57 protein-coding genes and 1 tRNA gene (1 of these 58 running past the window's edge) are annotated in these 56342 nt (G+C 70.7%); 21 read left to right on the plus strand and 37 right to left on the minus strand.

All coding sequences use genetic code 11. The annotated features are described in order from the left end of the window. The 7 genes from AC1DU4_RS00005 to AC1DU4_RS00035 form a co-directional block, all read right to left on the minus strand. A partial coding sequence (locus AC1DU4_RS00005; protein ID WP_477836876.1) for an Ig-like domain-containing protein occupies window positions 1-1588 on the minus strand: 1588 nt, incomplete at its 3' end. Window positions 1589-1896: 308 nt separating this feature from the next. Next, window positions 1897-1972 (minus strand) — tRNA-Ala (locus AC1DU4_RS00010). A 68-nt stretch (window positions 1973-2040) separates the two neighbouring features. Next, a complete protein-coding gene (locus AC1DU4_RS00015; RefSeq protein WP_477836877.1) occupies window positions 2041-2769 on the minus strand; it encodes a phosphoglycerate mutase family protein in 729 nt (242 codons plus the stop codon). A 3-nt stretch (window positions 2770-2772) separates the two neighbouring features. Further along, a complete protein-coding gene (gene sepX, locus AC1DU4_RS00020) occupies window positions 2773-3552 on the minus strand; it encodes a divisome protein SepX/GlpR (RefSeq protein WP_477836878.1) in 780 nt (259 codons plus the stop codon). Between the two features lie 236 nt (window positions 3553-3788). Beyond that, the gene (locus AC1DU4_RS00025) at window positions 3789-4400 is read right to left on the minus strand and encodes a GNAT family N-acetyltransferase (RefSeq protein ID WP_477837420.1); all 612 of its coding nucleotides are present in this window, start codon (window positions 4398-4400) and stop codon (window positions 3789-3791) included. Between the two features lie 50 nt (window positions 4401-4450). Continuing rightward, window positions 4451-5710 (minus strand): molybdotransferase-like divisome protein Glp, encoded by a 1260-nt coding sequence (gene glp, locus AC1DU4_RS00030; protein WP_072847443.1) that lies wholly within the window; start codon window positions 5708-5710, stop codon window positions 4451-4453. A 23-nt stretch (window positions 5711-5733) separates the two neighbouring features. Continuing rightward, window positions 5734-6654 (minus strand): UTP--glucose-1-phosphate uridylyltransferase, encoded by a 921-nt coding sequence (locus AC1DU4_RS00035; RefSeq protein ID WP_072847439.1) that lies wholly within the window; start codon window positions 6652-6654, stop codon window positions 5734-5736. A gap of 101 nt (window positions 6655-6755) precedes the next feature. Here AC1DU4_RS00035 and AC1DU4_RS00040 point away from each other — a divergent pair, with 101 nt between their 5' ends. The 4 genes from AC1DU4_RS00040 to mscL all read left to right on the plus strand — a co-directional run bounded on the left by AC1DU4_RS00040 (window position 6756) and on the right by mscL (window position 8993). Beyond that, the gene (locus AC1DU4_RS00040) at window positions 6756-7343 is read left to right on the plus strand and encodes a 5-formyltetrahydrofolate cyclo-ligase (RefSeq protein ID WP_477836880.1); all 588 of its coding nucleotides are present in this window, start codon (window positions 6756-6758) and stop codon (window positions 7341-7343) included. 97 nt (window positions 7344-7440) lie between these two features. Further along, window positions 7441-7743, plus strand: coding sequence for an FmdB family zinc ribbon protein (locus tag AC1DU4_RS00045; protein ID WP_477836882.1), 303 nt, complete (start codon window positions 7441-7443; stop codon window positions 7741-7743). Window positions 7744-7830: 87 nt separating this feature from the next. Then, window positions 7831-8502, plus strand: coding sequence for an SAF domain-containing protein (locus AC1DU4_RS00050; RefSeq protein WP_477836884.1), 672 nt, complete (start codon window positions 7831-7833; stop codon window positions 8500-8502). 95 nt (window positions 8503-8597) lie between these two features. After that, window positions 8598-8993: a large conductance mechanosensitive channel protein MscL gene (mscL, locus tag AC1DU4_RS00055; RefSeq protein ID WP_477836886.1), complete on the plus strand. Its 396-nt coding sequence runs from the start codon at window positions 8598-8600 to the stop codon at window positions 8991-8993. A gap of 99 nt (window positions 8994-9092) precedes the next feature. Here mscL and AC1DU4_RS00060 read toward each other — a convergent pair whose 3' ends face one another. The 14 genes from AC1DU4_RS00060 to mrf all read right to left on the minus strand — a co-directional run bounded on the left by AC1DU4_RS00060 (window position 9093) and on the right by mrf (window position 22839). Continuing rightward, a complete protein-coding gene (locus AC1DU4_RS00060) occupies window positions 9093-9770 on the minus strand; it encodes an MspA family porin (protein ID WP_477836888.1) in 678 nt (225 codons plus the stop codon). A gap of 77 nt (window positions 9771-9847) precedes the next feature. Then, window positions 9848-10513, minus strand: coding sequence for an MspA family porin (locus tag AC1DU4_RS00065; protein WP_477836890.1), 666 nt, complete (start codon window positions 10511-10513; stop codon window positions 9848-9850). A 263-nt stretch (window positions 10514-10776) separates the two neighbouring features. Then, window positions 10777-11442: an MspA family porin gene (locus AC1DU4_RS00070; RefSeq protein ID WP_072847433.1), complete on the minus strand. Its 666-nt coding sequence runs from the start codon at window positions 11440-11442 to the stop codon at window positions 10777-10779. 77 nt (window positions 11443-11519) lie between these two features. Beyond that, the gene (locus AC1DU4_RS00075) at window positions 11520-12197 is read right to left on the minus strand and encodes an MspA family porin (RefSeq protein ID WP_477836891.1); all 678 of its coding nucleotides are present in this window, start codon (window positions 12195-12197) and stop codon (window positions 11520-11522) included. A gap of 469 nt (window positions 12198-12666) precedes the next feature. Next, window positions 12667-12849, minus strand: coding sequence for a hypothetical protein (locus tag AC1DU4_RS00080; protein WP_477837421.1), 183 nt, complete (start codon window positions 12847-12849; stop codon window positions 12667-12669). A 3-nt stretch (window positions 12850-12852) separates the two neighbouring features. Further along, window positions 12853-13350 carry a MogA/MoaB family molybdenum cofactor biosynthesis protein gene (locus AC1DU4_RS00085; RefSeq protein ID WP_174556753.1) on the minus strand — a complete coding sequence of 166 codons (498 nt, stop codon included), beginning with the start codon at window positions 13348-13350 and terminating at the stop codon, window positions 12853-12855. Between the two features lie 53 nt (window positions 13351-13403). Beyond that, complete coding sequence (locus AC1DU4_RS00090) at window positions 13404-14840, minus strand: S1C family serine protease (protein ID WP_477836893.1); 1437 nt, start codon at window positions 14838-14840, stop codon at window positions 13404-13406. A 120-nt stretch (window positions 14841-14960) separates the two neighbouring features. Continuing rightward, window positions 14961-16361: a HAMP domain-containing sensor histidine kinase gene (locus AC1DU4_RS00095; RefSeq protein ID WP_477837422.1), complete on the minus strand. Its 1401-nt coding sequence runs from the start codon at window positions 16359-16361 to the stop codon at window positions 14961-14963. Window positions 16362-16417: 56 nt separating this feature from the next. Continuing rightward, a complete protein-coding gene (locus AC1DU4_RS00100; protein ID WP_477836895.1) occupies window positions 16418-17110 on the minus strand; it encodes a response regulator transcription factor in 693 nt (230 codons plus the stop codon). A gap of 52 nt (window positions 17111-17162) precedes the next feature. After that, window positions 17163-17774, minus strand: coding sequence for a trimeric intracellular cation channel family protein (locus tag AC1DU4_RS00105; protein ID WP_477836897.1), 612 nt, complete (start codon window positions 17772-17774; stop codon window positions 17163-17165). 74 nt (window positions 17775-17848) lie between these two features. Then, window positions 17849-20986, minus strand: coding sequence for a protein kinase domain-containing protein (locus AC1DU4_RS00110; protein ID WP_477836899.1), 3138 nt, complete (start codon window positions 20984-20986; stop codon window positions 17849-17851). A gap of 114 nt (window positions 20987-21100) precedes the next feature. Beyond that, a complete protein-coding gene (rpmF, locus tag AC1DU4_RS00115) occupies window positions 21101-21274 on the minus strand; it encodes a 50S ribosomal protein L32 (protein ID WP_072842863.1) in 174 nt (57 codons plus the stop codon). 42 nt (window positions 21275-21316) lie between these two features. Further along, complete coding sequence (locus AC1DU4_RS00120) at window positions 21317-21568, minus strand: type B 50S ribosomal protein L31 (protein WP_072842864.1); 252 nt, start codon at window positions 21566-21568, stop codon at window positions 21317-21319. Further along, on the minus strand, window positions 21565-22839 hold the full coding sequence (gene mrf / locus AC1DU4_RS00125) for a ribosome hibernation factor-recruiting GTPase MRF (protein WP_477836902.1): 1275 nt from the start codon (window positions 22837-22839) through the stop codon (window positions 21565-21567). The genes AC1DU4_RS00120 and mrf overlap by 4 nt, the downstream gene beginning before the upstream one ends. A gap of 113 nt (window positions 22840-22952) precedes the next feature. On the opposite strand from mrf, the gene rpmB reads away from it, so the two are divergent. The 6 genes from rpmB to AC1DU4_RS00155 all read left to right on the plus strand — a co-directional run bounded on the left by rpmB (window position 22953) and on the right by AC1DU4_RS00155 (window position 25821). Continuing rightward, entirely contained in the window at window positions 22953-23189 is a 237-nt protein-coding gene (gene rpmB / locus AC1DU4_RS00130; protein ID WP_477837423.1) for a 50S ribosomal protein L28, read from the plus strand. After that, window positions 23189-23353 carry a 50S ribosomal protein L33 gene (gene rpmG / locus AC1DU4_RS00135; protein WP_072842866.1) on the plus strand — a complete coding sequence of 55 codons (165 nt, stop codon included), beginning with the start codon at window positions 23189-23191 and terminating at the stop codon, window positions 23351-23353. The genes rpmB and rpmG overlap by 1 nt, the downstream gene beginning before the upstream one ends. Further along, on the plus strand, window positions 23353-23658 hold the full coding sequence (rpsN, locus tag AC1DU4_RS00140; RefSeq protein WP_072842867.1) for a 30S ribosomal protein S14: 306 nt from the start codon (window positions 23353-23355) through the stop codon (window positions 23656-23658). The genes rpmG and rpsN overlap by 1 nt, the downstream gene beginning before the upstream one ends. A 22-nt stretch (window positions 23659-23680) precedes the next feature. Beyond that, window positions 23681-23938: a 30S ribosomal protein S18 gene (rpsR, locus tag AC1DU4_RS00145; protein WP_072842868.1), complete on the plus strand. Its 258-nt coding sequence runs from the start codon at window positions 23681-23683 to the stop codon at window positions 23936-23938. Window positions 23939-24069: 131 nt separating this feature from the next. Beyond that, window positions 24070-24996, plus strand: coding sequence for an AEC family transporter (locus AC1DU4_RS00150; protein WP_072842869.1), 927 nt, complete (start codon window positions 24070-24072; stop codon window positions 24994-24996). Between the two features lie 87 nt (window positions 24997-25083). Continuing rightward, window positions 25084-25821, plus strand: a complete 738-nt coding sequence (locus AC1DU4_RS00155; protein WP_477836904.1) for a lysophospholipid acyltransferase family protein — start codon at window positions 25084-25086, stop codon at window positions 25819-25821. Window positions 25822-25826: 5 nt separating this feature from the next. Here AC1DU4_RS00155 and AC1DU4_RS00160 read toward each other — a convergent pair whose 3' ends face one another. The 3 genes from AC1DU4_RS00160 to AC1DU4_RS00170 form a co-directional block, all read right to left on the minus strand. Then, window positions 25827-27773, minus strand: coding sequence for a hypothetical protein (locus AC1DU4_RS00160; protein ID WP_477836906.1), 1947 nt, complete (start codon window positions 27771-27773; stop codon window positions 25827-25829). Further along, window positions 27773-29128, minus strand: a complete 1356-nt coding sequence (locus tag AC1DU4_RS00165; RefSeq protein WP_072843210.1) for an ATP-binding protein — start codon at window positions 29126-29128, stop codon at window positions 27773-27775. Before AC1DU4_RS00165 ends, AC1DU4_RS00160 begins: the two co-directional genes overlap by 1 nt. A gap of 255 nt (window positions 29129-29383) precedes the next feature. Then, entirely contained in the window at window positions 29384-29947 is a 564-nt protein-coding gene (locus tag AC1DU4_RS00170) for a maleylpyruvate isomerase N-terminal domain-containing protein (RefSeq protein ID WP_477836907.1), read from the minus strand. Window positions 29948-30069: 122 nt separating this feature from the next. On the opposite strand from AC1DU4_RS00170, the gene AC1DU4_RS00175 reads away from it, so the two are divergent. Genes AC1DU4_RS00175 through AC1DU4_RS00185 form a run of 3 tightly spaced genes read left to right on the plus strand, consistent with a single transcriptional unit; the run spans window position 30070 to window position 32628 of the window. Then, window positions 30070-30348 (plus strand): DUF3311 domain-containing protein, encoded by a 279-nt coding sequence (locus AC1DU4_RS00175; RefSeq protein ID WP_477836909.1) that lies wholly within the window; start codon window positions 30070-30072, stop codon window positions 30346-30348. Then, window positions 30345-32024, plus strand: a complete 1680-nt coding sequence (gene mctP, locus AC1DU4_RS00180; protein ID WP_477836911.1) for a monocarboxylate uptake permease MctP — start codon at window positions 30345-30347, stop codon at window positions 32022-32024. Before AC1DU4_RS00175 ends, mctP begins: the two co-directional genes overlap by 4 nt. Before the next feature lie 31 nt (window positions 32025-32055). Then, window positions 32056-32628, plus strand: coding sequence for a DUF4126 domain-containing protein (locus AC1DU4_RS00185; RefSeq protein WP_477836912.1), 573 nt, complete (start codon window positions 32056-32058; stop codon window positions 32626-32628). Window positions 32629-32655: 27 nt separating this feature from the next. Here the strand turns inward: AC1DU4_RS00185 and AC1DU4_RS00190 are convergent, their stop codons facing one another. Then, window positions 32656-33525 carry an alpha/beta hydrolase family protein gene (locus tag AC1DU4_RS00190; protein WP_477836914.1) on the minus strand — a complete coding sequence of 290 codons (870 nt, stop codon included), beginning with the start codon at window positions 33523-33525 and terminating at the stop codon, window positions 32656-32658. A gap of 219 nt (window positions 33526-33744) precedes the next feature. After that, window positions 33745-34941 (minus strand): PucR family transcriptional regulator, encoded by a 1197-nt coding sequence (locus AC1DU4_RS00195; protein ID WP_477836916.1) that lies wholly within the window; start codon window positions 34939-34941, stop codon window positions 33745-33747. A 121-nt stretch (window positions 34942-35062) separates the two neighbouring features. Here AC1DU4_RS00195 and AC1DU4_RS00200 point away from each other — a divergent pair, with 121 nt between their 5' ends. From AC1DU4_RS00200 to AC1DU4_RS00210, 3 genes are all read left to right on the plus strand, one after another. Continuing rightward, the gene (locus AC1DU4_RS00200; protein WP_477836918.1) at window positions 35063-36028 is read left to right on the plus strand and encodes an alpha/beta hydrolase family protein; all 966 of its coding nucleotides are present in this window, start codon (window positions 35063-35065) and stop codon (window positions 36026-36028) included. A gap of 212 nt (window positions 36029-36240) precedes the next feature. Further along, window positions 36241-36447: a hypothetical protein gene (locus AC1DU4_RS00205; protein ID WP_477836920.1), complete on the plus strand. Its 207-nt coding sequence runs from the start codon at window positions 36241-36243 to the stop codon at window positions 36445-36447. A 400-nt stretch (window positions 36448-36847) separates the two neighbouring features. After that, window positions 36848-37039, plus strand: coding sequence for a hypothetical protein (locus AC1DU4_RS00210; RefSeq protein WP_072842875.1), 192 nt, complete (start codon window positions 36848-36850; stop codon window positions 37037-37039). Window positions 37040-37158: 119 nt separating this feature from the next. Here AC1DU4_RS00210 and purH read toward each other — a convergent pair whose 3' ends face one another. The 7 genes from purH to AC1DU4_RS00245 all read right to left on the minus strand — a co-directional run bounded on the left by purH (window position 37159) and on the right by AC1DU4_RS00245 (window position 46159). Further along, on the minus strand, window positions 37159-38718 hold the full coding sequence (gene purH, locus AC1DU4_RS00215; protein WP_477836922.1) for a bifunctional phosphoribosylaminoimidazolecarboxamide formyltransferase/IMP cyclohydrolase: 1560 nt from the start codon (window positions 38716-38718) through the stop codon (window positions 37159-37161). Beyond that, a complete protein-coding gene (gene purN, locus AC1DU4_RS00220; RefSeq protein ID WP_477837424.1) occupies window positions 38715-39356 on the minus strand; it encodes a phosphoribosylglycinamide formyltransferase in 642 nt (213 codons plus the stop codon). The genes purH and purN overlap by 4 nt, the downstream gene beginning before the upstream one ends. Window positions 39357-39410: 54 nt before the next feature. Further along, entirely contained in the window at window positions 39411-40901 is a 1491-nt protein-coding gene (locus tag AC1DU4_RS00225) for a cell division protein PerM (RefSeq protein WP_477836924.1), read from the minus strand. Between the two features lie 111 nt (window positions 40902-41012). Beyond that, window positions 41013-41936 carry a DUF5336 domain-containing protein gene (locus tag AC1DU4_RS00230; protein ID WP_477836926.1) on the minus strand — a complete coding sequence of 308 codons (924 nt, stop codon included), beginning with the start codon at window positions 41934-41936 and terminating at the stop codon, window positions 41013-41015. A gap of 175 nt (window positions 41937-42111) precedes the next feature. After that, on the minus strand, window positions 42112-43020 hold the full coding sequence (gene sucD / locus AC1DU4_RS00235; protein WP_072842880.1) for a succinate--CoA ligase subunit alpha: 909 nt from the start codon (window positions 43018-43020) through the stop codon (window positions 42112-42114). Window positions 43021-43035: 15 nt separating this feature from the next. Then, window positions 43036-44205 carry an ADP-forming succinate--CoA ligase subunit beta gene (sucC, locus tag AC1DU4_RS00240; protein WP_477836928.1) on the minus strand — a complete coding sequence of 390 codons (1170 nt, stop codon included), beginning with the start codon at window positions 44203-44205 and terminating at the stop codon, window positions 43036-43038. Window positions 44206-44350: 145 nt separating this feature from the next. Continuing rightward, the gene (locus AC1DU4_RS00245; RefSeq protein WP_477836930.1) at window positions 44351-46159 is read right to left on the minus strand and encodes a hypothetical protein; all 1809 of its coding nucleotides are present in this window, start codon (window positions 46157-46159) and stop codon (window positions 44351-44353) included. A gap of 304 nt (window positions 46160-46463) precedes the next feature. Here AC1DU4_RS00245 and AC1DU4_RS00250 point away from each other — a divergent pair, with 304 nt between their 5' ends. Further along, the gene (locus AC1DU4_RS00250) at window positions 46464-47312 is read left to right on the plus strand and encodes a M23 family metallopeptidase (protein ID WP_477837425.1); all 849 of its coding nucleotides are present in this window, start codon (window positions 46464-46466) and stop codon (window positions 47310-47312) included. A 111-nt stretch (window positions 47313-47423) separates the two neighbouring features. Here AC1DU4_RS00250 and AC1DU4_RS00255 read toward each other — a convergent pair whose 3' ends face one another. Continuing rightward, window positions 47424-49904 carry a UvrD-helicase domain-containing protein gene (locus AC1DU4_RS00255; protein ID WP_477836931.1) on the minus strand — a complete coding sequence of 827 codons (2481 nt, stop codon included), beginning with the start codon at window positions 49902-49904 and terminating at the stop codon, window positions 47424-47426. 112 nt (window positions 49905-50016) lie between these two features. Between AC1DU4_RS00255 and AC1DU4_RS00260 the strand changes: the two genes are divergently transcribed. Beyond that, window positions 50017-50310, plus strand: a complete 294-nt coding sequence (locus AC1DU4_RS00260) for a chorismate mutase (protein WP_072842886.1) — start codon at window positions 50017-50019, stop codon at window positions 50308-50310. A gap of 38 nt (window positions 50311-50348) precedes the next feature. Here the strand turns inward: AC1DU4_RS00260 and AC1DU4_RS00265 are convergent, their stop codons facing one another. Next, on the minus strand, window positions 50349-51800 hold the full coding sequence (locus tag AC1DU4_RS00265) for an NAD-dependent succinate-semialdehyde dehydrogenase (protein WP_477836932.1): 1452 nt from the start codon (window positions 51798-51800) through the stop codon (window positions 50349-50351). Between the two features lie 205 nt (window positions 51801-52005). Here AC1DU4_RS00265 and pgi point away from each other — a divergent pair, with 205 nt between their 5' ends. After that, window positions 52006-53655 carry a glucose-6-phosphate isomerase gene (gene pgi / locus AC1DU4_RS00270; RefSeq protein ID WP_477836934.1) on the plus strand — a complete coding sequence of 550 codons (1650 nt, stop codon included), beginning with the start codon at window positions 52006-52008 and terminating at the stop codon, window positions 53653-53655. A 10-nt stretch (window positions 53656-53665) separates the two neighbouring features. Here the strand turns inward: pgi and AC1DU4_RS00275 are convergent, their stop codons facing one another. After that, entirely contained in the window at window positions 53666-54505 is an 840-nt protein-coding gene (locus tag AC1DU4_RS00275) for an FAD:protein FMN transferase (RefSeq protein ID WP_477836935.1), read from the minus strand. 119 nt (window positions 54506-54624) lie between these two features. Here AC1DU4_RS00275 and AC1DU4_RS00280 point away from each other — a divergent pair, with 119 nt between their 5' ends. Then, a complete protein-coding gene (locus AC1DU4_RS00280; RefSeq protein ID WP_477836937.1) occupies window positions 54625-55407 on the plus strand; it encodes a crotonase/enoyl-CoA hydratase family protein in 783 nt (260 codons plus the stop codon). A 12-nt stretch (window positions 55408-55419) separates the two neighbouring features. Here the strand turns inward: AC1DU4_RS00280 and AC1DU4_RS00285 are convergent, their stop codons facing one another. Beyond that, window positions 55420-56184, minus strand: coding sequence for an SDR family oxidoreductase (locus AC1DU4_RS00285; protein WP_477836938.1), 765 nt, complete (start codon window positions 56182-56184; stop codon window positions 55420-55422). Between the two features lie 31 nt (window positions 56185-56215). Between AC1DU4_RS00285 and AC1DU4_RS00290 the strand changes: the two genes are divergently transcribed. Beyond that, window positions 56216-56342, plus strand: the 5' portion of a protein-coding gene (locus AC1DU4_RS00290; RefSeq protein WP_477836939.1) for a dihydrolipoyl dehydrogenase family protein. The gene runs 1337 nt beyond the window's last position; only the first 127 of its 1464 coding nucleotides appear in the window; it begins with the start codon at window positions 56216-56218; its stop codon lies beyond the right edge, outside the window.

The following is a 56342-nucleotide window of genomic DNA, read 5'->3' on the forward strand; positions in this document are numbered from 1 at the left end:
CCGAGTAGACGGCCGTGATCTGGTGATCGCCCTTGGCCAGGGCCTGCGTGATGCTGCCCTTGCCCTCGTTGTCGAGAGYGACCGGGCCRCCCAGGTTCTCAGTGCCGTCCTTGAACTGCACCGTGCCACCAGCCGGRGCCGGCGAAACCTGCACGTTCAGAACCACATCCGCACCCGCAACAGCAGARGCCGGACCCGWCACRACCGTCGTGGTCGCGACATCAGCCGGCGACACCGCAACCGCATGCGCCGCCGACGTCGAGGTCAGGAACTCACCCGCACCCGAGTAGACGGCCGTGATCTGGTGATCGCCCTTGGCCAGGGCCTGCGTGATGCTGCCCTTGCCCTCGTTGTCGAGAGTGACCGGGCCACCCAGRTTCTCGGCGCCATTCTTGAACTGCACCGTGCCACCCGCCGGAACCGGCGAAACCTGCACCGCAAACGTGGCATCCGTGCCGGCAACCGCGGTCGCCGGACCCGTCACAACCGTGGTGGTCACGACATCAGCCGGCGACACCGCGACAGTGTGCGCTGCCGACGTCGAGGTCAGGAACTCACCCGCACCCGAGTACACCGCGGTGATGCTGCGTGCACCCGTGCCGAACTTCTGCGTGATCGACCCCTTGCCGTCCGCACCGAGCGTGACCGGACCACCGATGTTGGTGGCGCCATCCTTGAACTGCACCGTGCCACCGTTGGGGGCCGGCGAAACCTGCACGTTCAGGACCACGTCCGCACCGGCAACCGCGGTGGCCGGACCGGACACCGCAGTCGTCGTGACGACGTCCACCGGGGAGACCGGCACGTTCTGCGCCGCCGAGACCGACTCGTTGGCCTTCGCCGTACCCAGGAACTTCGCCGTCAGACTGTGACCACCGGCGGCGGCAGGCGTCCACGCGAACGTCGCCTTGCCGGCCGCGAGCGGACCCTGACCAAGCTTGGTGGTCCCGTCGTAGAACTCSACGACGTTGCCGTCGACACCACCGGTGACCGTCGCGCTCAACGGAACCGACTGACCCACCTTCACACCCGCAGGCACCGCRGCCAACGCCGTSGTSGWGACGTTCTTGCGCACCGAAATCGTCGGACCCTGGGTGGAGTAGCCACCGCTACCCAGCGAGCCGCTGTAGTCCATACCCGTGTTCAGTGCGACATCGCGGTCGCAGTTCGCGCCGACCTTGTACGAGAACTCGAAGGTTCTCGGAGTCCCGCCTATCAGCGCGCCGACCGGCCAGCTGCCCGTCACCCTCGTGTAGTCCGCCGCCTGGCTCTCGAGGCCGATGACCGAGCCGTTCATCTTCGCCGAGCCGTCCACGTAGGTCATGCACGACGGGCGGAAGACCTTGACGGCCTGGACGTACTCTCCGACGCCTCCAGTCCGCTCGAACTTCGTCGACGACGTGATGATGTCGCCTTCGCCCGGCGTGACGTCGCTGATCGTGCGGGTGAACTTGCTGTTGCCGTCGGTCCAGGTGATCGAGCCCGGCGCCGCACCTGCCACGCCGACGCCGGCGGTGACGGCGAACCCCGCTGCCACGGCGAATGCGCTCACACCACCGATCACCCGGCGGGTGTTTCCTACAGACATAGATTCCTCTCCACAACGAAGCGGGGCAGCTGACCGCCGCCCCGCTCCCCTTCGGTTCTCTCCGACACACACGCAGCTACACCGAGACGGTGCCCACATGTGCCGAGTCGATCTGGAGTAGAGCACATCGTTTGAATCTTCAATGGCGCTTTCGCGGACTAGCTGGGCGAATGTTCGGCAAATCACCGGCGATTTCCGACACCGCCGCACAAATCGCCCGGACCCGTGCGTCTGCGAAGCTTCGCGCCGGTGCGGGAACAAAAAAGACGCCACCCGCAGCGCGGATGGCGTCGTAGATCAGATGAACTTGGTGGAGCTGAGGGGAATCGAACCCCTGACCTCTTCGATGCGAACGAAGCGCGCTACCAACTGCGCCACAGCCCCTAACCACGCTCCCGGAAGAGCGCTCGGCAACTGTAGCAGGAGCTCACCTCGAGAATAAAATCGGCCGGTCAGGCGGGGTTTGCGAAGCCAGGCTGGGCCGACCCGGAGGCCGCGGTTGCGTGCAGGACCGTGTGCCCCTCAGCCGTACTCCGCCATTGCCCGAACGGGTGCTCGAGCGAGAACCGGCCATCCGGTTCGCGGACCAACGACCGAGTCTCGGCGTTACCCGGGTTCTCCAAGGACTCGAAGTACTCGACCGACCAGTGGAACCACCGCATGCAGAACAGGCGCATGGTGAGGCCGTGGGTCACCACCAGGGTGTTCGGCGGATACCCGGGCTTGGCGAAGTGCCGGTACAGCGTCTCCAGGAACGTGCTCACCCGGTCGAACACGTCCGCGCCGGACTCGCCCTCGGCGAACCGGTAGAAGAAGTGACCGTAGGTGTTCCGCAACTCGGTCTGCCGAGCGATCGCCCGAGGGTCCTGGTAGTTGGCCCAGTCCTGTTCACGTAGCCGCGGTTCCTCGATCTGACGATCGATCAGGTCGTCGATGCCGAGCGCCTCGAGGGTCTGGTGGGCTCGCAGGTACGGCGAGACGTACACGCAGACTTTCCGGCCGCGGAACTGCTCGCGGAGCCGCTCGCCTGCCTCACGCGCCTGGGCGACACCGCGCGCGGTCAGCGGGATCCGGTAGTCCGGGACCCGCTCGTAGATCGACGGGTCGACGTTCGCCTCCGACTCGCCGTGGCGAAGCAACACGATCCGCTCGGGCGCGGCATCCGACTCCGCGGCCGACACGGGCTACTGCCCGACAACTCGGCGCATCTCCTGCCGCGCGCCGTCCTCGAGAATGTCGACGTCGTAGTAGTCGAGGTGGTCGAAGGCCGGGTCCCCGTCGTCGACCTCGAGCACCACCGCACCGGGCCGACGCAGCCGCGCCGGGATGAGGCGCAACTCCTCGTCCTCGCGGGACTCGACGCCGAGCCGGGAGCGACCGAGCCGGGCCGTACGCCGGCGACGGATCTCCTGCTCGATCTGCACCTGCCGGCGCAGGTACGCCAGGTATCCGCCGATCCCTGCGACCGCGGCAGCACAGGCCCACCACAGGGTCGCGGAGATGACGATTCCCAGGGCCGCCGACATGATCGCGGTGAGCACCAGGAGCAGCAGGGCACGCTGGCGGAACGCGTACCGGGCCGCACGGGCGATGGCGTCGGCCTCGGGGTCGAAACCACCGCGACCGCGGCGCATCGGCACGAACTCGCGGGCGTCTCCGGGTTCGTCGTACTCCGACTCCGAGCGGTACCGCTCGTCGAGAGTCGCGTCGGTTTGTGCGTGGGCGTCCATCCAGTCCTCCGCATGCATGGGGCGGTTGGGGTCGCTGACCCAGTTCGGGTCGCTCCGATGTCCGGCCGCGGGGCCACGCTTGTTCTGGCGGGCGAGTTGGTCGCGGTCGAGCACTCGCGTCGCGAGTGCCGCGTCTGTGGTCTGCCGGATCCGGGGCCGACGCTTGACCTGCATGGGAAGCAGCACGAACAGCCACATCACGACCAGCGCGATCCACACAAACGAGCTCGGCATACCGGCGACCTCCCTCCAAGTCATCTACCAGCACATTTGACCCAGTTGGTCTTGTCAGGCTAGTTGTCCCGACGCAAAGTTGCCCGTAGACGCGCCGACTCACCTTTCCCTCTTGTCACATTAGTCACTACTGCCGCAGTCCCGCACACCGGGTAGCGAGAAAGTAGCCAGGGGGGTGAACGGGCAGGTCGGCACGGGGACCACGGCCGGCGAAATTGGTGACTCGGAGCGAGGGCTCAGCCCCAGGCCGCCTTGCCCGCGTGAACCAGCCGGTCGGCGACCGTGCCCTCGACCTCTTCGATCGTCATCGCGACCAGCAGGTGGTCCCGCCACTCGTGGTCCACGTCGAGGTATCGCCGCAGCAGGCCCTCTTCGCGGAAACCGACGTTGCGGAGCACGGCCTGACTGGCATGGTTCTCGGGGCGAACCGTGGCCTCGACCCGGTGCAGGCCCACCGGGCCGAACGCGTGGTCCAGGCCCAGCGCCAGCGCCGCCGTCGCGACGCCCTGACCCCCCACCTCCCGGGTCACCCAGTAGCCGATCCACGCCGAGCGCAGGGCGCCACGCATGACGTTGCCGATCGTGATCTGCCCGCAGAACTTGCCGTCGAGCTCGATCACCATCGGCAGCATCCGGCCCTTGCGTGCCTCGGAGCGCAACGACGAGCACAGGCCGGGCCAGTTGGCGATGTGGTGCCGCGCGTCCCACGGCCCCTCGCCGGTCGGTTCCCACGGCTCGAGGTGGCCCTGGTCGCGGGTCCGGATCCGGCTCCAGGCCGAGGCATCGCGCAGACGGATCGGCCGCAGCGTGACCCGACCGGCGGGCACGACGAGCGGTCCGAGCGCCATCGGCCAGCCGGGATGGACGGAGTACCGTCGCAGCGAGTTCGTCACGTGCCTCAGCCCCGTTGAGCGAGGAAAGCCACGTCGACCTCGTCCCCGGTCCTGACCTCCGTGGTGTCCGGGTCGATCAGGACGAGGCAGTTCGCCTCGGCGAGAGTGGCCAGCAGGTGTGAGGACGCGCCCGGCGCGCCGCCGAGCGCCTGCACCAGGTACTCGCCGGTCGACTCGTCGCGCATCAACTGCCCGCGCAGGAAGCCCTTGCGGTTCTTGATCGAGGTGATCGGCGAGACGGTCCGCGCGGTGACGACTCGGCGCATCGGCTGCCGACGGCCCAGCGCGATCCGGATCAGCGGCCGCACCATCACCTCGAACACCACGAGCGCACTGACCGGGTTCGACGGCAGCAGGAAGGTCGGCACCGCGTCACGGCCGAGCTGGCCGAAGCCCTGCACCGACCCCGGATGCATGGCCACCCGCTCGACCTCGAGGTCGCCCAGTTCGCTCAGCGCCTCACGAACCTGGTCGGACGCCCCGCCGCCGACCGCGCCGGCGATGACGACGATCTCCGAGCGGATCAGCTGCCCCTCGACCACCTCACGGAGCCGTCCCGGGTCGGATCCGGAGATCCCGACGCGGTTCACGTCGGCGCCCGCATCCCGCGCGGCCGCGGCCAACGCGTAGGAGTTCACGTCGTACACCTGGCCCGGCCCGGGGGTGCGGTCGACGTCCACCAGCTCGCCGCCGACCGAGATCACCGACAGCCGCGGGCGGGGGTGCACCAACACCTTGTCGCGGCCGACCGCGGCAAGCAGCCCCACCTGGGCCGCGCCGATGATGGTGCCGGCCCGGACCGCGACGTCGCCGGGCTGGACGTCGTCGCCGATCCTGCGGACGTAGTCGCCGGACCGCACCGGCGCCAGCACCTTGACGCGGTGGAGGCCGCCGTCCGTGCGGTCCAGGGGCAGCACCGCGTCCGCGAGGGTGGGCATCGGCGCGCCGGTGTCGACCCGCACGGCCTGCCTGGGCTGCAGGCGCGTCGGCTGACGGGATCCGGCGGACACCTCGCCGACCACCGGCAGTGTCAGGTCGGCCGGCTCGCCGTCCTCGCTGCGCAGATCGGTGCCTGCGGTCGCGACGTCGACGCCCCGCACCGCGTAGCCGTCGATGGCCGCCTGGTCGAATCCGGGAAGGGGCCGCTCGGTGACCACTTCCTCCGCGCAGAGCAAGCCCTGCGCCTCGGAGATCGCGACACGCACCGGCCGGGGCGCAACCGCGGCGGCGGTCACCCTGGTCTGCTGCTCCTCAACCGAGCGCATGTAGTCACTGCCTCCCGACCCCACTACTGTCCCGTCTGCTGCAATCTCTGGGTGAGCCATTCACGCAGCGACGGTCCGTATTCTTCACTGTCGAGCGCAAAGTCAACCGCAGCGCGCAGGTAGCCTCCGGGATTTCCGAGGTCGTGTCTCGAACCGCGGTGCACCACCACGTGCACGGGATGGCCCTCGGAGATCAGCAACGCGATCGCGTCGGTCAGCTGCAGCTCGCCTCCCTGCCCCGGGGTGATCCGGCGCAACGCGTCGAAGATCGCCCGGTCCAGCAGGTAGCGTCCGGCCGCCGCGAAGGTGGACGGCGCGTCCTCGACCTTCGGCTTCTCGACCATCCCGGTCACCTTGAGCACATCCGGGTTGACGGCATCCGGGAGGTCCTCGACCTCGAAGACGCCGTAGGCACTCACCTGGTCCTTGGGCACGTCGATCGCGCACAGGACGCTGCCGCCCCGCTTGGCGCGCACCCGGGCCATGGTGTCGAGCACACCGCGAGGCATCACCAGGTCGTCCGGGAGCAGCACCGCAATGGCGTCCTCGTCGTCGTCGAGCACCGACTCGACACAGGAGACCGCGTGCCCGAGGCCGAGCGGCTCGTCCTGGACGACGGATTCCACCTCGATCAGGCCCTGCGCCTTGCGCACCTTCTCGAGCAGGTGCGACTTGCCGCTGGCCATCAGCTTGCTCTCGAGCACCAGGTCCTCGACGAAGTGCGCGACGACGCCGTCCTTGCCCTCCGAGGTGACGATGACCAGGCGCGATGCGCCGGAATCGGCGGCCTCACCCGCGACCAGCTCGATGCCCGGAGTGTCCACGACCGGGAGCAACTCCTTGGGTACCGTCTTGGTTGCAGGAAGGAACCTGGTCCCCAAGCCTGCCGCGGGCACCACCGCCGTGCGGAAGTGCCGTGTCTCGTTGGTCCCGCCCTGTGTCATGCGCACACCCTATCTACCTCGTCCGTGCGCACGAGATTCTAGGGTTGCCAGAGCGGTGTCCACCGCCTCGGGCACCGTAGGTGCACTCGGAGACAGGAACTATGACGGTGACCAAGAACCAGTGGCGCGAGCGGATCCTCGCCGAACGCCGCGCGCTCGACACCACGGTGCGTGCCGCGGAGGCCGCGGCGCTGGCCGATGCGGCCCGCACGCTGGCCGCGTCGGGCACGGTCTGCGCCTATGTCCCGGTCGGCACCGAACCCGGGTCGACGGACCTGCTGGTCACGCTGCGCGACGCGGGCCTGCGGGTGCTGCTGCCGATCGCCCGGGAGCCCGGGCCCCTGCACTGGGCTGTGTTCGAGTCTCTGGACGCGCTGGTGCCCGCGGCGTTCGGGCTGCGCGAGCCGGCGACGCCGCATCTGCCCCCGGAGGCGGTGTCGGACGCCTCCGTGGTCCTGGTGCCCGCCCTGGCCGTCGACCGCGGCGGGGTGCGACTCGGACGCGGCGCCGGGTTCTACGACCGCACCCTCGGACTGGCCGACGCCGGTGCCCGCCTGGTGGCGGTGGTGCGCGACCGCGAACTGGTCGACGTCCTGCCCGAGGACCCGCACGACGTCCGCATGGGTTGGGCGCTGACCCCCCTCGGCGGACTGCAGCCGTTGGGCCGCCCGCCCGGCCCGGGGGAATAGGAAGCTGATTAGCGGCGTTGGCACTCCTGACTGTAAAGTGCCAATGCCTGCGGTATCACTACGGCAGGCCTGTGTACCCCGTGCGGAGGAACCTTCAGTGCCGACCTACTCCTATGCCTGTACCGAGTGCAGCAACCGATTCGACATCGTGCAGTCGTTCACGGACGACAGCCTGACCGTGTGCTCGGAGTGCTCCGGCAAGCTGCGCAAGCTGTTCAACTCGGTGGGCATCGTGTTCAAGGGCAGCGGCTTCTACCGCACCGACAGCCGCGGCGGCTCCACCACCGCGAGCGAGGCCGCATCCACCAAGTCCGACTCGTCCGCGACGAAGTCCGATTCCTCGTCCACCAGCGCCCCCGCTGCCGCGCCTGCCGCCGCCAGCACCGCCGCTGCCAGCTAGTTCCCGGTTCTCCACAGCCGCCGGATCCATCCACAGGAAGGCTCCGGCGGCACCGTCCGGGCCCCGGTGCGCCCGTAGCGTGAGTCCATGGACCGCGCATCCGAGACCCGTCGCGACCGTCTGAGTCCCACCCTGGTCGACCGGCTTGCCGCACTGGCCAGGCCGAGCCGAGCGCACACCACCATGGCCCGACGGGTCGCGGCCGCCGCGCTGACCGCGGTCGCCGTGGCGCTGCTCGTCCGTGGCCACCCGGCCGGCGACCAGGTGCAGGTGGTGGCCACCGCCCGCGACCTCTCCCCCGGCACGGTGCTGCGCCCCGACGACCTGCGGCTGACCCCGCTGAGCGCCGGCGCCGTCCCGGCGGGCGCCCTGCGCCGGGTCGACGAGGCCACCGGCCACACCCTCGCCGGACCCGCCCGTGCGGGCGAACCGGTCACCGATGTCCGCATCCTCGGCCCCCGGCTCGTCGCCGCTGCGGCCGGAGTGCCCGATGCCCGGGTCGTCCCCATCCGCCTCGCCGACCCCCAGGTCGCCGACCTGCTGCGCGAGGGCGACCGGGTGGACGTGCTGACGGTGGCCGGCGAACAGTCGCCCGATGCCCGGGTCTTGGCGGCCTCGGCGACCGTGGTCCTGTTGTCCCCCAAGGATTCCGGCCGTAACCCCCGCGAGCGTGTGGTGATGCTGGCGCTGCCCGCGACCGCGGCGACCACGGTGGCCGCGGCCTCGCTTTCGAGCGCCCTCGCCGTGACCTTCCACTGAGCACACCGCGTGTCTGCCTTGCCCTGCCGTGGCGGAAGTCCTTAGCCTTTCACCGAAAGCCGCGCGTCCGGCGCCAGTACGAAACGGAGACATCCATGCTCAAGGGCTTCAAGGACTTCCTGCTCCGCGGGAGCGTGCTCGACCTCGCCGTCGCCGTCGTCGTCGGCGCTGCATTCACCGCGATCGTCACCGCGTTCACCGAGAACATCGTCAACCCGCTCGTCGCGGCCCTCGGCGGCTCGGAGGAGATGGGCTTCGGCTTCGAGATCATCTCCGGCAATGCCGAGACCTTCGTGAACATCGGGGCGGTGATCACCGCCGCGATCAACTTCGTCATCATCGCCGCCGTCGTGTACTTCATCCTGATCGTGCCGTACACCCACGCCAAGAAGCGGTTCACGGTCGAGGAAGCCGCCGCCATCACCGACGTCGAACTGCTCACCGAGATCCGTGACCTGCTCGCCGAGAGCGCGCGCCGCGACCCTGCCTGAGTTCCTGCGCACAGAGACCGTGCTGGGCCCGTACCGAATTCGGTACGGGCCCAGCGGCGTTCGATCCCTGCGACTGCTTCCCGGCCTTGCCCCGGTTCGTCAGCCGATACTGAACGGCTGCCCCCACAACGTCACCGTGCTCGACACACTCGACGTCTCCACCGTCACATTCACAAAAGACCGCGCCTGCGCATACCCCGCACACCCGTTCACCGCCATCGTCGAATCCGCCCACGTCACCGAACCCGAGGTACCCGAGAACGAGTTCGACCCCGAATGCGACTCCCCGCCGAAATCGTCCGCCGACTCCAGATCCAACACCGAGAACGACTCCGCCTGCCCCGGACCGATCGACACCCCCGCCTCACCTGCCGCCGACTGACCCGGCGCCTCGCCCGCCCAGTCCGACTCCATCCCCGACTCCGCGCCGACCTCACCGCCGAGCGCCAATTGACACCCCACCACGTAGCCGGGCTCGATGTCCCCACCCTCCGCGTTCGGCCCCGACAACTCCACTCGCGCCGACCCCGACACCCACACATTGCGATGCAACGGCGTCGCCCCCATCGACGGCGACACCGTCGCCGACTCCCCGGTCCGGGTCACTGTCACCACCGTCCCGTCCGCCAACGTCCTGGTCACCGACCCGTCCGGCAACGGCACGAACGTGTCCGCACTCGCCGCACCCACCGACAAGAACCCGACCGCCACCGCGGCCACCGATCCGACCGACGCCACCTGCAGCCCGCGACGCAGGCCCACACCACTGAAACTCATGAAAACTCCTCTGCGGAAGAACATCCCACCCACGGGCGGGACGAAGGAACGGTGAACGAGAAAGAAGGAACGACTGGTCAGCCGAGGCTGAACGGCTGGCCGTACAACGTCGTCTTCGAGTAGTTGTCACCCACGACCTCGACCACCGTGTACGACCGCGCCTGCGCGTACCCGCCGCAGTTCTGCACCTCGAGCTGCGTGTCCTGGTACTCGACCGAGTACTTGCCGTTCTTCTTGATGTCCTTGCCCACGACGTTGACGAACTTCACCTGCCCCGCCGACACCGGCACGGTCAACGACCCCGACATCGACGGCCCGTCCAGACTGATGCCCCCGCCGATCGAGCCACCGAGACCGGTGATGTCCACCTGACACCCCACGATGTATCCGGTACTGATCCGCGAAACCCCATGCGTGGACGAGTTGTTCGTCCCCGGCGCACCCGCCGCACCGTTGCTCGGACCCGCCTCACCCTCACCCGAGACCCCGGACACGTCCGCCGTCACCGTCCCCGACACCCACGCCGCCCGGCCGGCACCGTTGGCGGCCAACGACGGCGAGATCACCGCGCTCTCACCGGTCCGCGACACCGTCACCCCCGGCCCCGCCTTCGACCCGTCCGGCAACGGCACGAATGTGTCCGCCTGCGCGACGCCCACCGACAGCACACCGAGCACCAAAACCGCGGCACCCACACCGACCACCCGAACCCCACGCGGACTGGACTTCCCGATCACACTCATTCGTTCCCCTCACAGGTTCGAGCAACCCCGGTCCCGACGGCGGTGGCGGGGCCGGGGTTCGCTTGCTTGCCCTGCACAAGCTAGGGGGGAGGTTTTGTCTGCCGTAAGGGGCGCGAGCTCTCCTTTACAGATCCTTAACCGTGAGCACTGCGGCGTTTACGCGACACGACGCCACGTAACAGCCCGCACACCTGACGACCAAAGGAAAAGGGCCGGGGACCGACGCGTCTGCGTCGATCCCCGGCCCGGTCTGTGCGGCGCGGTCAGCCGATGCTGAAGGGCTGCCCCCACAGGGTGACGACGCTGCTCACGTTCTTCGTGTTGGCAGTGACCTTCACGTAGGAGCGCGCCTGGGCGTAGCCGGCGCAACCGTTGACCGCCATGGTGGAGTCGGCCCAGGTCACGCTGCCACTCTTGCCCTTGAAGGAGTTCGCGCCGGTGTGCGACTCGCTGCCGAACTCGTCGGCCTTCTCGAGGTCGAGGATCCGGTAGTTCACGGCCTGCCCCGGTCCGAGGGAGACGGTGCCGGCTTCCTTTGCGGACTGCGACGTCTTGGAACCGTCCCAGTTGGAACCGATGCCGGTGTCGCCGGTGGCCTTGCCGCCGAGGCTCGCCTGGCAGGCGACGACGTAGCCGGGCTCGATCTTGCCGCCGTCGGCGTTGGGTCCGGACAGCTCGACCTTGGTGGAGCCGGAGACCCACACGTTGCGGTGCAGCGGGGTCGCTCCCATCGACGGCGAGACGGTCGCGGACTCGCCCGTGCGGGTGACGGTGACGACGGTGCCGTCGACCAGGGTCCTGGAGGTCGAGCCGTCCGGCAACGGAACGAGGGCGTCCGCGTTGGCGGCACCGGCCGAGAAGAAGCCGACGGCGACGGTAGCGGCGGCACCGACCGCCGCGAGGCGCAGGCCATTCTTGCTGATGTTCATGAATTCCCCTGTGCGGGTAGTTCTCTCGCTAACGGAGAGAGGATGGGCAAGTCAGAGAAGAAGGGCGTCGAGCCGGGTCAGCCGACGCTGAACGGCTGGCCGTACAGGGTGGTCTTGGAGTAGTTGTCGCCGACGATCTCGACAACCGTGTACGCCCGGGCCTGGGCGTAACCGCCGCAGTTCTGCACCTCGAGCTGGGTGTCCTGGTACTCGACTGAGAACTTGCCGTTCTTCTTGAGGTCCTTGCCCACGACGTTGACGAACTTGACCTGGCCTGCGGAGACCGGGATCGACAGCGACCCGGACATCGAGGGGCCGTCGAGGCTGATGCCGCCGCCGAAGGAGCCGCTGAGGCCGGTGATGTCGACCTGGCAGCCGACGATGTAGCCGGTGTTGATCCGGGAGACGCCGTGAGTGGAGGAGTTGTTGGTGCCGGCGTCGCCCTTCGCGCCGTTGGTCGGGCCGGCCTCGGTCTCCTTGGTGATTCCGGTGACGTCGGCGGTGACGATGCCCGAGACCCACGCGGTGCGGCCCGCGCCGTTCGAGGCCAGCGACGGCGAGATCAGGGCGCTCTCGCCGGTGCGGGTGACCACGACACCGGGGGCGTCCTTGGAGCCGTCGGGAAGCGGCACGAAGGTGTCGGCAGCGGCAACGCCCGTGGACAGCAGCCCGATCGCAACCACGGCGGCGCCGACGCTGGTACCGAGGTATGCAGCGCGACCCCGGCGCAGGCCGGACTTGCGGTTCTCGCTCATTCGTTCCCCTCACAGGAAGTGCAGTGTCTCGACCCCGACCTCCGGAGCCCAGGTGTGGACGCAACCGCTTTCCGAGAGGCTGCGGTCCACGAAGCCCGGCGAAGTATTACCAATGTTGATGACCACTCGATGAACTGCGGGTGATCATTCGTAGGACCGGTAATCCAACCCGGCCGAGACACGGTTGTCCGGACTCGGCCGGACCCCTCAAGGGGCGGACTCGCGGAGGAAGGTAACTGCGGCTGACCTGCAAGGCAACAGATAATGTTGCGGAGAATGCCGTGAGCCGCATCACACCTGGGGTGCGATGCGGCTCAATTCGGACATTGTTCACAAAATATGCGGACGGCCCGGGCGTGTCTGCCATTTCCCGCGAAAATGCGGGAATTTCAGTTCACCGGCCGTTCACTTTCCGTTTGGCTTGCCAATTCGGGCTGCTCGTTCGGGCGACCGTGTCCGCCGAGGGCGGTCAGCCGTGATGCGGAGGCACCTGCCGGCGCAGCCACTCGTCACCGGAGGTGTCGTTCGGCGCCGACCCGTCGGGGCGTTCGTCGCGAGTGGTCTCGGGCAGGACGTCGCCGAAGATGCGCGCCAGCCGGGCCCGGTCGATCGGGTCCCGACTGGGGCGCGGCGAAGGCGCCTGGTCGCTGATGGCCTACTCCTCGATCCCCGAAAGCTGACCGATCACCTGACTGGCGAGCGGGGTGAGCGTGGCCATCCCGTCGCGCACGGCAGCGCGGGAGGAGGCCAGGTTCACCACAAGGGTACTTCCGGAGACCCCGACCAGACCGCGCGAGAGCCCGGCATCGAGCGCGCCCGCGGCCAGCCCGGAGGACCGCAATGCCTCGCTGATGCCCGGGATCTCGCGGTCGAGAACGGCGGCCGTCGCGTCGGGGGTCACGTCGCGGGGTGAGACGCCGGTGCCGCCGACCGAGATGACCAGGTCGACGCCGCCGATCACCGCGGTGTTCAGCGCGTTGCGGATCTCGACCTCGTCGGCGGACACCGCGACGGTGGCGTCGACGAGGAAACCCGCCTCGCTGAGGAGCTCGGTGACCAGCGGTCCGATCGAGTCGGCGCTTTCGCCGTGCGCCGCCCGGTCATCGACGATCACCACGAGCGCGCGGCCGGACAGCGGGGATTCGATTTCCATGATCCCTACGGTAGTGCCCGACGCGGCCGGGTACCCGACGTGCCCGTAAATCATCAGCGGCCGCCCTGCGTGGGCGCCGCGTCGAGGGTGGCCTCGACCGTCTTGGGGTTGCTGCCGTTGGGGTCGGTGTAGGTGATCGACACCTTGTCGCCCGGGGCATGCGAACGGATGGCCGCGATCAGCGCGTCACCGCTGTCGATGATCCGGTCGTCGACCTTGGTGATCACCGCGCCCTTGGGGATTCCGGCCTTGTCGGCCGGTCCGCCCGCGGTGACGTCCTGCACGCCCGCGCCGTGCGAGGCGTCCCGCGAGGACACCGTGACACCGACGATCGCCTGGGTGGCCTTGCCGGTCTTGGTCAGCTCGTCCGCGATGCGTCGGGCCTGGTCCACGGGGATCGCGAAGCCGAGCCCGATCGACCCGGCCTGCTGGCCGCCCGCGGCGCCGCCGAGGGAGGCGATCGCGGTGTTGATGCCGATCAGCCTGCCGTCCATGTCGACCAGCGCACCGCCCGAGTTGCCCGGGTTGATCGCGGCGTCCGTCTGGATGGCGTCGATGACGGTGTTCTGATTGCCGGACTCGCCACTGGTCGAGACGGGACGGTTCAGCGACGAGACGATGCCGGTGGTCACGGTGCCGGCCAGGCCGAGCGGGGAACCGATCGCCACCACCTGCTGACCGACCTGCAGGTTCTCCGAGTCGCCCAGTTCGATCGGGGTGAGATCGGTCTTGCCGTCGGCCTTGATCACGGCGATGTCGGAGGTGGGGTCGGTGCCGACCATCTTCGCGGAGGCGGTGGTGCCGTCCGAGAAGGCGACGGTCAGCTTGCCGTCCGGGCCGGCCCCGGACACGACGTGGTTGTTGGTCAGGATCAACCCGTCGGACGAGAGGACGACACCGGACCCCTCGCCCTCGGCGCGGGATCCGACGACCTGGATCTGCACCACGCTGGGCAGCACCTTCTGCGCGACGGACTGCACCGAACCGGCCGGCGCGTTCGCGGTCTGGGTGGCATTGGTCTTGGGCACGCTGAGCGCGTTGGTCGCCGGTCCGGACCCGTTGCCGTCCTGGGCGGACCAGGCACCCACGGCACCGCCGATGCCACCGCTGACCAGTGCCAGGGCGATCGCACCTGCCGCGATGGCGGTGCGCCCGGACTTCGGCTTCGCCGGCCCGGGAGCACCGACCGCGGTCGGCATGGCGTTCGGCGTCGGTCCGGTCGGGGTGGACCCGCCGGGCGCGGTCGGGTACTGCTCGGTGGGCCGGTAGCCGTCCTGCTGCTGGTAGGCGCCGTACGGCGCCTGCCCGTACGCCTGCTGTTGGTAGCCCGGGTACTGCGACTGCGCGGCGGTCGGGTGCTGGGTCGTCAGGTGCTCGGTGGTCGGCTGCGGGGCCGGCTGCTGCGGCTGGTTCGGGTCCTGGTGGGACGGGTGCGGGGCCCAGGACGAATCCTGCCCCTGGTTGTGCTGGCCGCTGCGGTCGTCGCTCATGTGCCTGTCTTCCGTTCTCCCCTGCCGCACCCTCGTGAGGCGCGACTGCGATTCGATCTCGTTACCCTCCAGCCAACACCGGTGGACTGAGAGGCGCCTGAGACCGTCCTGTCAGTTCCCCTAGAACCTGCCCTCCGGCCGTTCGCCCGGCTCGAAGTCCGCCTCGCCGGGTAGCACGATCGTAACCAGCGCGCCGCCGCGTTCGGACTCCCCGACCTCCACCGTGCCACCGTGTTTGACGATCATCTGCCGGACGATCGCCAACCCCAGCCCCGAGCCCGGCATGGACCGTGCGTCGGTGGACCGGTAGAACCGCTCGAACACCAATTGCCGGTCCTCGACGGGTATTCCGGGCCCCGCGTCGGAAACCGTCAACGCGAGGTGTCCGTCGTCGATCTGGCTCATCCGCACCCGGACCGCCTGCCCCGGCGGGCTCCACTTGGCCGCGTTGTCGAGCACGTTGAGCACCGCCCGCGCGAGGCCGGCGCCGTCACCGTAGACGAACCAGGAGGTGGTCTCCGCCTCGAAGTCGACCTCGTTTCGCCGACGACGGACCCGCTCGAGCGAGCGTTCCACGGTGTCCCGCAGGTCGATTCGCTCGTGCACGGTCTCCGGTGCGTCCTCGCGGGCCAGGTCCACCAGGTCGCCGACCAGGGTGGAGAGCTCCTCGATCTGGGCGATCACGTCGGACCGCAGTTCCGCCATGTCCTCGTCCGGGATGTGCGGGGCGCCGGGTCTGCCGGAGGCGATGAGCAGTTCCATGTTGGTGCGCAACGACGTCAGGGGCGTCCGGAGTTCGTGCCCGGCGTCCGCGACCAGCCGGGTCTGCCGGTCCCGCGACTCGGCCAGCGCACGCAGCATCGTGTTGAAGGAGACCGTCAGCCGCGCCAGTTCATCGTTGCCGGTCACCGGGATCGGCGTGAGGTCGTCGGTGCGCGCCACCCGTTCGGCCGCGGCGGTGAGCCGGGCAATCGGACGTAACCCGGTACGTCCCACCGCCATTCCCGCTACCGCGGCCAGGATCACCCCGCAGCCGCCGACGACGAACAGCACCCAGGCGAGCCGGTCGAGCACCTGCCCGGTCGGTGCCAGCCGCTGCGCGATCACCAGGGTGCTGCCGATGTTGGTCTTCTGCGTCAGCACCCGCTGGCCGCCGATGGTACGCAGGGTGGACTCGTGTTCGCCACGGGCGACGGACATCTCGGCATCACCGATGGGCGCGTTCGACCCCGGCGGCATGTAGACGGTCATGTCCGGGAAGATCAGCGCCACGCTGATGTCCTTGGAGTACACCGTCGCGATCGAGATCTGACGGAAGTCGAAGGCATCGAGATTGTTGTCGATCAGCGAGGCCGAACGGCTGCGCAGCTGCGAGTCGACGTCGGCGTACAGCGCCCGCGACACCACGGCATACGCGGCAATCGCCATGACGGCCACCGCAATTGCCACCACGGAGGCAGCCAGCAGGGTCACCCGCCAGCGCAGCGACACCGACCGGGTCAGCGGCATCGGCGGGCGCATCTGCGGCACCGGGTCCGGCTCGACCACCGGGATGGGCCCGGAGTGGGTGGCGGCCGTCACGGGGGCGTCTCCCGCAGCACGTAGCCGACGCCACGCACGGTGTGGATGAGCCGGGACTCGCCGTCCGCCTCGGTCTTGCGGCGCAGGTAGCCGACGTAGACCTCGAGCGCGTTGCCGGAGGTCGGGAAGTCGTAACCCCACACCTCCTCGAGGATGCGGCTGCGGGTGAGCACCCGGCGCGGATTGGCCATCAGCATCTCGAGCAACGAGAACTCGGTGCGCGTCAGACTGATCGACCGGCCGGCGCGGGTGACCTCGCGGGTCACCGGGTCCAGCGTGAGGTCCTCGAACGTCATCGTCTCCGAGTCCTCGCCGACCTCCGGGATCGCCCGGCGCAACAGCGCGCGCAGCCGGGCCAGCAACTCCTCGAGCGCGAAGGGCTTGGGCAGGTAGTCGTCGGCGCCCGCGTCGAGCCCGGCCACCCGCTCGGAGACCGAGTCCCGGGCGGTGAGCACCAGGATCGGCAGGTCGTCGCCGGCGCTACGCAGCCGCCGGCACACCTCGAGACCGTCCAGCCGCGGCATCATCACGTCCAGGACCACCGCGTCCGGCCGCTCGGCGGCGATCTTCTCGAGCGCGTCGAGCCCGTCGACCGCCATCTCCGCGGTGTAGCCGTTGAAGGTGAGGGACCGGCGGAGTGACTCCCGCACGGCTCGGTCGTCGTCGACCACCAGGATGCGCATGCTCATAGTTTGAACCTATGAACTGAGATATGGCTGAGAGGGTGCTGAGCCGTGTCGTTCAATCCTGCAGCAATCGCGGGCCCGGCAGGTTCCAGTCCCGCCACAGCGCCAGCAACCGGATCACGGCCGCCAGCACGGTGCCGGCCACGAGTCCGACGTCGGTGGTCAGGCCGAGGTTCGAACACGCCACCACCACCGTCGAGCCGATCAGCGCCGGGATTGCGTACAGGTCGCGGTGGAGCAGCAACGGCATCTCGTTGACCAGCACGTCGCGGAGCACACCGCCGCCGATGGCGGTGGTGGCGCCGATCAGGCAGGCGGCCTGGCCGCTGGCCCCCGCCTCCAGCGCGATCGCCGCGCCGCTGCTCGCGAACAGCCCCATCCCCACCGCGTCGAACACCAAGATCTCCCGGCGCAGCCGGCGCACCGTCGCGTGCAGGAAGAACACCACCAGCGAGGTCAGGACGGCGGTGGTGAAGAACTTCCAGGTGTTCAGCGCGGTCGGCGGCGTGATCCCGAGCAGCACGTCGCGGATCACGCCGCCCCCGATCGCGGTGAACAGCCCGATCAGGCACACCCCGAAGATGTCCAGGCGTTTGCTGACCGCGACGAGCGAACCGGACGCGGCGAAGGCGACGACGCCGACCAACTCGAGCACCTTCAGCAGCACGATTCCTCCACACCCCGTTCGCCGATCCGACCCAATTCACTCACACGGCCTCGGCGCGTGCGGTGCGGACCGGCTCAGTCCACCTCCCCCAGGGCGAGGGCAACGCTCTCCCGCACAGTCCGCCGGCCGCCCAGCTGGATCAGTCGGTCGGCCTGCGCCTCGCCCAGTGCGTCCCGGACGTGGCGCCTCGACTCGTCGTGCTGATCCCGCATCCCGCCGTACCCCAGCATCGCCGTCTCACCCGACGCCCAGCTGGTGGCCGCCGCGCCCTGCATCCGCGCGGCCAGCTCGAAGTCGCCCTGGCGTTCCGCGATCCAGGACGTCACCTCGAAGACCCAGGCACACAGGATCCGATCGGCGAAACCCCGCGCCAGGCGCAGGCACTCGCGTTCGTGCTCGCGGGCTCCGGCGAGGTCACCGGCCACGAAGGCGCCGTACCCACGCGCGAAGGTCAGATAGGCGAACGTCCATCTCTCCCCCACGACAGCGCACAGCTCCGCCGCCTCGCGCCACAGGCGCGGGGAGAGGGTGTCGACGCGTCCACCCTGCGGCAGACCGGTGAGCAGTCCGGTGATGGTGACGGCGACGGCCGCGCTGTCGCCCGTGTCCCGGTGACACTGCAACGCGTCCAGGTAACTCGTCAGGGCAAGGTCGAGGTCGTTGCCGCAGATCGCCGCGAAGCCCAGCGCGAACTGGGCGTAGCCCTCGTTGGTCCGGTCCCCCAGCGCGACCGCGAGCTCCCGCGACCGCCGGGCATGGTCGAGTGCCACCGCCCGGTCGCTCTGCAGCATCGCCACGATCGACGAACTCCAGTACGCCCGCGACCGTCCGGCGTCGTCGATCGCACCGGACTCGAGCGCCGCGGACAGCCACCGCCGCGCCTCCGAGAGGCTGCAACTTGCCAGCCAGTAGAAGTGCAGGGACGTCACGATCTCGATCGCCGGCGCGGTGAGCTCCCCGTCGCTCCTCCCGTACGCGAGCGCCGCCCGGATGTTCTCCCGTTCGGCGTGGACGGCGTCGTACACCGCCTGCTGGTGTGGGCCGAACCAGCCCTGCCGGAACTCGACGGCGAGCCGTCGGCACCGCTGCACGAACCGTTCCACACATTCCGTCCCCAGGTCCGACTCGGCCAGCCGCTCGCGCCCGAAGTCACGCAGCGTCACCAGCATTCGGTAGCGGCGGGTTCCGGACACGGTGTCGGACAACAGCATCGACTTGTCGACCAGGGAGGCGAGGATCAGCCGCACGTCCAGTTCGTGGTACGCCGGACCCGCGCAGACCTCGGCGGCGGCCGCCGCGGTGAAGTCGCCCGAGAACAACGACACCATCGCCCACACGTCCCGTTCCGGCCCGGTGAGCAGGTCGTAGCTCCATTCGACCAGTGCCCGCAGGGAACGGTGCCGCGGATCTGCCGCACGGTTGCCCGTGGCGAACAACCGAAACCGGTCGGCAAGCATCTGCAGCATCTCGTCCACGCCGTACGCGCGGATCCGGGCTGCCGCCAGTTCGATGGCCAGTGGCACGCCGTCCAACTCCCGGCACAGCCGGTCGACGGCGGCCCGGTTGGCGGCCGTGACGGCGAATTCCGGAGACACCGCGCGCGCCCGCGCGGCAAAGAGTTCGACCGCCTCGGAGTCGCTCTCCCCCGCGCCCTCGGCCGCGTCGTCGGCAGGAGCGGGCAGCGTCAGCGGCGGCACCGGGTAGACGTGTTCGCCGCCCACCCCGAGGACCCGCTGGCTGGTCACCAGCACCCGCAGGCCGCCGACGGTGTGCAGGAGCTCCTCCACGAGCGGGCCGCACTCCTCGACCAGGTGCTCGCAGTTGTCCAGCACGATCAGTGCCTCGCGATCGCCCCACGAGTCGGCGAGGCGGTCGGCGAGGGCGCGTGCCGGGTCACGTGAGGGAACCGGCTCGTCCCCGAGACCCAGCGCGTCCGCGATCGTGCCGACGAGCTGCTCCGGCGCGAGCACGGCACCGAGCTCGATCAGCCACACGGCGTCGCGCCAAGCCGAGTCCGACGCCGCCGCCAACGCCAGACGGGTCTTGCCCACACCGCCCGGACCGGTCAGCGTCACCAGCCGCGCGGCGGCCAAGAGCTCGCCGATCTCGGCAAGCGCGGCGCCCCGCCCGACGAAGCTGGTCAGCGGCAACGGCAGCCGACGGGGGCGGGTCTGGCGGGAGGCCAACCCGGTGCGGTCGGCGGTGGCGCCCCGGCGCACGCTCCATCCCGACGGCGAGCCGTCCCGTGCGGTCGCCGCGGCTGCGTCCGACGCCCCGTCCGGCCCGTACGCCGGGCCGACGGGAAGCGCCATCTCGTCGATCGCCAACCCGCACTGCAGCTCGGCCTCACGCAGGGCGTTGCCGAATTCGGCGGCCGTGCGGGGGCGGGCGGACGGGCGACGCGACATCGCCGCTTCGAGGAGGGCGCACACGACGTCCGGGACCCCCTGCGTGCGCAGGTCCGGTATCCGATTCGCAGCGATCCGCAGAAACTGGGCCACCGGCTCTTCGCCCGGCCTGCGTTCGAAGGCGGCGTGCCCCGTCACGAGGCAGAACAGCGTTGCACCGAGCGCGTAGACGTCCGACGCCACAGACGGGGCACCGCCCTCGAGTACCTCGGGCGCGGTGAAGGCCAACGTCCCGGTGACCGCACCCGCCGTGGTCTCGTACCCGCCGGCGATACGGGCAATACCGAAGTCGGCGAGTTGCGGCTCGCCGTAGTCGGTGAGCAGGACGTTCGCGGGTTTCACATCGCGGTGCAGGATTCCCGCGCCGTGTGCCGTCTCGAGGGCGCCCGCCAACTTCACGCCGACCCGCAGCGCCGCACCCCAGTCCAGCGGCCCTTCCCGACGGGCCGTCGCCTCGAGCGAGCCGGCCGCGCAGAAGGGCATCACGATGAACGGGCGGCCGCTCGCTGTGACCTCGACCTGGTAGACCGCGACGATGTTCGGGTGGCCCGAGAGCCTCCCCATCGCGTACTCCTCGCGCAGGAAGCGTTCCCGATTCTCACGGTCGAGTGACGCCGAGAGCACCTTGACCGCGACCGTCCGTCCGAGGGCACTCTGCCGGCAGCGGTAGACGACGCCGAAGCCGCCGCGCCCGACCTCCTCGGAACCCTCGAATCCGGACGCGCTCAGCTCCGCGGCGATGTCCCCGGCCGAATCGAAACCGGGAAGGTCGTCCTGCGTCGCCGGTGGATCCGCGTCGGCCACGGCACGCTCTTTTCCTCGAACACCCGTGTCGCTGTCTGCTCAGCGTCTCCAGATTACCCGTGGCGGGCGCCCCGGAGACGTGAGCGAACGCTGCTGTCCCAGCGGCAGGTCGGGTCAGCGCCTGCTGGGGTCGTACCGGCCGAGTTGCACCGCCCGCACCAGCCGGCGCGGCACCCTGTGCACCACTGCGCCGACGGTCACCTCGACCAGGTCGGGGACCGTGGCCTTCCACTGGGACCGCCTGCTGCGGGTGTTCGAGCGGGACATCCTGCGCTTGGGGACTGCCATTGGTTGTTCTCCTTCACTTCTCTGGTCAGGGCTTTTCTCAGGTCAGGGCCGACGTCGCCCGTAGCGGCGCTCGAACTTCTCCACGCGACCAGCGGTGTCCATCACCCGCGCCGCGCCGGTCCAGAAGGGATGCGACTCGCTGGTCACGTCGACCACGACGAGGGGGTAGCTGTTGCCGTCCTCCCACTCGGTGGTGCGGTCGCTGGTCACGGTGGACCGGGTGAGGAACCTCGTCCCGGTGCCCGCGTCCTGGAAGACCACCGGGTGGTAGTCGGGGTGGATGCCGTTCTTCATGATCGGGCCTCTCTGTCGGTGTCGGTGGTGTTGCTGTACTCGGCGTCCCGCGACGCCCCGTCGACCGTCTCGCAGGGGTCCTCGTGCCACTGCCCGAACGGGTCGGGCCAGCGCGCCCAGTCGGCCTCGCGACGCAGTTCGTCGTCGGTGACCAGCGCGCCCCGCAGGGCGCGCTCGACTTCGCCGGGATCGGCGGCGTGCACCAGCACCACCACCGACGTGTCCCGGTCGCCGAAGCGGTCGTCCCAGCGCAGCGCGGCCATCGCCCGCCGCGCGGTCGGCATCCGCTCCTGCTCCTGGGGCGTCATCGCGGCGAGCCAGCGGCCGGCGGACGCCACCCGCAGTCCGCCACCCGCGGACTCCAGCCACATCACGTGGTCCGGCTGCGTGGCCAGCCACAGCCGCCCGCGCGCGGTCACGACGCCGTCGAGCAGCACGTCCACCGCGTCGTGCAGTCGCCCGGGGTGGAAGGGCCGGTCCGCGGCGAACTCGACGAGCGCGAGGCCGCAGTCCGCGGCCAGCGGCGGCTGCCCGCGCAGCAGCGGCGAGTGCGCGTCGCGTCCGTCCCCCCGTCGGGCGTGCGGCGGGACTCGGCGCAACAGCTGCTCGGCTGCGACCTCGCCGGCGTCGTCGACCCAGTCGATCGGCGCCGACGGGGCGAGGCGCACCAGGGCGGCGTGCAGCTTCGCCTGCTGCCATCCGTCGGCGCCGCGGGCGGACACCACGACCGCGTCGGCGTAGTCCACCTGGCCGACCACCACCTGCGCGACGGTCCGCTCGTCGTCCGGGCTCGCGTTCAGTCCGCGGTCCGCGAGGTCGTCGTCGCCGGTGGCGTCGTCGAACCAGCTCTCGGCGTCGACGCAGGTGAGCACCGCCTCGACCCGGACGTCCCGCGAGGCCGGGCCGTCGATCTGGCCCACCACCCCGACCACCGGCACGTGCTCGACGGCCCAGCACACCGCCTCCGGCTCGAGCGTGCGGTCCAGGTGCAGCACGATCCGCCGCACCGAACTGCGGGCGTGCAGCCGGCGCAGCATCGGCAGCAGGTCCTCCCGGAGGGTGCAGGACACACAGGCGTGGGCAAGCTCCAGGATCTGGGTGTCGGTGACACCGTCGGCACCGGTCACCGCCCGGCGCACCACGCCCTCCCGCACCTGGCTCAGGTCGTGGTGCACCACCACCGTGCCCTCCCCGGCCAGGGACCCGACCGCGGCCTGCACTGCCTCCGACCATCCCGCCACCACCACGAGCGGTGTCCGCTGGTCGCTCACCACATCACCTCTTTCGACAACGATTGTCATTACGTAGAGAGGACGTTACAGTGCCATCCTGTCGTTGTCGAAAATGATTGTCATCTCAATGTGAGGTGACGAAGGAGGTCACCATGTCGGCGCACTGCCAGGTCACCGGACGCAGGCCAGGGTTCGGCAAGTCCGTCTCGCACTCGCACACCCGGACCAACCGGCGCTGGGACCCGAACATCCAGAAGAAGACCTACTACCTGGCGAGCGCGGGCCGGCGGATCACCCTCACCGTCTCCGCCAAGGGCATCAAGACCATCGACCGCGACGGCATCGAGGCCGTCGTCGCCCGGCTGCGCGCCCGCGGGGTCAAGCTCTGATGGCGCGAAACGAGATCCGGCCGATCGTCAAGCTCAGGTCCACCGCGGGCACCGGGTTCACCTACGTCACCCGCAAGAACCGCCGCAACAACCCCGACCGCATGGTGATCCGCAAGTACGACCCCGTCGTGCGCAGGCACGTCGACTTCCGCGAGGAACGCTGATGGCCAAGAAGTCGAAGATCGCCAGGAACGAGCAACGACGGGTGGTCGTCGCCCGGTTCGCCGAACGCCGGGCCGAACTGAAGGACATCGTCCGGCGGCCGTCGAGCACCCCCGAGGAGCGGGCGGAAGCCCAGTCCGCACTGCAGCGTCAGCCGCGCGACGCCAGTCCGGTACGATTGCGAAATCGTGACGCTGCGGACGGACGTCCGCGAGGTCACCTGCGAAAGTTCGGGCTCTCCCGCGTGCGCGTACGCGAGTTGGCCCATCGCGGGGAACTGCCAGGCGTCCGCAAGTCCAGCTGGTAACACTCGATCGGTAAGGGAAGCAATGGCAGTCAAGAGAGCCCCGTCCAAGAAGCCCCGCGGCGCTGACGCGGGTCGCAAGCCCAAGAAGAACCCGCTCTTCGCGGCGAAGATCGAGCACGTCGACTACAAGGACGTGAACCTGCTCCGCACGTTCATCTCCGACCGCGGCAAGATCCGCAGCCGTCGCGTCACCGGCCTGACCCCGCAGCAGCAGCGTCAGGTTGCCGTCGCGGTGAAGAACGCCCGCGAGATGGCTCTGCTGCCCTTCACCAGCCGGTAGTCAGCCAAGTTTTCAGGCCAAGGCCGCGCAGTCCTCACGGACCGCGCGRCCTTTGTCGTTTCCCCGGCACCGAAATCCTTCGCCCGGCTACCGACTAGACTCGGCACGGTTTCGTTCTAGGAGGTCCCGCGGTGTCCGGTGTGTTCGCGGGCTTTCTGGTCATCTTTGTCATCATCGCCATCGGCTACGTCCTGGGCCGGACCCGGGTGCTCGGCGAGCACGGCGAGTTCGTGCTCAGCCGGCTGGTGTTCTTCGTCGCAACCCCCGCGCTGCTCTTCGACACCCTCGCCCGGGCAGACCTGTCGGTGGTGTTCTCCCCCACCCTGGCCGTCGCCGCCGCGACCGCATTCGCCGTCGGCGGCATCTACCTGGCGCTCGCGCTCGGCGTCATGCGCAAGGCCGTGCCGGAGGCGACCATCGGCGCGCTGGCGGCCTCGTACGTCAACTCGGCGAACCTCGGCATCCCGATCTCCGTCTTCGTGCTCGGCGACGCGTCGTTCGTGGCGCCGCTGCTGCTCTTCCAGATCCTGGTGTACTCGCCGATCGCGTTGACCGCACTGGACCTGACGACCGCCCGCAGCGGCGCCTCCCTGCGGGAGACGCTGACCACGCCCTTCAAGAACCCGATCGTCGTCGCCGGCGTCGCCGGACTGGCGGTCGCGCTGTCCGGATGGACACCCCCCGAGGCGCTCATCCAGCCGTTCCAACTGATCGGCGGCGCCTCGGTGCCGGGCGCGCTGCTGACCTTCGGACTCTCGCTGTACGGGGTGCGGGTGCTCCAGCGCGGCGTCAGTCCGCGCCGCGAGATCGCGCTCGCGTCCGTGCTCAAGATCCTGGTCCAGCCCGCACTGGCGTACCTGATGGGACGGTTCCTGCTCGGCCTGGACGGCCACGAACTGTTCGCGGTGGTCGTGGTGTCGACGCTGCCGACCGCACAGAACGTGTTCGTCTACGCCAGCCGGTACCAGCGCGGCACGGTACTGGCACGCGACGCCGCGCTGGTCACCACGCTGGCGTCGATCCCCGCCATCGGGTTCGTCGCCTGGGCGCTGGCCTGACGCCGCAACCCACGAAGCCGCAACCTACGTAGCCGTAGGTTACGGTACCGTAGGTCCGGCAGATCGACGGCACGAAATGGGGACGACATGCTCAGGCCCGACGTTTCACTCGACGACCAGCAGGGCGTCTACGACTTCTACCTGGACCATCAGCAGAATCTGCTGCTCGCAAGGCTGGCCTACGCGGCACTCAGCGCCCGGTACCGCCCGCGGGTCACCTTCGCCCCGGGGGCGGAGGAGTCGATCCGGGCACTGCTCTCCGACGGCACCAGCCTGATCATCGCGGCCAACCATCTCACCGACAGCGACCAGTACATCCTGGCGGCGACCGCCTGGCAGACCCCGCTGCGGTCCGCGATCGGCCGGACCCGGGTGCTGGCGAAGGACGAACTGTTCCGGGAGCCGAAGCTGCGCAAGCGCATCGACATGATGGGCGGCATCCCCGTCTTCCGGAGCAAGAACCACGGGCTGCGCGCGGTCTCCGACGCGGGCCGACGCATGATGGAGATCTCCGCCGAACGGGTCCGCCGCGGTGACAGCCTGGCGATCTTCCCGGAGGGCACCTGCAACACGGGGGATCCCGCCCGCGTCCAGCACGTCAACAGCGGGATCGGGCACATCGCCTCGCGGGCGGGGAAGCTCGGCGCGACGCCGGCGCTCCTGCATCTGGGCATCAGCTACGGACCCGCCACCGCAACCGTGAAGTCCGCAAGCGTCCACGTCGGGCACCCGGTGACCGAGATCCCGGCCAAGCCGATGGAGATCGCCCGGACCGTCCAGCAGCACCTGCAGGAAACGGTGGACGAGGCCCGTCGGCGGTACTGACTTCCCTACCTGCGCCGCAGTCGCATGTAGTCGCTGACGACCGCCGCACCGAGACCGTCCAGGTCCGGCGCGACCACCCGGCCGCCGACGCGGTGCGCCATCCGGTCCACCACCCGGGCCAGGCCGGGGTCGTCACCGAGCCGGAAGATCGTCACCTGGGCGCCGAGCCGGGCCACGTTGTCGAGTTCGCGGACGGTCAGGCCCAGCGTCTTGGGGTGCGGCGGGTAGTCGAAGAAGGCGTGGCCGTCCGGCTCGAGGTGCGCGGTCGGCTCCCCGTCGGTGACGATCAGCACCACCGGCTGGGCGTTCGGGTTGCGACGCAGGTGCCGGCCGGCGAGCAGCAGCGCGTGATGCAGGTTGGTGCCCTGGTCCCACGCCCCGTCCAGCCCGGCCAACTCGGACGGGGTGAGCTGGCGGGCCAGCCGCCCGAACCCGATCAGCTGCAGGTCGTCGCCGCGGAACCGGGTGGTGATCAGGTGGTTGAGGGCCAGGGCGGTGCGCTTCATCGGCACCCACCGGCCGTCCATCACCATCGAGAAGGACGTGTCCACGAGCAGCGCGACCGCCGCGTGCACCCGCTGCTCGGTCTCGGCGACCTCCACGTCGGACACCTGCAGGCGGACGGGCAGCCGGGGCCGCCCCGACGCCGACTCGCGCAGCACGGCATTGGTGACGGTCCTGGTGACGTCCCACGGCTCGGTGTCCCCGAACTCCCACTCCCGGCTCGCCCCCGTCGGTTCCCCCGTCGCGCCGGCCCGTTGGGTGTCGCGCTCGCCGCGGCGGCCCGAGAGGCGCCCGGCGACGTCACGCAACGCCGACTGCCCCAGCTGCCGCATCGCCTTCGGGGACAGCCGCCACTGGCCGTCGGCGCCGCGGTCGAGGAAGCCCTGCTGCTGCAGGGCCCGTTCGAGGTCGGCGAGGGTCCGGGTGTCGGCGGCGGCCTCCTCGCCGAGCTGACGCAGCAACGCCTCGGGGTCGATGTCGTCGAGCTGGGCACCCGCATATTCCTGCGAGAGTTGTTGTGCCAGTTGCTCGAGTTCGGCGATGTCCGCCAGTGCGCCGGTACCCTCACCGAGACCCATGCCGTCGTCCCCGCGGAAGCGTTGCCCGCCGCCCCAGTCCTCGCCGGGCCGCGCCGCCCGCAGGTTCGCGTCCAGCCGGTCCAGCTGACCGATCAGGCTCGGGCTGCCGAAGGCCTGCTGCGCCAACACATCCAACTCGGCGCGCTGCTCGTCGGTCAGCGAGTTCCGCAGTCGCTGCGCGGCCGCCGCCCGCCGGGCCAGCGAGTCCAGGAGTTCCTCGGTGTTGCGGGGGTTCTCGGGAAAGAAGTCGCCGTGCCGATTCATGAACTCGTCGAAGTCCTGCTGACTGTCCTCTCCGCGAGAGTGCTTGTCCAGCAGGTCGTTCAGGTCCGAGAGCATCTCGTCGACGCGCCTGCGGTCCTCGTCGGTGGCGTTCTCGAGAGCCTCCTTCATGCCGGCGAAACGCTGGTCGAGCAGCTCCCGGCCCAGCAGGTCCCGGATCTTCTCGTAGTCCGCCTCGGCCTCGGGGCTGCGCCAGGTGTACTCCGACAGCTCGCGGACTGCCTGCGCGGTGGACGGCGACAACTCGTCGAGCTGCAGCTCGGAGAACCTGGCGCCGTCGTCGAGCGCGCGGGCCAGTTCCTTGCGTTCGGCCAGGACCGCGCGGTCGAGCAGCTCGCGCACCTCCGCCAGGGTGCCGCCGAGATTGTTGCGTTCCAACAGCTCCCGCCGACGCCGATGCGCCTGCGCGGCGAGCTCGTCGAGCCCACGCATGTTCTTGCTGCCGCGGCGCAGCAGTTCGTGCAGCGCCCGGCGCGGGGACGACCCCTCCAGCACGTCGTTGCCGATCGCGTCCAGTGCCTCGCGCAGGTCCACCGGCGGCGCCAGCGGATCCGGGCCGCCGTGGTACGGGCCGTAACGCTGGTTCATCAGCTGTACACCAGCTGCCCGTCGTCGTCCGGGTCCTTCGCGATCCGCCGCGCCAGGTACAGGCCCTCGAGCGCCAGTTCCACGGCGGCCGCCCGGGCACCGGCGGTCTGCGCGCCGAGCCGGGTGGCCAGCTGGTCGAACACCTCGAGCTCGGGCAGCTCGCCGAGCAGGTCCTTTGCGGTGACCCGGGCGCCGGTGACCACCGGGCCGCCCGACTCCACTGCCGCCACCAAGGGGCCCAGGTCCAGGCCGCCGAGCCGCTCGCGCACCGTGTCCGCGGTGGCCCGGCGCAACAGGTGCTCGAGCACCTCGAGCTCGCGGCCCTCCTCCCCCGACTCGAACTCGATCTTGCCGCGCAGCACCTCGATCAGGGTGCCCAGGTCCACCGGTCGCGCGGTCGGGTCGGCCTCGCCGAGCACCGCCCCCCGGTGCACCGCCGCCGCGCTGACGGTCTCCGCCGCGGCCACTGCGAACCGCGCCGACACCCCGGACCGCTGGTCCACCGACGGCGACTCCCGCAGCAGCCGGGTGAAGCGCGCCAGGATCTCGAGCAGGTGCCCGGGGACCTCCGCCCGCAACTGAGCCTCCTGCCCGACGACCGCGATCTCGTCGTCGAGTGCGTTCGGGTAGTGGGTGCGGATCTCGGCGCCGAAGCGGTCCTTGAGCGGGGTGATGATCCGCCCGCGGTTCGTGTAGTCCTCGGGATTCGCACTCGCCACCAGCAGCACGTCCAGCGGCAGCCGCAGCGTGTATCCACGGACCTGGATGTCGCGTTCCTCCATCACGTTCAGCAGTGACACCTGGATCCGCTCGGCCAGGTCGGGCAGCTCGTTGACCGCGACGATGCCGCGGTGCGCGCGCGGCACCAGTCCGAAGTGGATGGTCTCGGGGTCGCCGAGGCTGCGGCCCTCCGCGACCTTCACCGGGTCTACGTCGCCGACCAGGTCCGCCACCGACGTGTCCGGGGTGGCGAGCTTCTCCGAGTACCGCTCGTCGCGATGCCGCCACACGACCGGCAGCTCGTCGCCCATCTCGGCAGCTCGCCGGATCGACGCGGGGGTGATCGGCTCGTACGGGTGCTCGCCGAGCTCGGAGCCGGCGATCACCGGCGTCCACTCGTCGAGCAGCAGCGGCAGCGTCCGCAGCAGCCGGGTCTTGCCCTGCCCGCGTTCGCCGAGCAGCACGACGTCGTGGCCGGCGATCAGCGCCCGTTCCAGCTGCGGCAGCACCGTGTCACCGAAGCCGACGATCCCCGGCCAGGGGTCGCGGCCGTCGCGCAGCGCCGCCAGCAGGTTCTCCCGGATCTCGTCCTTGACCGGGCGGGTGACGTGTCCCGACGCGCGCAGCTCACCCAGGGTGCGCGGGGCGGGCGGCGACGTGGGCGCGTCGGCGTTCGTGGTGCGAGAAGCGGGGCTCGAGGCAGTCACCCCACTCACGCTACGAGCGTTCGCCGGATTCGGCACTGACAATCCCCGGACCGGGGTCCGACGTGGCGTTCGGCGGGCACTGCTGTCGAGACTCAGCGCAGACTGGCGGGGCAGGTCACCGCGATCGCCACGACGACAACGATGACCGCCGGCGGCGTCTTGGACATCGGCGAGCCCGGAACGTCACCCGCGGCCCCACTCGGCGAGCACCTTGGCGGTCAGCCCGCCGCCTGCCGGAGTTGTCCCATGTCCGAGCACCCCATGTGTGCGGAGCATCGTGCGAACTGTCTCTCCCCCGTCGAGAAGGAACCGACAGAGTGACGGATCCAGTTCGATACCCGGCTCGGCGACAGAGGCGATGTCCCAGCCGTGGAACACCAGCTCCTGCACACGCATCACCAGCAGCGTTGGTGCGCCGACGTCCTGGAGCGGATGGTGCAGGACAATGCCGTCGTCGCGGTGGTCCACGAATTCGCGGCGAAGTGCGTCCGCCAGCTTGCGGTGCGCCCCAGCTGGGTCGTCGCCGACATGATCCGCGGTGCGGCTCCAGGCAATCTCGGCGGGGTCGACACCGGAAAAGTAGTGCGCGTAACGGATGGCCCCGCCGAGAACATGGTTGGCGACGTCACGCGTACTCCATCCCGGGCAACGGCTGGGCTGGGGCCCGATCGCGTCCTCCCCGCGGAGCACCCCCTCGAACGTTTCCGTGGCAAGGTCGAGCTTCTCCAGATCGCCGTCGGAGATCATTTGGTCGCGTCCTCTCACTATTCTTGTGGGCTCCGCGCAAGCTATCTCGTGGCCCCCCGATCCGGAGTAACTTCGCGCATGTGCGGGCCATGCCACGCCCGCGTCCGAGTGGGGAGAACGCCGTGACCGACGAACCCGACGACAACACCGCACCCCCGGCCGACAAGGCGCTGCTGGCCGTGGCCGCCGTCCTGCTCGCGCTGCCCCTCGTCGCGATCCTGTGGGTGCCGTTCTACGCCCGCAAGGATCCCGAACTGGGCGGCGTGCCGTTCTTCTTCTGGTACCAGTTCGTCTGGGTGTTCCTCTGCGCGGCCGCGACCTGGGCCGCGTACCGGCTGGTGCTCAAGGCCCGGCCGCACCGGCCGATGCGCGGGTCCGCCGACGACGGCGACGCCCGGTGAGCACGCTGACCGTGCTCGCCGACGCGGACAACAAGACCGGCGTCGACACGGTGGCCCTGGCCGTGCTGATCGCACTGTTCGCCATGGTGACGGTCCTGGGGTTCCTGGCCTCGCGGTGGCGCCGGGCGTCAAACCTGCAGAGCCTCGACGAGTGGGGCCTGGGCGGGCGCAGCTTCGGCACCTGGGTGACGTGGTTCCTGATCGGCGGCGACATCTACACCGCCTACACGTTCATCGCGGTGCCGGCCGCCATGTTCGCGCTCGGTTCGGTCAGCGGCTTCTTCGCGATCCCGTACACGATCATCCTGTACCCGATCATCTTCGTGTTCATGTCCCGGCTGTGGTCGGTGAGCCACCGGCACGGCTACGTCACCACGGCGGACTTCATCGGCGGCCGGTACGGCTCCAAGGGGCTCTCGCTGGCGATCGCGCTCACCGGCATCCTCGCGACCATGCCGTACATCGCCCTGCAACTCGTCGGCATCCAGGCGGTGCTGGAGGTGATCGGCATCGGCGGCTCGGACAACGTGATCGCCCGCGACCTGCCGCTGCTGATCGCCTTCGCCGTGCTGGCCGCGTACACCTACTCGTCGGGGCTTCGGGCGCCCGCGATCATCGCCTTCGTCAAGGACACCCTGATCTACCTGGTGATCATCGTCGCGGTGATCTACCTGCCGTCCCGGTACGGCGGGTGGGCGCACATCTTCGACGCCGCCGAGACCAAGATGTCGACCCCGAACCCCACGACGGGCAAGCCGACCGGGTCGTTCATCCCGAACAGCCAGCAGTACTGGGCGTACGCCACCCTCGCACTCGGGTCCGCGCTGGCACTGTTCATGTACCCGCACTCGGTCACCGCGACCCTGTCGTCGAAGTCGCGCAACACGATCCGGCGCAACGCCACCATCCTGCCCGCCTACAGCTTCCTGCTCGGTCTGCTCGCACTGCTCGGCTGGGTCGCCATCGCCGCCGGCACCAAACCGGTCGGCCTGGACGGGAAACCCAACGCCCAGTTGGTGATCCCGCAGCTGTTCGAGGACTCCTTCCCGTCATGGTTCGCGGGCGTCGCGTTCTCGGCGATCTCGATCGGCGCCCTGGTCCCGGCGGCGATCATGTCGATCGCGGCGGCAAACCTGTTCACCCGCAACGTGTACCGCGAGTGGTTCCGGCCGTCGGCGACGCCGGCGCAGGAGGCCAAGGTCAGCAAGGTCGTCTCGCTGTTCGTGAAGTTCGTGGCGCTGATCTTCGTGCTGACGATGGACAAGCAGAACGCCATCAACTTCCAGCTGCTCGGCGGCATCTGGATCCTGCAGACCTTCCCCGCCATCGTGTTCGGGCTCTACACCCGCTGGTTCCACCGGTGGGCGCTGCTGGCCGGCTGGGCGGTCGGGATGGTCTACGGCTCGGTGGCCGCCTACAACGTGTCCTCGCCCACCGCCGCGCACTTCGCCGGCTCGGTGGCCTCGATCCCCGGCATTGCGCAGATGGGCTACATCGCGCTCACCGCATTCGTGGTGAACATCGTCGTCGCGGCGGCGGGGACGTTGGCACTGCGGGCGGCCAAGGCGCCCTACGGGGTGGACACCACCATCAAGGGCGACTACTTCGCGGACACCGGCGACCCGAAGGTCCGGCCGTTGCCCGCCACGCCGGCCGAGGCCTCGCCGAGTCCCTGACCGAGGCCGCACCGGCCCCTACACTCTGCCCATGGAGACCTGGCTGCTGCCCACGCTGCTCGGACTCGGCCTGGCGGCGGCCACCGGTCTGCGCACCTTTCTGCCGCTGCTGATGCTCAGTGCGGCAGTGCACTTCGGGCTGTTCGGCATCACACTCGGCGAGTCGTTCGCCTGGGTCGGGTCGACGGGCGCACTGGTTGCGCTGACCGTCGCGACCGCCGTCGAACTGGTCGCCGACCTGATCCCGGTGGTGGACAACGCCCTCGGCGTGTTCGGCACCTTCACCCGGCCGATCGCCGCGGCCATCGCCGCGGGCGCGGTGTTCACCGACCTCGGCCCCACCGGCGCGGTGATCGCCGGCATCATCGTCGGTGCGCCGACCGCCCTGGCGTTCAGCGCCGCCCAGACCGGCACCCGGGCGGCGAGCACGGCCGGCACCGCGGGGCTGGCGAACCCGGTGATCTCGGTGGTCGAGGACGTCCTGTCCTTCGTCCTGGTATTGGTCGCCTTCCTGCTGCCCCTGCTGATCCCGGTGCTGCTGGCCTTCCTGCTGTGGTTCGCGTGGAAGGGCGTGCGCCGGGTGCAGGCGCTGCGGCGCGCGTAGGTCGCGCCGCCGTCGCCCCTACGCCTGTCAGCCCGGGATCTGCGTGGCCAGGCCGTTGCGGCGGAAGTCGGAGAACTGGCTGCTGTCCGAGCAGAATCCACAGTTCTGGCCGAAGAACTCGGCGCGCGCGTTCTGGTCGTCCATCAGCCAGTACCGCAGCCACGCCGTCGACGGGGCCCGCATGTCGCCGCCGGAGATCCCGGTGCCGAAGTGGGTGGCGCCGCGCAGTTCCGCGTACTCGGCGGGAACGTGGTCGGCGTCGTTGTACATGCCCTTCACCAGGATCGGCCACACGATCGCGTCGAACTGGCCGGCCAGGTACAGGACCGGTTCGTCGATCAGGTCGACGTCGTTGAGCGGTCCCGGCTGGATCGCGACCACCGTGTCCACCCGGGGGTCGACGGCAGCGTTGACGGCCGCGGAACCGCCCTGCGAATGACCGGCGGATCCGATCCGGTCCAGGTCGACCTTGCCGAAGAAGACGCTGGACGGGTCGGCGTTGAGCTGCTCGGCGAGGTCGATGCCGCCGCGCATGGTGATCGCGAAGTTGGTCATGGGCGTGTTGGCGGCGACCACGATGAAGCCGTGGCTGGCGTAGTGGCGCAGCAGCACGGTGTAGGCACCCGGCACCACGCCGGTGCCGTTGCCCCAGATGACCACGGGGTGCTTCTCGCCGTGCGATCCCATGTTCTGCGGGTAGTACAGGGTGTGGACCAGGCCGACGCTCACCTCCGGGGTGTACGGCCCGGCAGCGCCCCAGTTCCGGCCGACGCTCGGGATGCCGTCCGCCTGAGCCGGGGTGGCGACGGCCGTCATGGCCAGCGCCGCAACCGTGGTCGCCATCGCGGCGGCGAGGATCCTGCGGACGAGGGCGGTGCGGGTGTCGTATCTGCGCATGCGCGAACATCTTCCCATCGGCGGTCGCCTTCGACAGGCGAGGGTGGCAGCCGGGTCAGCCGGCTTCGGTGGCGCTGACGCGGACCTGCCTTTCCGGCAGGTGAGGTGAAAGGTATTCCCCGCACCGCCGCCGCACAGCGGAAGACCGAACTGGGACGAACCTTGTGCCCGAGCACAATCCGGCGGTGCCGACACTGGCCCGCATGCCCAGGATCGGCGCTACCGGCGGGCGGCCTCGACTGCCAGCGCCAGCTCCACCATCTGTCGAGGATCACCGATGGAGCGGCCGGTGAGTTCCTCGATCCGACGCAGGCGGTTGAGGACGGTGTTGCGGTGACAGAACAGTGTGCCCGCCGCGACCTGCGCCGAGCCTCCCGCGTCGAACCAGGCGGTGAGGGTTGCGAGCAGCAGCTCCCGTTCGGCCCGTGGCAACCGGAGCACCGATCCCAGGACGACCGTCCGCAGCCGCTCGGCGAGGTCCGACTGGGCTGCCACCAGCGCAGCGGGCAACCGCTGGTCGAGCACCACGACCTCGTCGCCCGCGGCCACACAGGTCTGCAACGCGATCTCCGCCAGCCAACGCGCCCTGACCAATTCGGCGGGCGAGCCGACCACCGGGCTCACGCCGGCCCGCACCCCGGGCACGCCGAGCGCCCGGACCGCGTCGCCGAGATCGCCCGAGCCGAGCGTGATCAGGCCGACCTCGTGGTCGGCGCGGATCCGCCACATCACCTGGAAGCCGTCCGACCGCGGGCCTGCGTGTGCGGATCCCACCCCGCGTCCGTCCGACCGCACGACGGCCACCGCGTAGCGGCCGTGTTCGGCCAGGCCGAGGAAAGCCGACGCCTCCGCGACCAGGCCCGCGCCGCCGCCGGCCGGCAGGTCGGCACCCGGACCGCCGAGGAGGACGTCGAACAATGCGTTGCGGCGCTCGATGTCGCGGGCCAGTCGCTCCGACTCCGTCTTCTGGTAGGCGTCCGCGACCGCCCCGGTCATCAGGTCCACGATGTCCCAGAGGTCACCGACGCACGGCAGCAACTCGGGCAGCGAGGCCGGGTCCTCCTGCCGCACCGTCTCGACCATGGCCTGCCACAGCAACCGGCAACCGCGGCGATAGGCGTGCTGCAGCGAGGCGAGCGGCAGCCCCTGCTCGGCGCGGACCCGTCCGGTCCGGGCGGCGTCGGAGAGGTCCACCGGCCCGTCCGCCGACCGCGCGCGCATCGAGGCCGTCGCGTGCCGCAGGTTGTGCAGGATCGTCTCCCGCAGTTCCGCGGGTTCGATCAGTGCCGCGTAGGCCGCGTCCTCGGCCAAGATCTCCTCGGCCAGACCGCCTGCGATCGCGGGCAGCCGACGGGCGAGGGACTTGTCCACGGCGGTGAGAATGTGCGCTGCCGTGTCCCGGACGACCACCACCACGCTGCCTCTCCTCGCCCGACCGTGCCCGCACCACGGGGAAAGGGCGGGAGCAGCAGGATAGCCCGGCGGACAGTCCGTGCGGGTCGTTCCACGGCCGAGCGGTCCTGACAGACTGGTCACCATGGCCGACACCGAGATCACCTTCACCAGCGGCGACGTCACCCTGCACGGCAGCTTCCTCCTGCCCGACGCGGTGACGGGACCGGTCCCCGCGGCGCTGCTGCTTGCCGGCAGCGGCCCGACCGACCGCAACGGCGACAGCGCGCTGCTGCCCGGCGACATCGGTACCCTGCGCTTCCTCGCCGAGACGCTGGCCGGGGCCGGCATCGCGAGCCTGCGCTACGACAAGCTCGGCAGCGGTGAGACCGGGCTCGGCCCGTACGAGGTCGAGGACGTCGCCGGGCTCGGCTTCTCGACCTTCGTCGACGCGGCCGCGAACGGCCTCGATTACCTTGCGGCGCAACCGAACATCGACGCCGACCGCCTGCTGGTGATCGGGCACAGCGAGGGCGCGCTGGTCGCCCTCGCGCTGGCCGTGGCCGACGACGCCCCCGCCGTCGCCGGCCTCGGTCTGCTCGAACCGCTCGCGGTCCGACTGCTCGACCTGCTGACCCGGCAGATCAACGACCAGGTGGACGCCGCCGCCGGCGCGGGCGCCCTCCCGCTGGAACTGGCCGACGAACTGCGCACTGCGCTGACCGAGGCGGTGGAGTCGCTGCGCACCGACGGCACCCTGCCCGACGACCTGCCCGAGCCGCTGCGGATGGCCGGCTTCGTCCCGGTCAACGCCAAGGCCCTCGCCGAGGAGGACGCCCTCGACCCCCGCGAGCTGGCGGCCGCGCTGCCCGCCGGGCTGCCGGTGCTGACCAGTTGCTCGGCACGCGACACCCAGGTCTCGGCCGCCGACGTGGACGCGCTGGAAGCGGCACTGGCCGGGACGGCGCTGACGTCGGTGCGGATGACGACGGCGAACCACGTGCTCAAGGAGATCGGCGAGCGCGACTCCACCGGCGCCGACTACATCGAGGACCTGCCGTTCTCGGCCGAGTTCGCGGCCGGGTTCAAGGACTGGATCGCCCGCTTCTAGTTCCGTGCCGCCGTCCGCCAGTCTCGAGGGATGGGGGATTCGATGAACCGTCTCCGGGAAGTGTCGCCGGGGCGCACCGACCGATCGCCAGTTGCGCCCCGACCACACCCGGCTGCATCGAGATGTCCACATCGCGAAGGGAATTGGCCTCGGCACCCTGATCCGGGCACGGGCCGCCGAGACGCTCGACGCGCTGCTCGTCGAGTACGACGGTGACGGCCACTGGACTCGGTCGGAGCCTCGGAGATCTCAGTAGCACGCGGGAGAGCCAACGCACCTGGGACTACGAGCGACTCGACCTGCTCGAGGACCTCGGATGGCGGGTGGTGCGCGTCAGCTCGGCCCAACCGAGACTGCGCCCGCACACGATTGCCGCCCGGGCCGCAGCCAAGCTGCGTGAGGCCGGCGCAAGCCTGTGACCAGCGCCGAGTGTGCACCTTCCAACCACCCGCCCCGGCCGACGCGCCCGCGTCTGCACACCCGGCCGCCGAGCCGCGGGCCGATACCGAAGTGCGGATGTCGTCACCGTGCTGTAGCGTTCTCGCCTAACCACCGATGCCTAGAGGAAAGGGACGGCCCACAGTGAAGCAGATTGCGCATTCTTGCGTTGCACATTTCTACGTTGCACGCAGCGGCGCCGTACCCATGTGGCTCTGCCACTCCCAGGCAATGCGTGGACCCCGAGAACACTCCTGACGTAACGGAACTGTTCTCGGCACCCGGGCAATCGCTCCGGGTGCCGTTCTTCTAGCTACCCCAAACTTCTCGAGATCGTCGCTACCGAAAGCACTCTCGAAACTGCACAACAAGGAGATCCACATGAAGCTTCGTATCCACACCCTGGCCGCGGTCCCGCCGCTGGCCGACCTGCCCGCCGACCTCTCCGGCCAGGTCATCACCCTCGACCTGTCGCACACCGACACCCACCAGCGGGCCGCGGCCACCGACCTGGCCCGCGAACTGCTCGACCGCGGCGCCGCCCGCATCGTGATCTCGGGGTCGGCCGCCTGACCTCAGCCCGCGCGAGTGTGCACCTTCCGGGGCATCAGCCCAGGAGAAACGCCGAGAGGTGCACACTCGACGGAATCGAGCGCGCACCTCTCGGCGAACGACATGGGCTGACGGTCAGGTCAGTGGGCGAAGTGCCGGGCCCCGGTCAGGTACATCGTGACGCCGGCCTCGCGGGCGGCCTCGATGACCTCGTTGTCACGAACCGAACCACCCGGCTGCACGACCGCCTTGACGCCCGCGGTCGCGAGCACCTGGAAGCCGTCCGGGAACGGGAAGAACGCGTCCGAGGCGCCCACCGAACCGGCGACCCGGTCCCCCGCGCGCTGCACGGCCAGGTGCGCCGAGTCGACACGGTTGACCTGGCCCATGCCGACGCCCACCGAGGCGCCGTCGTGGGCGAGCAGGATCGCGTTGGACTTCACGGCACGGCATGCGCGCCAAGCGAATTCGAGATCTTTCAGGGTTGCGGCGTCGGCCGCGTCACCGGTGACGAGGGTCCAGTTGGCCGAGTCGTCGCCCTCGGCGTCGAGCACGTCCCGCTCCTGCAGCAGCGCGCCGCCGGAGATCGGGCGCAGCTCCACGCCGGTCGCGTTCGGAACCGCGGCCTCGAGCACCCGCACGTTCTTCTTGCGGGCCAGCACCTCGACGGCGCCGGGGGCGTAGGACGGCGCGATGACAACCTCGGTGAAGATGTCGGCGACCTGCTCGGCCATCTCCACGGTCACCTCGCGGTTCGCCGCGATGACGCCACCGAACGCGCTGACCGGATCGCAGGCGTGCGCCTTGCGGTGCGCCTCGGCGATGTCGGCGCCGACGGCGATGCCACAGGGGTTGGCGTGCTTGATGATCGCGACCGCGGGCTCGGCGTGGTCGAAGGCGGCGCGCCAGGCGGCGTCACCGTCGGTGTAGTTGTTGTACGACATCTCCTTGCCGTGCAACTGCTTCGCCTGCGCGAGTCCCGCGGCGGCCGCCGGGTCCTCGTACAGCGCGGCGGCCTGGTGCGGGTTCTCGCCGTAACGCAGGACCGCGGTGCGGTTCCAGCTCGCGCCGGCCCACTCCGGGAACTGGGTGTCGGAGTCGGACGCGACGAGGGTCGAGGTCATCCAGCTGGCGACCGCGACGTCGTAGGACGCGGTGTGCTGGAACGCCTGCGCCGCAAGGGCGGTGCGCTCCTGCAGGGTGAATCCGCCGGCCGCGACCGCGGCGAGGACGTCCTCGTAGCGGGCCGGGTCGACGACGACGCCCACCGAGGGGTGGTTCTTCGCGGCGGCGCGCACCATCGACGGTCCGCCGATGTCGATCTGCTCGACGCACTCGTCGGGCGTCGCACCGGACGCGACGGTCGCGGTGAACGGGTAGAGGTTCACCACCACCAGCTGGAAGGCCTCGATGCCGAGGTCCGCGAGCTGCGCGAGGTGGTCTTCCTTGCGGGTGTCGGCGAGGATGCCGGCGTGCACGCGCGGGTGCAGGGTCTTGACCCGCCCCTCGAGGCACTCGGGGAATCCGGTGAGCGACTCGACCGGCGTGACGGGGATGCCCGCGTCGGCGATCTTCGCCGCAGTGGAGCCGGTCGAGACCAGTTCGACCCCGGCCTGGTGCAGCCCGGTGGCCAGTTCAACGAGGCCCGTCTTGTCGTAGACGCTGACAAGTGCGCGGCGCACAGCCTTACGTTCGGTCACTTCGGGATCACGGCCTTTCGTCCATCGGAAATAACACCTCGGGTGGCGACCGCGGCGAGCACCTCGACCAGCAGCCGGCGTTCCACAGTCTTGATTCGCTCGTGCAGCGAGGCCTCGTCGTCCTCGTCGAGGACCGGCACCGCTTCCTGCGCCAGCACGGGTCCGGTGTCGACGCCGGCGTCGACCAGGTGCACGGTCGACCCGGTGACCTTCACCCCGTACGCCAGGGCGTCGGGCACCGCGTGCGCGCCGGGGAACGACGGCAGCAGCGCGGGGTGGGTGTTGACGATCCGGCCACCGAAGCGAGCGAGGAACTCGGGCCCGAGGATCTTCATGAACCCGGCGGAGACGATCAGGTCCGGGGCATGGGCATCTACGGCCTCGGTGAGCGCGTGGTCCCAGGCGGCGCGGTCGGCGTGCTCGCGCAGCGCGACGCGGAAGTCGGCGATGCCGGCGGCGCGCGCGTGGAGCGCGGCGTCACAGTCCCGGTCGACGCCGACGGCCACGATGCGGGCTGGGTAGTCGTCGACCGCGGCCGCGATCAGCGACTGCAGCAGGCTTCCGGTACCGGAAGCGAGGACCACGACCCGGGCCGGCGCGGAAGCGCCGGGCCGGAAGTACTCACGCGAGGCTGTCAGCGCTCTACTCCTGTGTGCGGACCATCGGCCGGAAGTGACCGGCCGCAGTGAATGCTAGTCGCTGCCCGGCCGGGCACCTCCGGGCAGGTCCTGCTCGTCCTCGGGCGCCGTGACCTGCGCCACCTCGACGACCTCGCCCTCGAGCACCTCGCCGTCGAACAGCTCGGCCTCGACCACCTCCGCCTCGACCACGGCCGCGGTGGGGACGGACTTCGCCGCGGACTCGGCCGCCACCGGCTCGCCGACCACCTCGGCCTCGATCACGGTGCCGGACGCCACCGGCGCCTCGGCCACCGGCAGCGCCATCGGCTCGGGGGCCGGCCGTGCGGGCGCGGTTCTCGGCTGCGTCGCGGCCGGTTCCGGCCTGCGCCCGCGCAGCCGCGACAGCGCCGCGACCGCCCCGCCCAGTAGTCCGAGCCAGGCGAACACGAGGCCGACGAAGGCCGGCAGGTCCACCCCGACCGTCCCGAAGGAACCGAGGTCGCCGCCCCCGGCGAAGGCGAGCAGTCCCAGCCCGGTCGCCACCGCCACGGCAGCGACTGTCGCCCGTTGCGCCGCCTCGAGCGAGGAGGACACGCCACGCGCGCAGTCACGGCCGAGCATCACCCCGATCGCCGCGGGGACCGTCAGCAGCGCGAGCGCCGCGCCCCCGCCACCCCCGGCCGGCAGCGCGCCCAGCAACGGCAACGCCGGCACCGGTCCCCCGCTCACCTCCAGCAGGCTGACGGCGGCGGTACCCACGTGCGCGGTCGCACCGACGAGCACCGCGACCGCGCCCAGCACGACATTCGGCAGGTACAGGATCGAGAGCACGGTCAGGCCGAGTCCGCCGACGAAGCCGTTGCCCGCCGCGACCAGCGCCCCGACGGTGTCCCAGGACGAGACCAGCGCGACGGCGGTGAGCGCGGCGCCGGAGGCGAGCAACGCCATCGCGGCCCGCAACGCGGGCTGCGCGGCCGCGAACACCCACGCCGGCACCGGCAGCTGTGCGGTCAGCGGGCGCCACAACCGGCTGCCCATCCCGATCCCCGCGGCGGTCAGGTGCACCGCCAGCACCCAGCCGAACGCGGCCAGGACATTCGGCGAGGCCAGCGGGATCACCTCGGATGCGTCCTGCACCACGGCCAACGCGATCGCGGTGACCAGCAGGGGCCCGGACAGTGCCGCACCGAGCACCCACCAGCGTTCGTACGACGGACTGTCCTCGGTGACCGTCCGCGCGCAGGCCTTGGCGCAGGCCCAGACCATCAGCAGGGTCGGCAGCAGCGGCAGCACCCCGAGGGAGACGCCGCTGACGGTCAGCTGGACCTGGTGCACGGCCAGCCAGCTCGCCGCGATCGCGCCGCTGGTCCCGTTCAGCTCACTGTTCGACGCGACCAGCGTGACCAGCACGCAGGTCGCGATGATCACGAGCGCCAGCACGGTCGGCCGGAATGCGACCCCGAGGAGGGCCCGGACCTGTTCCGGGGTGGGGGTCGGCCGGGGTGCGGCCACCCTCCCCCGGGTCGGATTCCGGGCGGTGTCGCGGCTCAGCAAGGAACTCATCTCCTCGAGGGTGGCATCTGGGTCGGTGGCCGTCGGCCAGGCGCGCCGACGCTCCGGCGCCCGACACGACGGCGCCCCCCAGGTTCACCCGGGGGGCGCCCGACGTCGGGGTCAGTCGTCGGTGGGCTTGGTGGCAGCGCCGAACACCTGCGTCGGCGCCGCCGGTGCGCCGCCTTCCGGCTGGTCGGTGCCGGGAGTCTCGGCGGGCTTGTCGGCACCGGACTGCTCGGCGGGCGGGGCCTGCTGTGGCTGCCCGCCGGGCTGCTGCTGGCCGCCGGGCTGCGGGGCGGTCGGGGTGGGCGCGTAGGGGTTGGCCTGCTGGCCGTAGCCCGCACTGTAGGCCTGCGGCGCCTGGGCCTGCGGCTGTCCGTAACCCTGCGGCTGGCCGTAACCCTGCGGCGCCTGCGGCTGGCCGTAACCCTGGGGGGCGTAGCCGCCGGGGTACTGCTGCTGCGGGTATCCGGGCTGCTGCTGGCCGTACGCCTGCGGCTGGCCGTAGCCGGCCGGGTACTGCTGCTCGCCGTAACCCTGCGGCTGCCCGTAGCCCTGCGGGGCGTAGCCGACCGGTCGCGGCGCGGGCGCCTTGAGGAGGCCGAGCGCGAACAGCACCACCGTGACCGCCAGCACGAGCTGCACGAAGCCGAGGATCAGGATGACGATGCCGCCCCAGGCCAGCGACACACCTTCGGACAGYGAGAACAGGAAGCACAGCGAGACCGCGAAGCCCACCAGCGACGTCGCCGCGGCGAGCGCCTCGTAGGAGTGCTCGGGCAGCAGCGACAGGCCCGCGAGCAGCCCGCCGAGCAGCAGCATCGCGAGCCCGACCACCGGGTATCCGCCCTCGAAGGACGTCTGCGACAGGGTGGTGTCCGCGAAGGTGCTGACCTTCGCGAACGGGGCGAATCCGATCAGGAAGATCACGACTCCGAGCACCAGCACGCCGAGCGTCAGCAGGTGCGGCATGCCCTTCGAGCCCAGGCCGCCGGACGGCTGTGCGGACGGGCCGTAACCCGGCCCGGGTGGGTTGAAACTCATGTCGGCTCCTTGGGGTGGACGCACGCGGAATCGATTCCCCTTGAACGCTAGCGCATCCGGGCGCGACGCCTCGGTCACCGAGCACGCCGAAGGGCACCCGAATTCGCGAGACGCGAGTTCAGGTGCCCTTCGGTGGTGTTCAAGCCGCAGGCAGAGCCGGCGGCGGCGGAGCAGCCTAGGCGGACAGGCTCTGCAGGATCTCGCGCGCGAGGGCGGCGGTGGCGGACGGCGTCTTGCCGACCTTCACGCCGGCGGCCTCGAGGGCCTCCTGCTTGGCCTGCGCGGTGCCCGAGGAGCCGGAGACGATGGCGCCGGCGTGGCCCATGGTCTTGCCCTCGGGAGCCGTGAAGCCCGCGACGTAGCCGACGACCGGCTTGGTCACGTTGGCCTTGATGTAGTCGGCCGCCCGCTCCTCGGCGTCGCCACCGATCTCACCGATCATCACGATGACCTTGGTGTCGGGGTCGTTCTCGAACGCCTCGATGGCGTCGATGTGCGTGGTGCCGATGACCGGGTCGCCGCCGATGCCGATGGCGGTGGAGAAGCCGAAGTCACGCAGCTCGTACATCATCTGGTAGGTCAGGGTGCCCGACTTGGAGACCAGGCCGATGGGGCCGGTGCCCGCGATGTTGGCGGGCGTGATGCCGACCAGGGCCTCGCCCGGCGTGATGATGCCGGGGCAGTTCGGGCCGATGATGCGGGTCTTCTTGCCCTTGGACTCGTTGTACGCCCATGCGTATGCGGAGTCCTGGACCGGGATGCCCTCGGTGATGACCACGAGGAGCGGGATCTCCGCGTCGATGGCCTCGACGATGGCGTCCTTCGAGAAGGCCGGGGGGACGAACGCGATGGAGACGTCCGCGCCGGTCTCCTTCATTGCCTCTTCGACGGTGGCGAAGACGGGCAGCTCGACGGCGTTGCCGTCCTTGTCCGTGTGCGAGACCGTGGTGCCGGCCTTGCGGGCGTTGACGCCGCCGACGACCTGGGTGCCGGCCTTGAGCATCAGGGCGGTGTGCTTGGTGCCCTCGCCGCCGGTGATGCCCTGGACGATGACCTTGGAGTCCTTGGTGAGGAAGATTGCCATTGTTCTGTGAGTCCCTTACTTCGCTGCGTGAGCGAGCTCGGCGGCCTTGTCGGCGGCCTCGTCCATGGTTGCGACGACCGTCACCAGCGGGTGGTTGGCCTCGGCGAGGATGCGGCGACCCTCTTCGACATTGTTTCCGTCCAGGCGCACGACGAGCGGCTTGTTGGCCTCGTCACCCAGGGTCTGCAGGGCGCCGACGATGCCGTTGGCGACCGCGTCACAGGCGGTGATGCCGCCGAAGACGTTCACGAACACGCTCTTGACCTGCGCATCGTTCAGGATGACGTCCAGGCCGGCGGCCATGACCGCTGCCGAGGCGCCGCCGCCGATGTCGAGGAAGTTGGCGGGCTTGACGCCGCCGTGGTTCTCACCGGCGTACGCGACGACGTCGAGGGTCGACATGACCAGACCCGCGCCGTTGCCGATGATGCCGACCTCGCCGTCGAGCTTGACGTAGTTGAGGTCGTTCTCCTTGGCCTTGAGCTCGAGGGGATCGGTGGCGTCCCGGTCCTCGAAGGCCTCGTGGCCGGCCTGACGGAACGCGGCGTTCTCGTCCAGGGTGACCTTGCCGTCGAGGGCCAGGATCTGGTCGTCGGGCGTGCGGACGAGGGGGTTGACCTCGACGAGGAGGGCGTCTTCGTTGATGAAGACCTCCCACAGCTTCTGGATGGTGATCGCGGCGGCGTCGAGCACCTCGGCGGGCAGCTTGCCGGCCTCGGCGATCTGACGCGCGAACGCCAGGTCGACACCCTTGACGGCGTCGACGGCGATCTTGGCGAGGGCGTCGGGGTTCTCCTCGGCGGTGACCTCGATCTCGACGCCACCCTCCACCGAGCACATGGCCAGGTAGGTGCGGTTGGTGCGGTCGAGCAGGAAGGAGATGTAGTACTCCTCGGCGATGTCACTGGCCTCGGCGACCAGCAGCTTCTTGACGACGTGACCCTTGATGTCCAGGCCCAGGATTGCCTCGGCGTTGGCCACTGCGGCATCAACGTCGGGCGAGTACTTCACGCCGCCGGCCTTGCCGCGGCCGCCGACCTTGACCTGCGCCTTGACCATCACCGGCTTGCCGATTTCCTCGGCAATCTCGCGCGCCCCGGCGACCGTGTCGGTAACACGCCCGGCCGAAGTCGGTACACCGTGCTTGGCGAAGAGTTCCTTCGCCTGGTATTCGAAGAGATCCATCTGCTCACCGTCTCGTCTGCTTGACGCCCGCTCGAGGGGTAAGAGCGGGTCCGTTCGGACTTTATCTAGTTGAATCATTGGTCCAACCGCCGCGTCGGTGGTATGTGGCATATCTCACCAGATCAGCCCCGTGCGCGGCAGCTCACTACCGCCGGGGCCGAACCGCCACGACAGCGGCCGCGCCCAGCAGCACCACACCAAGGATCGCACCCACCGCCCCGAGACCTGCGACCGGCTCGGCAACCCGGGCGCTGGTCAGTGGCCAACCGATCAGGTATAGGCCCATACCCACTGCCGACCCGACCAGCAGCGACGCCGCCCGCGCCGGCCGCGACCGGGCCGCCACCCACACCGCGGTCGCGACCACCACGGCGAGCAGCGCCCGTCCCCACAGGTCCCACCCCCACGGCCACTGGGCGACGGAGGCGGGGCCGAAGTCGGTGCCGCGGTATAGCGGCAGTGCCAACCCGGCGACGGACGCCAGCGCCGCGGGCACGCCGATCGCCAGCACCGCCGTCCGCGGCTCGGGGGGCGCGGAGGTGTCGATGCCATCGCGCTCCACCGAACCGGCAATCGCGACCGCGATCCCCGCCACCGTCGCGGCCACGGCGGACAGCCCGAGCACCACGGCGCCGAGCCCCGGGCCGGCGCCGGGCAGGTCCGACGCGACGACCACGGCCTGCAGCGCGGCGGCCACCGCCATCACCTGCGCCGCCCAGAGCACACCGACGGCGGGCCGCACCAGCGCCGCGAACTCCGAGAGCAGCAACCACGCGCCCGCCACCACCAAGGTGGCACCGGCGACCAGGGCGAGCCTGGTGACCAGCAGACGGGGCTCTGGCACGCCGGCAGGCAACGCGAGCAGCGGTAGCAGCGCGCCGACCACGGCGAGCACCCCGGCCGCCACGGTGGCGACGCCCGCGACCGCGTGCCGCCGGTCGAGCCGGGCCCGGGCGGCGCTCTCCGCGGCCTTCCGGCCGAGGACCGGATCGCCGGATCGCCGCGCCGGTCCCGAGAGCAGCCGGTCCAGGCCCCGCCGGGCGCGCGCGGCTGCGACCACGGGCACCGCCGCCGCGACGGCGACGAGCACCAGGGCTGCGAGCGTCCCGGCCACCGTCCCCGGCCCGGCCGACACCCCGTCGGCCACCAGGCCCGCCACCAGCCTCGACCCGGCCAGCCCCAGCGCGGCGGTGGCGGCGCCGAGCAGCGCGCCCGACGCGACCGCGGGCGAGACGGACACCAGCGCCGCCGCGACCACCACCAGCACCGCGACCGCCACCAGCGCGGTGCCGATCGCGGTGGCGGCGGGCGAACCCAGCAGCGGGCGCATCAGCAGCACCGGGTCGGCGGAGTGCAGGGGCGCGGCGCAGAGCGCGGCCGCCAGGATCAGCGCGGCAGTCGCCGCGGCCGCGGAAAGCGGGGCCCCGATCCGACGGCCGGCCGCGGCGCCGTCGTGATCCGGGTAGTCGCTGCGGCCGTAGCCGTCCGCCTCGGCGGCCCGCGCGACCGTCACCATGCCGAGCACGCCCGCGAGGACCGCGAGCCCGTGTCCCAGCAGCACCGCGACGGCGCCCGGGCCCGCGTCGAGACGAGCGGCGGTGAGAGGGCGGAAGAGTTCGAGCCGGTTCGCGTCGATCGGCGACGCCCACAACTGCAGGTCCATGACGGCGAGCCCGAGGGCCACCGCGCCGGCACCGGCCAGCAGCGCGCCCGCGGCGGCGGGGCGCCGGCGGAGCAGCGCCAGCAGCGCCAGTACGGGCGCGGCGGCGGCGCACACCGCGGCCACGATCGCGGCGGCCGTCACCGCCTCCCCGGCGGACGGACCCGCCACCACGAGCACTGGGGCGACAGCGAGGAAGACGGCGCCGATCAGCCCGGCGGCGACTGCAGCGGACGCCGTGGACCGCCGGGGAGCGACCGGGACGGAAGGCCTGGCCTGAAGTGAGGACGACACGGGGTCCGACGGTAGTGCCGGAGGGCGCCGAATCACGCCGATAGGCCACCGTGACCATTCTGTGACAGATGTCACATATGGCCCGGGAGGGGGCCGAAGAGTTGCGGCCACTGCGACCGTTTCGTTACCGTCGCTTCGGTCAAAGTCACAGGCAGGTCACGAACGAGGAAGGTCGCAGGTTTTGTCTAAACACCGCACTTCCTCCACGAATCGGTTTGTCGCCCAGCCGGAGCCGGAAGACCTACCCGCTTACCCGTATTCGCAGAATTCGGCACAGCGTTACACCGGGCTCTCGAATGTCGAGATCCCCGCCGCGACGAGTCACCTCTCGACCCCGCCCGACCAGTTCGACGCCTTCTCCTCGGATCTCGCAGCTCCCGCTCGACGCGGTGGAGCGCACCGGATCCCCACTCCCCCCTCCGCCCTCAAGGGCCGCGCCGCGGTGCTCGCGGTCGCCGCCGGCGCCGTCGCGGTCGCCGGCCAGTCCGCTCTCACCGACGCCCCGGGCCAGAACGCCCAGGTCGCGCTCGCCGCGGACAGCGAGTCGAACATCGGCGCCACCGCCGAGCCGCAGGCCGCCCAGTTCGGCGGCACCGCCGCCACCGGCATCACCGACGCCGCCGCCCCGTCGCAGGCCCCGCAGGTGCTCAACGTCGCCGACCCGGCAGACCTCGGCCAGTTCTCGAACCTGCTCGCCAAGGGTCAGCGGTTCACCGAGGAGCGCGCCGCCCGCGAGGCAGCCGCCCGTCGCCCGCTCTTCGCCCTGCCCGCCGTCGGCTCCTTCACCTCGAACTTCGGTGCCCGCTGGGGCACGCTGCACGCCGGCGTCGACATCGCGAACGCCATCGGCACCCCGATCTACGCGGTCGCCGACGGCGAGGTCATCGACTCCGGCCCCGCACAGGGCTTCGGCATGTGGGTGCGCCTGCTGCACGCCGACGGAACCATCACCGTCTACGGCCACATCGACTCGTCCAACGTGTCGATCGGCCAGCACGTCATGGCCGGCGACCAGATCGCCCGGATGGGCAACCGCGGCTTCTCCACCGGCCCGCACCTGCACTTCGAGGTGCACCTGGCCGGCGAGAACAAGATCGACCCGCTGCCCTGGCTGGCCGCGCGGGGCATCAGCCTCGGCGTCGAGCGCGACTGACGTCCGACAGCGTCAGAACCCAGACAGGCCAGAACCCAGACAGGCCAGAACCTCGAGACCACGAAAACGGGCCGCCTCCCTCGGGAGGCGGCCCGTTTCGCATGTCCCGGGCTAGAGCTTGATCATCGGGACGCCACCGATGAGCATCAGCCGCACCTTGCCCGCGGACCCGAAGTCGACGGTCACCGTCGCGGTCGGCCCGGCGCCCTTGACCTCGAGCACCGTGCCCAGGCCGTACTTGTCGTGGCTGACCCGGTCCCCGACCGCCAGCACCAGGTGGTTGTTGCGCCCACGGGGGGCGCCGAAGCTGGGGGTCGCGTTGGCGGAGCCGCCGCCGTACCCCGAACCGGACCCGCCGCCGTACCCGCCGCTTCCGTAGCTGCCGCCGTAGCCCTGGCCGCCCCGCGGACGTCCGCCGCCGATGGCCCCGCCCCCGGGTCCCGGGTCCTCGCGACGCCAGTGCAGCAGGTCCGTCGGGATCTCCTGCAGGAACCGTGACTCCGGGTTGGTGATCGGCTGGCCCCACGCCGACCGCATCACCGCGCGGGTCAGGTACAGCCGCTGGCGCGCCCGGGTGATGCCGACGTACGCCAGCCTGCGCTCCTCCGACAGCTCGGCGGGGTCGCCGAGGGCCCGCATGTGCGGGAACTGGCCGTCCTCCCAGCCGGTCACGAACACCACCGGGAACTCGAGACCCTTGGCGGTGTGCAGGGTCATCAGGGTGACCACACCGTCGCCGTTGTCCGGCAACTGGTCCGAGTCCGCGACCAGCGACACCCGCTCGAGGAACGCGGCCAGCGACCCCGGATCGGGTTCGCCCTCGCCGGGGTTGAGGTCGTCGACCTCGGCGGCCGCCGCGGCACCCTCGAGCGACTCGTCGACCTCCGGCTCCGGCTCCAGCCCGGCAGCGTTGCGCGCATCGGAACTGAATTCCCTTGCCACGCTGACCAGTTCGTTGAGGTTGTCGAGGCGGGCACCGTCCTGGGGGTCGCTGCTGGCCTCGAGTTCGGCGCGGTAGCCGGTGCGGTCGAGCACCGCCTCGACCACCTCGCCGATGTCGATCAGGCCGTTCTCGTCCAGCGTCATGGACTCGCGGATGCCGTCCATCATCTCGGCGAACGCGGCAATTGCCTTCTGCGATCGGGTGTTCAGCAGCGGGACGGTGCCGTCGACCGCGTCCTGCAGGGCCCGGGCGAAACCGATCCCGCGCTGCTCCGAGTGCACCGCGACACAGGCCTCGGCGCGGTCGCCGATCCCGCGGCGCGGGGTGTTGAGGATGCGGCGCAGGCTGACGGTGTCGTCCGGGTTCGCCAGCACCCGCAGGTACGCGACGATGTCGCGGACCTCCTTGCGCTCGTAGAAGCGCACGCCGCCGACCACCTTGTACGGCAGCCCGAGCCGGATGAAGATCTCCTCCAAAGCCCGGGACGAGTTGTTGGTGCGGTAGAACACCGCGACGTCGCCGAACTTCGCCTCGCCGGCGTCGACCAGCCTGTCGATCTCCGACGCCACGAACGACGCCTCGTCGTGCTCGTTGTCGGCGACGTACCCGGTGATCAGCTCGCCCTCGCCGGAGTCGGTCCACAGCCGCTTGTCCCGGCGGCCGGTGTTGCGCGAGATCACCGCGTTGGCCGCGGACAGGATGTTCTGCGTCGACCGGTAGTTCTGCTCGAGCAGGATGGTCCGGGCGTCGGGGTAGTCCCGCTCGAACTCCTCGATGTTGCGGATGGTGGCGCCGCGGAAGGCGTAGATCGACTGGTCCGCGTCGCCCACCACGCACAGCTCGGCCGGCTCCACCGTCGGGTCCGCCGACTCCCCGGCCGCCCCGACCAGTTCGCGGACCAGCACGTACTGGGCGTGGTTGGTGTCCTGGTACTCGTCCACCAGCACGTGCCGGAACCGGCGCCGGTAGTACTCGGTGACCTGCGGGTAGTTCTGCAGCAGCGCGACCGTCTCGCCGATCAGGTCGTCGAAGTCCATGGCGTTGGCCGAGCGCAGCCGGGCCTGGTAGTGGCCGTACACCGTGGCGACCAGCCGGACCAGCTCGTTGGGGTCCTTGTCCGCGTCGGCGGCCGCCCGCTCCGGGCCGATCAGTTCGTTCTTGAGGTTCGAGATGTGGGTGGCCAGCAGCCGCGCCGAGTACCGCTTGGTGTCGATCTCCAGGTCCTTGGAGATCATCGTCAGCAGCCGGCGCGAGTCGTCCGCGTCGTAGATGGTGAAGTTCGAGTTGAGCCCGGGCAGCAACGCCGCCTGCATCCGCAGGATCCGCACGCAGCTGGAGTGGAAGGTGGAGACCCACATGTTCCGGGCCCGCGGCCCGACCAGCTGCGCCACCCGCTCACGCATCTCCGCGGCCGCCTTGTTGGTGAACGTGATCGCCAGCACCTGCCCGGGCGAGACGTCCCGTTCCGCCAGCAGGTAGGCGATCCGCCTGGTCAGCACCGCGGTCTTCCCCGAGCCGGCGCCGGCCACGATGAGCAGCGGGGAGCCCGCGTGCACCACGGCCTCACGCTGCTGCGCGTTGAGCCCCTCGAGGAGCGCCGTCGTGGAGGTGCGGGTGTCCGCCTGACCTGCTGCAGAGAAAGTGTTCATCGCCTCTCAACGCTACCGGCGTGGACCGACAAGGAGGTGCCCGGATGGGGGCCGGTCGTGGCCACCGGCATCTCCGCGTGAGAAAATGTGGCCGACACGAGGAGAACATCACATGGGCACCCCAGTTTCCGCCGACGCGTCCGACGCCGACCTGCCCACCAGCGAGGCGGAGATCGACGAACTGCGCAAGGAGATCGACCGGCTCGACGCCGAGATCCTCGCGGCCATCAAGCGGCGCAGCGAGGTCTCCCAGATCATCGGTCGCACCCGGATGGCGTCCGGCGGTCCGCGGCTGGTGCACAGCCGCGAGATGAAGGTGCTCGAGCGGTTCAACGAACTCGGCCAGGAGGGTCACACCCTCGCGATGCTGCTGCTGCGCCTCGGGCGCGGGCGCCTCGGCCACTAGCCACAACGCCGCCGCGGGCCGTCCGGGCCCGCGGCGCGCTACTGGAGCGCGATGTACTTGGTCTCCAGGTACTCGTCGATCCCCTCGATACCGCCCTCTCGGCCAAAGCCGGAGGACTTGACCCCGCCGAACGGCGCGGCGGCGTCGGAGATCACGCCCCGGTTCACCCCGACCATCCCGGCCTCGAGCGCCGACGCCACCCGCAGGGCCCGGTCCAGGTCCCGGGTGTAGATGTACGCGGCCAGGCCGTACTCGGTGTCGTTGGCGGCGGCGATGCCGTCGGCCTCGGTCTCGAAGCCGTGGATCGCGGCGACCGGGCCGAACACCTCCTCGCGCAGGATCCGGGCATCGGCCGGCACCTCGGTGAGCACCGTCGCCGGGTAGAAGTAGCCGGGACCGGCGGGTTCGACCCCGCCGAGGCGCAGCACCGCGCCCCGGTCGACGGCGTCGCCGACCAGCTCGCGCACCGTCGCCACCTGGTCCGGGTTGATCAGCGGGCCGAGCTTGGCGTCCGGGTCGGTGCCCGGCCCGAGCGTCATCGCCCGCATCCGCTCGGTGAGCCGGGCACCGAACTCCTCACGCACCGAGTTCTGCACGTGGAAGCGGTTGGCCGCGGTGCAGGCCTCGCCCCCGTTGCGCAGCTTCGCGAGCATGGCGCCGTCCACCGCCGCGTCCAGGTCGGCGTCGTCGAACACCACGAACGGGGCGTTGCCGCCGAGTTCCATCGAGGTCCGCAGCAGCCCGGTCGCGGACTGCGCGAGCAGCGCCTTCCCGACGCCGGTCGACCCGGTGAAGGTGAGCTTGCGCAGCCTCGGGTCCGCGAGCAGCGGCGCGGTCAGCGCGCCCGCCCGGGAGGTCGGCAGCACCGCGAGCACGCCGTCGGGAACGCCTGCGTCGGCGCACAGCTGACCGAGCAGCAGCATCGTCAGYGGGGTCTCGGCGGCGGGCTTGACGATCATCGTGCAGCCGGCGGCCAGCGCCGGACCGATCTTGCGGGTGCCCATGGCCAGCGGGAAGTTCCACGGGGTGATCGCCAGGCACGGCCCGACCGGCATCTTGTCGACCAGGATCCGGCCGGTGCCGGCGGGTGCGGGCGTGTACCGGCCGCCGATGCGCACCGCCTCCTCGCTGAACCACCGGAAGAACTCGGCGCCGTACGCCACCTCGCCGCGGCTCTCGGCGAGCACCTTGCCCATCTCCAGGGTCATCAGGAGGGCGAGGTCGTCGGCGCGGGCGGTGACGGCCTCGAACAACGCCCGCAGCACCTCGGCCCGCTGCCGCGCGGGGGTGGCGGCCCACGCCGCCTGGGCCTCGACCGCGGCGTCGAGCGCCCGCAGCCCGTCGGCCGGGGAGGCGTCCGCGACGGTGGCCAGCGGCTCGCCGGTCGCGGGGTTGCGCACGGTGAACGTGGCACCGCCCTCCGCGTCGACCTGCTTGCCGCCGATCCAGAGCTTGGTCGGGACCGAATCGATCAGTGCTCGCTCGTCCATGGTCTCCATACTGCCCGCCCCGGGCCGCCGCGTCAGGCCGTGCGGCCCGCCGAGTGTGCACCTCCCGTCGCGGCTCCGGGGCCGACACCCCGGCGGCTGCGCACTCGGCGAAACCGAAGCGGCACTACGTCACACGATCGATCAAGGGGTCTCGACAGTCGGAAGTAGGTCGGCGTACCCTGCCCCGCCCCACTAGGCTCGCTGCATGAGCCTCGACATCACCGGTACGGCCGCCTGGCAGGAGTTGCGCGCGCACCACGACCTGGTCGCGTCCACCCACCTGCGCGAGTTCTTCGCCGAGGACCCGGTGCGTGGTCGCGAGCTCACCCTGACCGCGGGAGACCTCTACATCGACTACAGCAAGCACCGGGTCAACCGGGAGACGCTGCGGCTGTTGGTCGAGCTGGCCCGCGCGGCCGGGGTCGAGGAACGCCGGGACGCGATGCTGCGCGGCGACCACGTCAACTCCTCCGAGGACCGGGCGGTGCTGCACACCGCCCTGCGACTGCCCGCGGACGCGACGCTGACGGTCGACGGCCAGGACGTGGTCGCCGACGTGCATGCGGTGCTCGCCCGGATGGGCGAGTTCACCGACCGGCTCCGGTCCGGCGAGTGGCGCGGCGCCACCGGCGAGCGGATCACCACCGTGGTCAACATCGGCATCGGCGGCTCCGATCTCGGCCCGGTGATGGCGTACCGCGCGCTGCGGCACTACGCGAACGCCGGCGTCGCCGCCCGCTTCGTCTCCAACATCGACCCCGCCGACCTGGTCAGCAAGCTGGCCGGCCTGGACCCGGCGACGACGCTGTTCATCGTCGCCTCGAAGACCTTCTCCACCCTCGAGACGCTCACCAACGCGACCGCGGCCCGCCGCTGGCTGACCGCCGCCCTCGGCGACGACGCCGTCGCCAAGCACTTCGTCGCGGTGTCCACCCACGAGCAGCGGGTGGCCGACTTCGGCATCGACACCGCCAACATGTTCGGCTTCTGGGACTGGGTCGGCGGGCGGTACTCGGTGGACTCGGCGATCGGGCTCTCACTGATGGCCGTCGTCGGCAAGGAGGCGTTCGGCGAGTTCCTCTCCGGCTTCCACACCATCGACCGGCACTTCGCCGAGACGCCACTGGAGCGGAACGCGCCGGCCCTGCTCGGCCTGATCGGCGTCTGGTACTCGAGCTTCTTCGACGCGGATTCCCGTGCGGTGCTGCCCTATTCGAACGACCTCGGCCGGTTCGCGGCGTACCTGCAGCAGCTCACGATGGAGTCCAACGGCAAGTCGGTCCGCTGCGACGGGTCCCCGGTGAGCACCCCGACGGGCGAGATCTTCTGGGGCGAGCCGGGCACCAACGGCCAGCACGCCTTCTACCAACTGCTGCACCAGGGCACCCGGCTCTCGCCCGCGGACTTCATCGGGTTCGCCGAGCCCACCGACGACCTGCCGACGCTCGACGGCACCGGCAGCATGCACGACATCCTGATGAGCAACCTCTTCGCGCAGACCAAGGTGCTGGCGTTCGGCAAGACCGCCGAGGAGATCGCGGCCGAGGGCACCGCACCGGAACTGGTGCCGCACAAGGTGATGCCCGGAAACCGGCCGTCGACCACCATTCTCGCGCCGAAGGTGACGCCGTCGGTGCTCGGTCAGCTGATCGCCCTCTACGAGCACCAGGTGTTCGTCGAGGGCGTGGTGTTCGGCATCGACTCCTTCGACCAGTGGGGCGTCGAGCTCGGCAAGACCCAGGCGCTCGAACTCGAGCCACTGCTCACCGACGCCGAAGCGCCTACCTCGCAGGGCGATTCGTCGACCGACACGTTGATCAGCTGGTACCGGGGCCAGCGCGGCCGACTCGTCTGACGCCGCTCGGTCAGGCGACGTGGCCGTGCGGGGACAGGTGCGTCCAGGCCTCGGTGGTGCGCACGCTCCCCCGCCGGTACGCCACCCGGCCCGCGAGGTCGTTCTCGGCCAGCCACCGCAGTGCCGCCACGCCCCGGCCCAGCGCGGCCGCCGCGGCGGCGTAGGCCCACAGCCCGTCCTCCGCGATCACCGTGACCGTCTCGAGGCCGGCGTCCGCGACGTCCGGCCCCGGCACCGCCGCGCGGGCGCGGGCCAGCGCGGTCCCGGTGAGCACCTCGACGCAGGTACCGGCGGCCGTGAAATTCCCCGTCGCTGCGCTCGCCCCGATATCGACCTGCCAGCCCCCGATCGGGCAGTGCCCGGCCGTGGCGACGACGTCGCCGACCCGGACCAGCACCCCGCACTCGAGCGAGGTGGCCGCCACCCGGGCGGCCTCGTGTGCCGTCCCGGCCTTGGCGGTGCCGGTGATGTCCAGGCAGACCCCGAACGGGGCGAAGACGGTGTCCCCGGTGACCCGGACGTCGGCGAAGGTCGGCTCCAGGTGAATGGACGGCACCCGAGCCGGGTCCACCGGCTCGCGCGAGAGCGGCGAGACCGCGCCGCCGGTCATCCGCGCAGCCCACAGCGCCGAGCGGATCAGTGCGAGCAGGCGCCTGCTGGCCTGGACCGGCACGCCCTGCGCCATGTTGACCGCGTGGATCTCGGCGTCGCCTCGCGTGAGGTCGCAGGCCGCGCGGACGTCCGCCAAGGCGGCGGACACGATGTCCGCGGCGCATCCGAGGGCCGCCCCCTCGGTGACGCGCACCTCGATCTCACTTCCCCAGGTACTCCACTGCGTGCTCGGAACCATGGCGTGCTCCACACGGAAAATTGGCGCTGCCCCGCGAGACAGCGGTACTGAACTTCCAGTATGCGCCAGTATCCTGAGATTCGACTGTGCAACTCCACGAGCGGGCGTAACGTCGGGACATGAGTGCGCCCAGTGAGCCCGCCGGAGTGCGCGTCGAGCGCCGCGGCGCCGTCACCACCGTCGTCCTGAACCGTCCCGCGGCCCGCAACGCCGTCGACGGCCCCACCGCCGCCGCACTGGTGGACGCCTTCACCGCCTTCGACGCCGACACCGACGCGTCGGTGGGGGTGCTGCACGGCGACGGCGGAACCTTCTGTGCCGGAGCCGACCTCAAGGCCCTCGGCACGCCGGCCTCCAACCGGCTGGACCGGGACGGCGACGGCCCGATGGGACCGACCCGGATGCGACTGGGCAAGCCGGTGATCGCGGCGATCGCCGGGCACGCGGTGGCCGGCGGTCTCGAACTGGCGCTGTGGTGCGACCTGCGCATCGCCGAGGAGGACGCGGTCCTCGGGGTGTTCTGCCGGCGATGGGGCGTCCCGTTGATCGACGGCGGCACCGTGCGCCTGCCGCGGTTGATCGGCGCCGGCCGGGCCATGGACCTGGTGCTCACCGGCCGTCCGGTCGACGCGCAGGAGGCCCTGTCGATGGGCCTGGTGAACCGGGTGGTCCCGGTCGGCCACGCCCGGGCCGAGGCGGAGAAACTGGCCGCCGAACTGGCCGCGTTCCCGCAGACCTGCCTGCRCCAGGACCGGTTGTCGCTGCTCGAGCAGGAGGGACTCGACGAGGACGCGGCCCTGCGCTCCGAGTTCGAGCGGGGGCTGGTCTCGCTGCAGGCCGACGCGCTGTCCGGCGCGGCCCGCTTCGCGTCCGGCGCGGGCCGGCACGGGAGCTTCGGCTGAGCCCACCCGCCGCTACATGAACCGCCCGGTCAGCCGGGCCGGCAGCACCCGCAGCAGCAGCTCGATCGGCCGCCACGGCCATCCGGGCACCACCGCGCGACGCGGTTCCCGCTCGATCGCGGCCACCATCGACCGCACCCCCGCGACGGTGTCCGCCATCAGAAACGTCTTGGCGACCTTCTCGTTGATCGGCGTGCGGATGTAACCGGGCAGGATCGTGGTGACCACGATGTCGCTGCCCGCCAGTTCGGTCGCCAGGCCCTCGCCCATCGCGGCGACCGCCGCCTTGCTCGCCGAGTACGCGGTCTGCGCCTTGGGCATCCCGCGCACCGCGCTCATCGACGACACCAGCACCAGGTGCCCGGCGCCGCGGGCCCGCAGCAGTTCCATCGCCGCCTCCGTCTGCGCCAGCGCGCCGACGAAATTGGTCTGCGCGGTCTCGAGATTCAACTCCGGCCGGCCCGAGCCGATCACCGCGCCCTTGCCGAGACCCGCGTTGACCACGAACCTGTCGATCCCGCCGAGCTCGTCGTCCAGTTCGCCGAAGACCCTGCGAACCGCGGCGTGGTCGTTGACGTCCAGGGCGCGGACCGCGACGGTGACCGACGGGTGCGCGGCCAGCAACTGCGCCCGCAGCGCCTCGAGCGCGTCCACCCGCCGGGCACAAAGCGCCAGGTCGCGGCCCTGCGCGGCGAACTGCCGGGCCATCTCGGCGCCGAGCCCCGAGCTCGCGCCACTGATCAGGATGCGGGTGCGGGTCTGCCGCGTTGCGCTCACGGGTGCCCACCCTGCCATTACGGTGGAACCCATGACCACCACGACAGACGAATACGACGTCATCGTGATCGGCGGGGGGCCCGCCGGGGAGAACGCGGCCGCCTACGCCATCGCCGGATCATCTCGCACCGCGGCAATCGTCGAGCACGAACTGGTCG

The sequence above is a fragment of the Rhodococcus sp. P4_F5 genome, from assembly GCF_056401315.1.

Excerpts from the sequence above, each read along its gene's own strand:
- sepX (WP_477836878.1), bottom strand. The coding sequence starts at position 3,552 with ATGCCGAGCTCGTTTGTGTGGATCGCGCTGGTCGTGATGTGGCTGTTC.
- AC1DU4_RS00025 (WP_477837420.1), bottom strand. The coding sequence starts at position 4,400 with ATGGCGCTCGGACCGCTCGTCGTGCCCGCCGGTCGGGTCACGCTGCGG.
- glp (WP_072847443.1), bottom strand. The coding sequence starts at position 5,710 with ATGCGCTCGGTTGAGGAGCAGCAGACCAGGGTGACCGCCGCCGCGGTT.
- AC1DU4_RS00035 (WP_072847439.1), bottom strand. The coding sequence starts at position 6,654 with ATGACACAGGGCGGGACCAACGAGACACGGCACTTCCGCACGGCGGTG.
- AC1DU4_RS00040 (WP_477836880.1), top strand. The coding sequence starts at position 6,756 with ATGACGGTGACCAAGAACCAGTGGCGCGAGCGGATCCTCGCCGAACGC.
- AC1DU4_RS00050 (WP_477836884.1), top strand. The coding sequence starts at position 7,831 with ATGGACCGCGCATCCGAGACCCGTCGCGACCGTCTGAGTCCCACCCTG.
- mscL (WP_477836886.1), top strand. The coding sequence starts at position 8,598 with ATGCTCAAGGGCTTCAAGGACTTCCTGCTCCGCGGGAGCGTGCTCGAC.
- AC1DU4_RS00060 (WP_477836888.1), bottom strand. The coding sequence starts at position 9,770 with ATGAGTTTCAGTGGTGTGGGCCTGCGTCGCGGGCTGCAGGTGGCGTCG.
- AC1DU4_RS00065 (WP_477836890.1), bottom strand. The coding sequence starts at position 10,513 with ATGAGTGTGATCGGGAAGTCCAGTCCGCGTGGGGTTCGGGTGGTCGGT.
- AC1DU4_RS00070 (WP_072847433.1), bottom strand. The coding sequence starts at position 11,442 with ATGAACATCAGCAAGAATGGCCTGCGCCTCGCGGCGGTCGGTGCCGCC.
- AC1DU4_RS00075 (WP_477836891.1), bottom strand. The coding sequence starts at position 12,197 with ATGAGCGAGAACCGCAAGTCCGGCCTGCGCCGGGGTCGCGCTGCATAC.
- AC1DU4_RS00085 (WP_174556753.1), bottom strand. The coding sequence starts at position 13,350 with ATGGAAATCGAATCCCCGCTGTCCGGCCGCGCGCTCGTGGTGATCGTC.
- AC1DU4_RS00090 (WP_477836893.1), bottom strand. The coding sequence starts at position 14,840 with ATGAGCGACGACCGCAGCGGCCAGCACAACCAGGGGCAGGATTCGTCC.
- AC1DU4_RS00095 (WP_477837422.1), bottom strand. The coding sequence starts at position 16,361 with ATGCGCCCGCCGATGCCGCTGACCCGGTCGGTGTCGCTGCGCTGGCGG.
- AC1DU4_RS00100 (WP_477836895.1), bottom strand. The coding sequence starts at position 17,110 with ATGAGCATGCGCATCCTGGTGGTCGACGACGACCGAGCCGTGCGGGAG.
- rpmF (WP_072842863.1), bottom strand. The coding sequence starts at position 21,274 with ATGGCAGTCCCCAAGCGCAGGATGTCCCGCTCGAACACCCGCAGCAGG.
- AC1DU4_RS00120 (WP_072842864.1), bottom strand. The coding sequence starts at position 21,568 with ATGAAGAACGGCATCCACCCCGACTACCACCCGGTGGTCTTCCAGGAC.
- rpmB (WP_477837423.1), top strand. The coding sequence starts at position 22,953 with ATGTCGGCGCACTGCCAGGTCACCGGACGCAGGCCAGGGTTCGGCAAG.
- rpmG (WP_072842866.1), top strand. The coding sequence starts at position 23,189 with ATGGCGCGAAACGAGATCCGGCCGATCGTCAAGCTCAGGTCCACCGCG.
- rpsN (WP_072842867.1), top strand. The coding sequence starts at position 23,353 with ATGGCCAAGAAGTCGAAGATCGCCAGGAACGAGCAACGACGGGTGGTC.
- rpsR (WP_072842868.1), top strand. The coding sequence starts at position 23,681 with ATGGCAGTCAAGAGAGCCCCGTCCAAGAAGCCCCGCGGCGCTGACGCG.
- AC1DU4_RS00155 (WP_477836904.1), top strand. The coding sequence starts at position 25,084 with ATGCTCAGGCCCGACGTTTCACTCGACGACCAGCAGGGCGTCTACGAC.
- AC1DU4_RS00160 (WP_477836906.1), bottom strand. The coding sequence starts at position 27,773 with ATGAACCAGCGTTACGGCCCGTACCACGGCGGCCCGGATCCGCTGGCG.
- AC1DU4_RS00170 (WP_477836907.1), bottom strand. The coding sequence starts at position 29,947 with ATGATCTCCGACGGCGATCTGGAGAAGCTCGACCTTGCCACGGAAACG.
- AC1DU4_RS00185 (WP_477836912.1), top strand. The coding sequence starts at position 32,056 with ATGGAGACCTGGCTGCTGCCCACGCTGCTCGGACTCGGCCTGGCGGCG.
- AC1DU4_RS00190 (WP_477836914.1), bottom strand. The coding sequence starts at position 33,525 with ATGCGCAGATACGACACCCGCACCGCCCTCGTCCGCAGGATCCTCGCC.
- AC1DU4_RS00200 (WP_477836918.1), top strand. The coding sequence starts at position 35,063 with ATGGCCGACACCGAGATCACCTTCACCAGCGGCGACGTCACCCTGCAC.
- AC1DU4_RS00210 (WP_072842875.1), top strand. The coding sequence starts at position 36,848 with ATGAAGCTTCGTATCCACACCCTGGCCGCGGTCCCGCCGCTGGCCGAC.
- AC1DU4_RS00225 (WP_477836924.1), bottom strand. The coding sequence starts at position 40,901 with ATGAGTTCCTTGCTGAGCCGCGACACCGCCCGGAATCCGACCCGGGGG.
- sucD (WP_072842880.1), bottom strand. The coding sequence starts at position 43,020 with ATGGCAATCTTCCTCACCAAGGACTCCAAGGTCATCGTCCAGGGCATC.
- sucC (WP_477836928.1), bottom strand. The coding sequence starts at position 44,205 with ATGGATCTCTTCGAATACCAGGCGAAGGAACTCTTCGCCAAGCACGGT.
- AC1DU4_RS00255 (WP_477836931.1), bottom strand. The coding sequence starts at position 49,904 with ATGAACACTTTCTCTGCAGCAGGTCAGGCGGACACCCGCACCTCCACG.
- AC1DU4_RS00260 (WP_072842886.1), top strand. The coding sequence starts at position 50,017 with ATGGGCACCCCAGTTTCCGCCGACGCGTCCGACGCCGACCTGCCCACC.
- pgi (WP_477836934.1), top strand. The coding sequence starts at position 52,006 with ATGAGCCTCGACATCACCGGTACGGCCGCCTGGCAGGAGTTGCGCGCG.
- AC1DU4_RS00275 (WP_477836935.1), bottom strand. The coding sequence starts at position 54,505 with ATGGTTCCGAGCACGCAGTGGAGTACCTGGGGAAGTGAGATCGAGGTG.